The organism is Mucilaginibacter sp. NFR10 (assembly GCF_900100445.1).
Lineage (GTDB): Bacteria > Bacteroidota > Bacteroidia > Sphingobacteriales > Sphingobacteriaceae > Mucilaginibacter > Mucilaginibacter rubeus.
In genome coordinates, this window is record NZ_FMTV01000011.1 from 1 (window position 1) to 57,671 (window position 57,671).

Consider the following 57,671-nt stretch of genomic DNA (forward strand, 5'->3'; position numbering starts at 1 on the left):
GAAACTGATATAAATTGACACTAATTTTCACGAATCAGATCGAATTACACGAATAACGTAAAGGAAACATTCGTGTAATTCGATTAAATTATAAGTAAGCTATACAGGGATTCGTGCAGATATCATCCTTTACTTACCGGCACTGTCAAATGAATTGTAACTTCGGGCGGTGTGCCGCTTCTGTCGATACCATATTTGGGAGGTTGTACTTTAAAATCGCCTTTAAACACACCCTCGCTGCCTTTTTCATCAAACGTAAAATGGATGGCTTCGGGATTGGTTTTGCCTTTCATTGTTAGCTTTCCGCTGGCTACGTAACCGTTACCGCTTTTTGACACCGAGGTTGATTCGAACCTGATGGTTGGATAATCGTCGGCGCCCAGGGCCGATTTTACGTGGCTGGTTTTAATAAAAAAGCCCGTGGCTGCGGTTGTAACATCAATAGTTGCCGAAATTTTAGCTTGTTCGGGATGGTCTTTATCAAATGTGATATCGGCCTTTAAACCGCCGAATGAACCGCTTACCCTGTGGCCTTCAAAAGTTACCTGGGCTTCATCGCCTTTCACTTTCCAGTTGCCAAAAATAGCGAATGCCGAAAAGGCTGTAAAAGCAATGATCAGGGCAGAAAAAATAATTTTTTTCATAAAATAGATTTTTAGAGTTATATCAATCAAAATAAAATGTAATGCGTTTTGTAGTAATTACGCTTGTTAAGTAAAACAGGTTGCTTAGCCGGAAAAAAGTTACCTTTGCACCAGTAGGGTTGTTAGCTTTAAGCTTTGAGCATTCCGCTTTCAGCTCTTAATTTAATACCTGTCAAATCTAATGATCAAACATCTCAATATTACAGTTAAAGGCAAAGTGCAGGGTGTTTTTTACCGTAAATCAACCAAAGCGGTTGCCGATCAGCTTGGTGTACGCGGTTTTGTATTGAATGAGCCCAACGGTGATGTGTATATCGAAGCCGAGGCTGATGACACATTTCTTGATATGTTTCTTGAATGGTGTAACGAGGGCCCTCAGGATGCAGAGGTAAATGCCGTTGAAAGCCATGAAGGCGAATTGAAAAACTATCGTAATTTTGAGGTTGTTAAAAGGCGTTTGTAATTAAACACAAACTCATTAAATCGAATATCTCCATTGTCTACTATAAAAAAATTCGCCGGGCAAACTGCTATATATGGTCTGAGTACTATCATTTCCCGGATGATCTACTTTGTTTTAACGCCAATTTATACGCGTACCCTGCCGGTAAGTGCTAATGGCGTTTTTACATCGGTATATGGAAGTGCTTCTATCATTAACGCCATTTTGGCTTTTGGTATGGAAACTACCTATTTCAGGTACCTGCAAAAACGGTCGGATAACAAACAGCAGGTTTATAATAACGCGTTTGGTGTTGTTATAATGGTATCAGTAATATTCCTGGTTTTTTGTGTGCTATTTTTAAATCCTATTGTCAATTACATGCAGGCCGGCGTCACTAAAGATCATGCCGACTATACTTTTTACGTAAAGTGCTTCCTTGTAATTTTAGTGCTTGATGCTTTTTGCGTAATCCCTTTTGCCCGTATCAGGGCAGAAGGCCGCCCCATAAAATACGCCATTATCAAATGCTCAAACATCGGCCTTGTATTGATGCTCAATTTGTTTTTTCTGTTCGGCGTTCCGTTTATAATAAATCACCATTTGCCATCCGGAGCGTGGATGGCAGGTTGGTACAGGCCCAATTGGGTAGGATATGTATTTTTAGCTAACGCAATAGCAAGCGGGCTTACCATATTATTGCTATTGCCCGAGATATTGCAAATGAAGCTGAAGTTTGACGGTGCCATGTTAAGCGAAATGTTTGCATACAGCTGGCCTATATTGATAGCCAATATATCGTTCATCATTAATGAGTCATTGGATAAAGTGATGCTGAAGCAAATGCTGCCCCAAAGTATTGCCGATACGCATGTGGGCATTTATGGCACCTGCGCCAAGATTGCATTATTCCTGAGTATTTTCGTGCAGGCCTTCAGGTTAGGCGCCGAACCGTTTTTCTTCAGCCATGCAAAAAACAAAAACTCGGGCGAAACTTATGCCCGCATCATGACCTACTTTGTAATTATGGTGGCCGTTATATGTGTAGCACTCATTGCCAATGTTGATATACTGGCTACTGTTATAGTAGGAAAAGAAACGCATGAGGTGAAACATCATATAGTTTACAATCCGTTTTGGCAGGGCCTTGGCGTTGTACCGCCTTTATTGTTCGGTTATCTGAGCCTTGGTATTTATATGAATCTTTCGGTGTGGTATAAATTGTCTGACCAAACCCGGTATGGCTTATATATATCTGGGATAGGAGCGGTATTAACCGTTATTTTAAACTGGCTGCTCATTCCTAAATACAGCTATATGGCTTCGGCGTGGATCTCGTTTGTGGCCTATGCTACCATGATGGTGCTCTCGTACCTGTGGGGGCAAAAAAATTACCCCATCCCGTATAACCTAAAAAAGAACCTCGCGTATATAATTGTCTCGGTATTGTTTGTTTTTCTGTCGTTCACGGTATTTAATCGTAATATTTTTGTTGGTAACGGGCTTTTACTTTTATTTGCGGCCGGGGCGTATTACTTTGAACGCAAGGAGTTAAAAGCTATATTTAAACGATGATCATCCGCATAATTAACAAATCAAAAAATAGTTTACCGGCTTATGAAACTGCTCATGCGGCAGGCATGGACCTGCGTGCCGATGTAGAGACTACGGTAGTACTTAAACCAATGGAACGTAAACTCATTCCAACAGGTTTATATATTGAATTGCCCGAGGGTTTCGAAGCGCAAATCCGCCCGCGAAGCGGTCTGGCATTTAAGCATGGTATTGGTATTGTTAATTCGCCGGGTACCATTGATGCTGATTATCGCGGAGAGATCAAGGTATTGCTCATCAATTTCTCGACAGAAGATTTTGAGGTCAATACCGGCGACAGGATAGCCCAGATGGTAGTTGCCAAACACGAGCGTGTTAACTGGGAGCAGGTAGAAGTACTGAACGAAACCCAAAGGGGCGAAGGCGGCTACGGACACACAGGGAAGTAATTAGAGTCAGGACTATAAGAGTCAGGAAGCAAGAAAGAAATATAGTCAAGACCATTAGAGTCAGGAAACAAGACGAATGAAGATTGATAAAAGCAATATTAAATTAGAAAGTACACGGAAAACACACCTGTTTTCTGCGCCTTTTCTTGCGTCTTTATTCTTGCCTCTTGCCATCTTGCCTCTAAATTCTCAGGCTCAGCATAAAAAGAACGGCGATAATAAAACACTGGCATCGGCAGGTAAGGTGATGAGTTATCAGGACAGCGCTATGGTTAAGCAGCTTTTCTTTTCGGCCCTGCGCGAAAAAACGGTTGAGAACTATAAGCTTGCCACCGAAATGTTTGAGCGCGTTTTACAGGCCGACCCTGCAAATGATGCTTCCTTATATGAACTGGCAAACCTTAAAAGGCAGCAAAATGATTTTGCAGCTTCTGAGCCTCTTTTAGAGCAGGCTGTAGCAATAAATAAGGATAACGAATGGTATTGGGCAGCATTGGCCGATAGCTATGAAAAAACCAATACTATTGATAAGCTTGAAAATGTTTTTAACCAGCTGATCAGGCTTAACCCGGATAAATCAGCGTATTATTTTGACAAGGCCAATGCTTTCACCATCCTGAAAAGGTACGATGATGCCCTTAAGGTATATGACGAGATTGAAAAACTGAACGGCCCGAGTGATGATCTTTTAGCCAATCGTCAAAAGATCTATTTAAAGCAGGGCAAAATTGACCAGGCCACTTCCGAACTGGAAAAGCAGATAGCCGCTAATCCCGGGGAGACCCGTTACTACCTGGCCCTTGGCGAGGTTTACAACTCGAACGGGTTTGCCGATAAGGCGCTTAAAGTATTGCAGCAAGCCGAAAAGCTTGATCCGCGAAATGGTATGGTGCACTTCGCGCTGGCCGATATCTATCGCGATAAAAAGAACAACGAAGCCAGCTTTAATGAGCTTACCCAGGGATTTGCCATTCCGGATATCGGCATCGATCAAAAAATTAATATTATATCGGGATACTTTCCTAAGTTTCCGGATGCTAATGCTAAGGCCAGCGCGCTTGAATTAAGCCGGATCCTGACCGTTGCCCATCCTAACGACGCCAGGGCTTATGCCATTTATGGTGATATGCTGATCCAGAATACCAAGTATAAAGAGGCAAAGCCGGTACTTAAAAAATCGGCCCAGCTTAATAACCAGGTATACAATGTTCAGGAACAGCTGGTGCGCCTGGATTTAAGCGACAATGACCTTGACGCCGCTATTAAAGATGGTGAAAACGCATTGTCATTATTCCCGAACCAGGCCTGGATGAACTATCTTGTTGGTGTGGCCTGGGCACAAAAAAAGGATAACAATAAAGCGGTTGGTTATCTTAAAAACGCTACTTCATTAGAACTTCAGGATAAGGAGCTACTTTCGTTAAGTTTTTCATTATTGGGCGATTGCTATCATGAGTTGAAGAATATTAAAAGTTCTGACGAAAGTTATGAGAAAGCTTTAACCTACAATCCGGATAACGCATTTACTTTAAACAATTATGCTTATTATTTATCGTTAAGGAATGAGCAGCTGGAAAAGGCGGCAGCAATGTCGGCACATTCCAACGAGTTGCAGCCTAATACAGCATCGTTTGAAGATACTTATGCCTGGATCCTGTTTAAACAAAAAAAATATACCCAGGCAAAAGAATGGATGGAGAAAGCCCTGACGCATGATAAAGACAATAGCGGGGTTAAGTATGAACATTATGGCGATATATTGTTTTTCCTTGGGAATACCGATGCGGCCGTAACTAACTGGAAAAAGGCGAAAGGCTTTGGTGAGCAGTCACCAGTTTTAGATCGTAAGATAAATGAAAAAAAATATAGCGAATAGTTTACTTATAGCTTGCTGCCTGCTGGTAATGGTAAGCTGTAAAGCGCGTAAACAAGTTTTGGTTACCCGTAAGGCAGATTCGACCGCAAGGACGAGTGATATTGCCGGCAAACTGGCTGCCATAAGGGCAAACCAGGTAAATTTTACAACGTTTGCGGGCAAGGCAAAAACCAAGCTTAGTATCAATAATAACAGCAACGATGTTACCCTGAATATCAGGATAGCAAAAGATAAAAGGATCTGGGTTTCTATTACGGCAGTATTAGGCATTGAAGCGGCCCGTGCTGTAATAACACCCGACAGCATTATGATCATTAACCGCCTGCAAAGCGTTTACATTAAAAAGCCATTCAGCTATATATATACTTACGCCAGCAAAGAGGTTAATTATAAAACGCTCGAGTCATTGCTGATTGGCAACGCGGTGCCCGAGTTGGTTAATGAGCAGGCCACTATTGACCATGCCGATGGCAATACAACTTTAAGCGGTACCCTGAATGATCTGGTTTACAAGCTGATACTTGGTCCGGATAATAAGGTTACGCAAACCAATTTAGATAACCAGCGCCAGGCGCAATCGTTACAGGTTACCAATAATACCTTTATCGAAGCAACAAACAGGGTGTTGCCGGCACAAATAGATATCGCATCAGTAGTAAAAGATAAAAAAATACAAGTTAATTTGCATTATACTAAGGCCGATTTTGAAGTACAGCAAAACTATCCGTTCAGCATTCCTGACGGGTACGAGCCTGGCAAATAATTAATATGTTTATTTGATGAAGTTTATAAAAGCAGTTTTCTTTTTATTATTGGTACTGGCAGCAGTTAATGTACACGCACAAAGCAGTGACGAACTGAAACGTCGTAAAGCACAGCTGAATAAAGAGCTTGAACAATTAAATGAAGATTACAATGAAACTTTAAATAATAAAAAGGCTTCATTAAAGCAGCTAAGCATACTGAAGGCACAGATAAACCTGCGGCAGGAAAAAATAGAAAATATCAACTCTGAAGTAAGATTATTGGATAACCAAATCTCTGAGAGTAGTAATAACGTACGTAGTTTACAGTCGCAGTTGGATCAGCTTAAAAAGGAATACGCGGCTATGATCCTGTTTGCATACCGCAATCAGAGTGCATATAATAAAATGATGTTCCTTTTTGCATCAAAAGACTTTAACCAGGCCTATAAGCGTTTAAAATATTTACAGCAGTTTGGTACCTACCGTGAGCGGCAGGCCGCCTATATACAAGGTACACAGAAGGAGCTGCATGTTAAAATTAATGAGCTTGACCGGACCAAGGACGAAAAGAATGATCTTTTAAAGGATCAGCAAAAAGAAAAAGAAACACTGGGTAATGAACGTAATAACCAGGTTAAAGTAGTAAGCGATCTGTCACAGCATGAGGGGATCCTGAAGAAACAGCAAAAAGATCTGCAGGCTAAGATAGTAAAAACAAACCGCGCTATTAACGAAGCTATCCGTAGGGAAATTGAGGAAGCCAGGCGCAGGGCTGCTGAAGAAGAAAGACGCAGGGCTGAAGAAGCCGCAAGACTGGCCGCAGCCAAAGCAAAGGCCGAAAATAAGCCCGCGCCTGTTGCACCAGCTCCGGCTAAGCCGGCTGCCGCGCGCAGTACATCAAGTGTATTGAATGCCACACCCGAGGCCGCTAAGCTATCGAACGACTTTTTGGGTAATCGCGGTGGTTTGCCATGGCCGGTATCCAACGGAATAATTACCCAGGGATTTGGTACCTATACCACGCCTGAGGGTATCAGGAGTGAAAGTACAGGTGTTGATATCCGTACTAACCAAGGCAGCACCGTAAGGGCTGTATTTGATGGTACGGTTGTAAAAGTGGGAGATGTAAGTGGGACCTATTTGGTAATTATATTGCATGGGGAGTATTTTACAGCTTACAGTAATTTACGGTCGGTAACTGTTGCTCGTGGGCAAAAAGTGAGTACCAAACAAGCTATCGGCACGGTGGCAACCGATCCATCGACAGGAGAAACGGAGGCGCACTTTGAAATTTATAAAGGAACAACACCGGTTAACCCCAAGATCTGGCTGGCGCCTAACTAATTAGTTATGAACTATAAGAAATTTTAATTGTATATATTTGTATCCTTAAACAGAATGCTATGTTAAGTTCAGTTTTGTTATTTTTAAATATTGGTACGGGCGAGATGGTACTGATACTTTTTGCAGCATTGATGCTATTTGGCGGCGAAAAACTGCCCGGCCTGGCACGGAGCCTGGGTAAAGGTATCCGCGACTTTAAAGATGCCTCTGAAGATGTTAAACGTGAGATCAATAACCAAATCAATAATTACGAGGAAAAAAAGCCTGCACCTAAAGTAGAAGAAGAAAAGCCGCTTTTAGATGAAAAAGCTTCAGAAGCTCCTGAAGCTGCAGCTGAGCACGAAAAACCGGTTGTTGAAAATATTGTTCCAAATACAATCGCTATCAGTGATTATCATGTAAATACCCCGGCCGAGCCAGAACACCAAAGTCATATCAATTTAGATAAGACCATTACCGGTAGCCATCTGGATACCGAAAAAGAAGAAGAATACAAATCATAATATAATATTAATCATACATAAAACTTAAAATCATGGGTGGATTAGGCGCACCAGAAATTATTCTGATCATCATTGCGATACTTTTATTATTCGGCGGTAAAAAAATACCTGAATTAATGAGAGGCTTAGGGAAAGGCGTTAAGGAATTTAAAGACGCGCAAAACAGCGATGGCTCATCTTCTTCATCTGAAGAAAAAAAAGCTTAATACCCTAACAGGGATTAGGTTTTAATGCCATTTTTATCGAGTATATGAACTTATCTGTTGATTTATTTCTTATTTCAACGGATAAGTTTTTTATTTTAGCCCCATGGCTAATATTTATTCCTCTTTAACCGAAATAAAGAGCGGGTTGCAACGTGCAGAAATTACTGTTGAAGGTCTTGTAAAGGGCTATTTGCTTGAAATTGAAAAAAATGCTCATTTAAACGCTTTTAATGAAGTGTTTGCCGATGAAGCGCTGATTGCTGCAAAAAACGTTGACAACAAAATAAAGAATGGCACCGGCGGCAAATTAGCCGGTATGGTTATCGGCATTAAAGATAATATCTGCTATAAAGGGCACCAGGTTAGTGCCTCCTCAAAAATCTTAACCGGTTTCACTTCCATCTTTTCGTCAACCGTGGTTGAACGCCTCTTGGCCGAAGACGCGGTGATCATTGGGCGCTGTAACTGCGATGAATTTGCTATGGGTGCCACCAACGAATCATCATACTTTGGCCCGGTAAAAAACCATGCCGATGAAACTAAAGTTGCAGGCGGTTCGTCGGGTGGTTCGGCTGTGGCCGTACAAGCAGGGATGTGCCATGCCGCTTTAGGTACGGATACGGGTGGTTCGGTAAGGCAACCGGCTTCATTTTGCGGTGTTGTTGGTTTAAAACCAACATACGGCACAATTTCAAGGCATGGTATTATCGCCTATGCTTCCTCGTTTGACCAGGTTGGCCCTATCACTAAATCGGTAGAAGATGCTGCGTTATTGCTGGAAGTACTCGCCGGTCCGGATGAATATGACAGTACGTTATCACAAACTCCGCCGCCTGAATCATATACTAATCTTCAAAAGCCGGGAAAAAAGAAGATAGCTTACCTGCAGGAAGCCATATCAAGCCCCGGTGTTGACACCGAAGTAAAAGACAACCTTGTACAATATATTGATAAGCTGCGTGCCGACGGGCATACAGTTACCCCGATAGCTTTTGAACTGCTGGAATACCTGGTACCAACCTATTATATCCTGGCCATGGCCGAAGCGTCATCAAACCTGGCAAGGTACGATGGTGTGCATTACGGTTATCGCAGTCCGCTGGCTACAGATTTACAGTCTACTTATAAACGTTCCCGTTCTGAAGGTTTTGGTAAAGAAGTAAAGCGCCGTATTATGCTGGGCACTTTTGTTTTGAGCGCGGGTTATTACGATGCCTACTATGCAAAAGCACAAAAAGTACGCAGGTTGATACAGGAAAAAACTAACCAGATACTGGAAGAGTATGATTTTATACTGGTGCCTACCGCGCCCGAACCGGCTTTTAACATAGGTAAGGAAGAGAAAGATCCGGTGGTAATGTATCTTTCTGACATATTTACCGTACAAGCCTCATTAACCGGCGTGCCGGCCATATCAATACCTACGGGCAATAACAGCAACGGTTTGCCGTTAGGTTTACAGTTATTAACAAAGCACTTTGGCGAACAGCAACTGTTAGATTTTGCCAAATATTTTCTCGATCTGTAATAAAAAAATGATATTTTAGTAAAATGCTGATGCTTTGGGCATTATAAATTAATCAAATCCCTGAATAAATGAAGAGATTATTTACGCTGACCATTTGCCTCTTATCACTCCAAGTTTTACAAGCCGAAACAAACACAACCAATTCGGCAAAGTCAATTAAGCAAATAAACCGGGTAACCAAATTTAACCCCGATATTGTAAACGCCGACACTACTATTTTACCGGTGCTTAATCAGTCGTTGCCGTTAAGTACATACGGCGGTTTGTACAAGCGCAGGTTAGATTCCATCCGCAAGGATATCCAACTTGATTATAATGAATATGTGCAGGCTTATATCGACCTGTATATGCACAACCGCGAAGAAATGGGCCAGGTGGCAGGCTTAACCAAATATTACTTCCCCATTTACGAAAAGGCTTTCCGCGAAGCCGGGATCCCCGAAGAAATAAAATTCCTGTCGATTGTGGAATCAAAGCTTGATCCAAACGCGGTATCAAGGGTAGGGGCCACAGGTCTTTGGCAGTTTATGGGTACCACAGCAAAAACTTATGGCTTAAACATGGATAACTATGTTGATGAACGCCGTGACCCTATCCAGTCGAGCTATGCCGCGGCTGCCTATCTGAAGGATGCCTACCAGGAATTTGGCGACTGGCTACTGGCCATTGCCTCATATAATTGCGGTAAAAGCAATGTGGAACGCGCCGTTGAAAAAGCAGGTGGCGTAACCGATTTCTGGAGCATCCGCCAGTACCTGCCTGTTGAAACCCGCGGTTATGTGCCGGCTTTCATCGCCATGAATTATGTGATGCATTATTTTAATAAGCATAACATCGTTGCACAGGCTTGCAACTTCTCTACCCGCACCGATACGGTAATGGTTAAAAGAGTTGTTCCTTTGAGCAATGTTGCCCAGGCACTTGATGTTAGTTTAAGGGAGATCACCATCCTTAACCCGTCATACCGGATGGCTGTTGTTAATGGCAGTGAAAAAACGCCACGCAGGCTTATCATCCCCCAAACCGCCAAAGATAATTACGCTGCTTTGTATAACGTGCTAAATGGTGTTAATACCCCCATAGCTCCTGCCGCCCCTAAACCGGCTGCTTACGCTGCTGTTCAATATACGCCGGCTAAGTCTGAACGCAAAATCCCTACCCATCATAAAGTGAAGAGAGGCGAAACACTTGCTTCTATAGCTGATATGTTTGGTTGTGAAGTTTCCGATCTGAAAGTTTGGAACCATCTCAAAACTAACCGCGCACCAATAGGGGCTATGTTAAGGGTATCGGCAGGGGAAGTTGCTGCCAACGTGCAGGATGACGGTCAGTATTCAAAGAATTAATTTTTTTAGTCGGAGATTCCGATGTCCGCAAATCCGAAGGTATTTTTAGTCGGGAAGTCCGCAGTCCGCAAGTTCGAAAGTTGAGATCCAGCTTTCGGACTTGTCTTTTATACTATTGTAAGTTCTTCAACCGCCGCCCGGTTAATGGCTATAGTGGTACAGCGACCGCAAACAAAGTACTTTTAGCGGATTGTTAGTGTAATCCCTGTTTTTATTATATATCTTATTATCAAGATTTTATATTGACAAATTGCGAAAAGTGTTAACCCTGTTACCCCCCCCTCGCCGCCGCTCGCATCATGGCGAGTGGCAACTATCAAGCGGCCTCTGGCCGCCGGGGCAAAAGCAGCTTAGCCGTTATGTCTCATTAACTTGCGCTCGTTTGCAACGAGTGCTTATCTTGGGTTAGCGTTTGTAACGCGACTGGCGATGCAATCGCCAAACCATATTAAGCACTCGTTGCAAACGAGCGCAAGAGATGATTCCTCCCAATGACATGTTTTTTCGTAGATTTATTTCAACCAACCACTCATCAACATGGAAAAGCCAAAGGAAAATATTGATGAATACATAGCCGGTTTCCCGGTAGATGTTCAACAAAAACTGCAATTGGTACGTGCTACCATCAGGGCGGCCGCGCCTGATGCCGAAGAAGCTATTAAATACGCCATTCCAACATTTATTCTTAACGGTAACCTGGTACACTTCGGCGGTTTTAAAAATCACATCGGTTTTTATCCCGCACCGCAGGGTTTGGAAGAATTTAAAGAAGAACTTTCGGGCTATAAAGGGGCAAAAGGTTCGGTTCAGTTTCCGCTTGATGAGCCTATGCCCATCGATCTGATCACCAAAATTGTAAAGTTCAGGGTTCAGAAAAATATGGAAAAGGCAAAGAAGAAAAAATAGAACATTGCCAAATCCGTTCTTTTAAACACATCTTATCAAAACTTTAACCATATTTTATCCTCTTTTTAACATAATCGCAAAAAGGGGCTTTTTTATGTTTGTTCCATAAAAAGAATTGTAATTTTGGGCGCTTCAATTTGAAAAAAATGAATAAAACTAACCGAAAACAGGACGCGCTGAATTACCACTCGCAAGGCCGTCCCGGAAAGATACAAGTTGTACCTACCAAACCAACAAATTCGCAGCGCGACTTAACCATGGCCTACTCACCCGGTGTGGCTGAGCCATGTTTAAAGATTGCTGACAATACCGAAGATGTTTATAAATATACCGCTAAAGGCAATCTTGTAGCCGTGATCAGCAACGGTACTGCCGTACTTGGCCTGGGCAACATCGGCCCTGAGGCCAGCAAGCCTGTAATGGAGGGTAAGGGTCTCCTGTTCAAGATCTATGCTGATATTGATGTATTTGATCTTGAACTGAACGCCAAAAGTGTAGATGATTTTGTAAACATTGTAAAAGCGCTTGAGCCTACTTTTGGCGGTGTAAATTTAGAAGATATCTCGGCCCCAACCTGCTTTGAAATTGAGCGCAGGCTAAAAGCCGAAATGAATATTCCCGTAATGCATGATGATCAGCATGGTACCGCCATTATATCCGGCGCAGCTTTGATGAACGCCTGCGAAATCCAGGGAAAAAAACTCGACAAAATAAAAATGGTGGTTAACGGTGCAGGCGCCGCCGCGGTATCCTGTTCAAAAATGTACCTGTCATTAGGGGTTAAAAAAGAGAACCTGGTGATGTTTGATATCAATGGCGTGCTCAACCAGGAACGCACCGATCTTGACGAGATCAGGATGGAGTTTGCTACTGGCCGCAAAGATGTTAAAACACTGGCCGATGCTATGAAAAATGCCGACGTATTTGTCGGTCTTTCGGCAGGTAATGTGGTAACCCCCGATATGCTGAGAACCATGGCTAAAAAGCCCATTGTTTTTGCTATGGCCAACCCGGTGCCCGAAATTGATTATGACCTTGCGGCCGGCACACGCGATGATATTATTATGGCAACCGGCCGTTCCGATTTTCCTAACCAGGTAAATAACGTGCTCGGTTTCCCTTACATTTTCCGAGGAGCGCTGGATGTCAGGGCTACTGCCATTAACGAGGAAATGAAGATTGCCGCCACGCACGCCATTGCCGAAATGGCTAAAAAACCGGTTCCCGAAGCCGTTAACCTCGCTTATAACCTTACTAACCTGAAATTTGGTAAGGATTACATCATCCCTAAACCAATGGACCAAAGGTTGATCACCGAGGTATCCATGGCGGTGGCAAAAGCAGCCATAGCTTCAGGTGTAGCCCGTAAGGTGATCACCGATTGGGATGCGTATGCAGAGGAGCTGAGGGTGCGCCTGGGTACTAATGATAAGCTGCTGCGGAACCTTACCGCTAAAGCAAAACAGAACCCTAAGCGCGTTGTATTTGCCGAGGCTGATAATTATAAGATCTTAAGATCGGCACAGATAGTGAAAGAGGAAGGTATTGCCACCCCTATTTTGCTGGGCAATATCGACAGGATCAAAAAGATCATCCACGATAATGACCTTGATTTGGGCGATGTTCATATCATTGATCCGCGGGAAGGCTGCGAGCATATGGATGAGTACACCGAGTTTCTGTATAACAAACGCCAGCGCAGGGGGATCACCCTGTACGAGGCTAAAAAGCAATTGGTAGACCGTAACTACTACGGCGCTTGTATGGTACAATTTGGCCGGGCCGATGCGCTGATCTCAGGTTTAACCAAAAACTATGTAACCACAGTAAAACCGGCCCTGCAAATTATCGGTACTGAAGAAGGTGTGAACCGTGTTGCGGGCATGTATATGATGATCACGGCTAAAGGCCCTGTATTTTTTGGTGATACTACGGTGAACGTAAACCCGTGTGTGAATGATTTGGTTGATATTACCGTGCTGATTGAACGCTCAGTAAAACAGTTTAATATCAGCCCGAGGGTGGCTGTGTTATCATACTCCAACTTTGGTTCGAATGAAGGGGAGATACCAGAAAAAACCAGGGAAACAGTAGCGATACTGCATGAAAAATATCCTGATATGGTTGTCGACGGCGATATGCAGGCCAACTTTGCGCTAAACGCTGATTTGCTTGATGATAACTTCCCGTTCTCAACGCTCAATGGTAAACCGGCCAATACGCTGATTTTCCCTAACCTGGAGTCGGGTAATATTGCCTATAAACTTTTGCAGGAAATAGGCGGTGCCGAAGCAGTTGGACCGATATTGGTTGGCTTAAAGAAACCCGTGCATGTGCTGCAGTTAGGCAGTTCGGTACGAGAAATTGTAAATATGGTTACCATTGCGGTGGTCGATGCGCAGGCAAAAGCTGCAGCCAAATAAGCCAAGCCCCCTCTAAATCTCCCCCGGTAAGCCCCACCCAAACCCTCCCCGGAAGGGAGGGCTTTTAAGAAATCTCCATAAAGTCTCCCCTACCGGGGGAGATTTAGAGGGGGCTAAAGACGCTGGTATTTAAATGCTTAGCGTCTTTATCTTTTAAGGCGAGTATAACGCAGCTTTTTGTTTGTCATTATATGAACATAATGACGCCGGAATTTTATCTTTGGATAATCACTGTAAAGGCTGTTTGCCATTAACATCATTGTTTAATAATCTTAATAAAGTAATAATATATGTATGATTATATTAGTGGGAAACTAATGTTCAAAAGCCCGTCGTATGTGGTTATAGATGCGGGAGGGGTAGGGTATCATATTAATATTTCGGTAAATACCTATTCGGGCATTAGTGACGACGAAAAATGTAAACTCTTTGCATGGTTACACGTAAAAGAGGACGCGCACACGCTTTACGGCTTTGCTACAGAAGGCGAGCGCAGGTTGTTCTTACATTTGATCTCCATTTCGGGTATCGGGCCAAATACGGCAAGGATGATGTTATCGTCCATAAGCCCGGCCGAGATCCAGGCGGCTATTGTGACCGGTAATGTTTCATTAATCCAGCGGATAAAAGGAATAGGGCCAAAATCGGCCCAGCGGATCATTTTGGAGCTGCAGGATAAGCTGCGTAAGGAAGGCCCCGATACCTTAACTGTTGTGCCGGTGAGCCAGACGGTTAAGGATGAAGCACTATCAGCATTAGTAATGCTGGGCTTTGCGCGTAACGTTGCTGAAAAGGTGTTAGACCAGGAGATCAAGAAAAATAATGGCGAATTAACGGTTGAAGAACTAATTAAGTTCGCGTTAAAAACGCTATAATTACGGATAAATATCTACTAACTTTTGATCAAAGTATTTACTTATAAGACACTTATAAGTGTGTTGTTCATTGTGGTGTTCGGGGGGCTGGGAAATGTGTATGCACAACAAAAGCCTTCGCCTTCGGCTAAAAATGATACAACCAAATCAAATGCACCAATAAACCTGACCGCGCCACGAAGCCAGCGGATGAGGGAAGGTATTTTCAATACCGACCCGGCAGGCCTGGTACGTACCATTGAATATGATCCGGCCACAAACCGTTATATTTTATACGAAAGGGTAGGTAATTTACTTTACCGCCCCCCGCAGTATCTTACGTTTGAGCAATATTTAAAACTTAAAGAACGATCGGTCCAACGTGGCTATTTTCAGCAGCTGGCAGATAATTATGCCTATGATTCGCAGCAGCCGGGGTTTATACCGCCTATAAAGGTCAGGAGTCGTACGTTTGAGCAGATCTTTGGCAGCTCGGTGATTGATATCCGCCCGCAAGGATCAGCAGAAATGATCATGGCCGGGCAGATAAATAAAAACCAAAACCCGCTTTTTAACACCCGCCAGCGCAGTCAGTTTAACTTTAATTTTGATCAGCGCATCCAACTCAACGTAACCGGTAACATAGGCGATAAGTTAAAGATCACCACCAATTACAACACCGACGCGCAGTTCCAGTTTGAAAACCAGATCAAGCTGGATTATACAGGCTCGCCCGACGAGATCATTCAGAAAATTGAAGCCGGTACGGTTAGTATGCCGCTTAATACCACACTGATCACCGGTAGTCAGGCGCTTTTTGGCGTTAAAACCAAGCTGAAATTCGGGCGGCTGGATGTTACCAGTATCTTTTCGCAGCAACGCTCACAGTCAAAAACCATCACCATTACCAATGGTTCGCAACAGGGCGAGTTTAGGTTGACGCCTGCCGATTATGAGGCCAACAAACACTTCTTCCTGTCGCAATATTTCAGGAATAATTATAATAGGGCGCTGGCCAATATCCCGATCATCAGCTCCAATGTAAACATTACTAAAATTGAGGTTTGGACAACCAATCGTACCAACGTAACTACCGATTCGCGCGATATATTGGCCTTCATGGACCTTGGTGAAAATAACCCATACAATAAAACAAGGATTGTGGGCGGCGGCAGTGCCCTGCCCGCGGGTTTTAAAGGGCCGGGTTTTGCCCAGCAATCAAACAATCTGTTATCTGTTTTGCCGCAAAATGCAAGGCTCACCAACTCCAATGATGTGGCCAGCTTTTTCCAGGGATCGGGCAATACGGATAACTATTCAAAACTAACTTACGCCCGCAAGCTTACTGATAAGGAGTATACCCTGCACCCGCAGTTAGGTTACATCTCCCTAAATTATCCCTTAAATAATGATGAGGTACTGGCGGTTGCTTACCAGTATACTGTTAATGGTGTGCAATACCAGGTGGGTGAATTTAGCAGCGATGTTGCCGTTAACCCAAATACGCCTAATGTGCTTTTTGTGAAATTGCTGAAAGGCGAGTTATTGAAAACCAACCTGCCTACCTGGGATTTGATGATGAAAAACATTTACTCCCTCGGTGCTTTTCAGATAGCCCCTACCAATTTTAAGTTAACTGTTACCCGCCTTGATGATAAAACGGGGATCGAAAAAACGGTAATGGAAGAGGGGCAAAACCTAAAAGGTAAGCTGTGGCTCCAGGTAGCAGGACTTGATAACCTCAACCAGCAAAGCGATAAAAAGCCGGATGGCTATTTTGACTTTTTAGAAGGAATCACCATCGATTCGCAAAACGGGCGGATCTCGTTCCCGGTGGTGGAGCCTTTTGGTTCGGACCTGGCATCCAAATTTACCCCGGGCGAGACCGACCTGGTTAAACGATACGTTTATCAGCCATTGTATGACTCAACCAAAACCATCGCACAGCAATATTTCCCGGCATTAAACAGGTATGTAATCAAGGGAACTTATACCTCAACAGGTGGTTCAGAGTATCAACTAAATGCAGTTAACATTCCGCAGGGATCGGTGAACGTAACCGCGGGTACCGTGAAGTTGCAGGAAGGGAACGATTATACGGTTGACTACAATGCCGGGCGGATCAGGATCCTGAACCAGGCACTGTTATCTTCCGGTCAGCCTATTACCGTAAAGCTGGAGAATAATGAATTGTTCGGCGTGCAGCAAAAGTCATTATACGGTACCAGGCTTGATTATCATGCCAGCGATAAGCTTCAGTTGGGTGCTACTTTGATGCACCTTACCGAACAGCCTATCACCCAAAATGAAATTGCCGGCGAAGAATCCATCTCCAATACCATTTGGGGGTTTGATGCCAATTACAGTTCAAACTCCCGGTTTTTAACCAGGCTGGTTGATAAGATCCCCGGCATCCATACCAAAGTGCCATCGTCCATTAACTTTTATGGCGAGTTTGCCAAACTGATGCCAGGCAGTCCCGGTGCATTGAATTTTGCAGGCTCCAAACACGGCACATCTTATCTTGACGATTTTGAAAACAGTCAATCGGTAATAGATATTAAAGGAGCTAACAGCTGGCAAATTTCAGGAACGCCGCAATTGTTTGGCGAATCGGCTTTGTTTGATAACCTGAGCTATGGCTATAACCGTGCCCGGCTGGCTTTTTATAATATCGACCCTATATTTTATACCAATACAGGTTCCATCCCTATATCAAGAAGCGAGCTTTCCAACCATTATGTAAGGCAGGTGATTGAGCAGGAAGTTTTCCCTTACAAGCAGTCGGCTACCGGGCAGCCGATTAGCTTGGCTACGCTCAACATGGCTTTTTATCCAACTATCCGTGGGCCGTACAACTATGCTACCACAGGTATTAATCCCGACGGTACCTTGCAAAACCCTAAAACACGCTGGGGGGGTATGTTCAGGAAGTTGGAAACAAATGATTTTGAATCGTTGAACGTATCCTACATCGAGTTTTGGATGCTCGATCCGTTCATATACAAACCAAACTCTGCTGGCGGTGATTTGTATTTTAACTTAGGTTCGCTATCGGAAGATATTTTAAAGGATGGGCGTAAAAGCCTGGAAAATGGTTTGCCTGTTGACGGCGACCTGACCAAGGTGGATGAAACCAGCTGGGGGCGGGTGTCTAAACTACAGCCGGTTATTAATGCTTTTGATAACAACCCCGATGCCCGTAAACTGCAGGACGTTGGTTTGGACGGTATGAACGACCAGGATGAGCAAACCAAATTTGCCCCGGTTGTTCAGCAGATAAAAGGACAACTGAACGCGCAGGCCGCGACTTCTATTGCTGCCGACCCTTCATCCGATGATTATCAGTATTACCAGGGCCCGGCTCTTGATCAGGCCCGCGCCGGCATCCTTGAGCGTTACAGTAAATACAACGGTACCGACGGTAACTCGAAAACAGCACAGCAATCGCAGGCCGAACTTGGTTTGCAAAACTCGGCTTCAACATCCCTGCCCGATGGGGAGGATATTAACCGGGACAACAACATGAGCCAGGAAGATTCATACTTTCAATATAAAGTATCCATGCGCCCGGCCGATATGGTTGTTGGCCAAAACTATATCAGCGATAAAGTTACCGCACAGGTAAAACTGCCTAACGGTACAACCCAGGCAGTTAACTGGTACCAGTTCCGCATCCCGATCTCAGATTATCAATCAAAAGTGGGCAATATCCAGGATTTTAAGGCAATCCGTTTTATGAGGATGTTCATGACCAACTTTGCCGATACCGCCGTGCTTCGTTTTGCGACCCTGGAACTGGTGCGAGGCGAGTGGCGTGCTTTCAATACCGAAAAAAATCCGTTGAATGTTATTGCCGATCCGGCTATCCAAAACCCGCCGATAGATAATTCGACCATCGACGTGCAGGCTGTAAATATTGAAGAGAACGGTAACCGCACGCCTATACCTTATGTGGTGCCGCCCGGTATTAACCGCCAGCGTAATTACAATAACCTGCAAACCAATACCAAGCTCAACGAGCAATCACTGTCTCTTAATATAAAAAGCCTGCGCGATGGATATTCAAGGGCCGCCTTTCGTACTTTTTATAATGACCTGCGCAAATACAAACGCATGCAAATGTTTATCCATGCCGAAGGTGATTATTTGAAGGATAATGACCTGAACGCGTTTATCCGCCTCGGGGTTGATTACCAGGATAACTATTATGAATACGAATTGCCTTTAAAAATAACCCAGCCGGGTACCAGCGACGCAGGAGCAATATGGCCGGATGTTAATGAAATGGACCTGGAGCTTGATTTGCTGATCCGTGCAAAGCTTGCGCGTAATCACTCTAACGTGGCCTACAACCAGCTTTTTAAATATACCGAGGGCGATAAGGTAGTTTATATCAAGGGCCAGCCCGATTTAAGCAAGCTGCGTACCATTATGCTTGGCGTACGCAATCCATATAAAGGCACAAATGTTTTGCCCGATGATGGGTTGGATAAATCAGGAACTGTTTGGTATGATGAGCTGCGTCTTACCGATTTTGACCAGCGCGGGGGATGGGCCGCTACTGCGAGGATTGATGCCAAGCTTGCCGACTTTGCCGATATTACCGTATCCGGCAGTAAAACAACCATTGGTTTCGGTACCCTTGATTCAAGGCTGAACGACCGGAGCCAGAGTGATGATCAAACCTATGACGTATCGGCTAATGTTGAGCTGGGCAAGTTTTTTCCGGATAAAAGCGGCATCCATATCCCGGCATACATCAATTTGTCATCACAAAGGAGCATGCCGCAATATGATCCCGGAGCGCCGGATGTTGAGCTGAAGGCGTCGCTGGCGGCGGCAACGAGCACCAAAGAGCGCGACTCTATCAGGAACGCGGCTATTGATATTACCACCCGCAAAAGCATCAACTTTACCAACGTACATAAGGCACGTACAAACCAAAACGCTCTCAATCATATTTGGGATATTGAAAACTTTAATGCCACTTATGCCTACACCGAATACAATCATCATGATTTTGTGACGCAGAATGATGTGGAAAAAACCTATAATCTCACACTCGCTTATAACTATACCAATCAGCCCAAATACTACAGCCCATTTGCCAGGATCATCAAAAGCAATATGCTGGCCCTGTTCCGCGATTTGAACTTTAGTTTGCTGCCATCACGATTGAATTTCAGTATCAATTTTAACCGCTTTTATTCGGAGAATACCCTGCGCGATAATGATCCTAATAACTATATTCCTATCCCGACAACTACATTCAACAAGTATTTCAACATAACCCGTGTATACGGCATAGGCTGGAACCTGTCAAAATCATTACAGATGGATATTGACGCTACCAATCTTTCGGTTGTGGATGAACCCGCCGGTCGGATCAATGGTTTAAAGCGCGATACCCTTTGGGATAACCTGAAAAAGCTGGGCCGTACAACTAACTATAACCACACTATCAACTTTAATTATACGGTACCTATTAACAAAATTCCGGGATTGGATTGGATATCGGCAGTAGCGCGTTACAGTACACACTTTAACTGGCAAACACAGCCGCTGTTTGCTATCAACAGTACCGCTTATGACGTTGGTAACAGTATTCAAAACTCAAGGGCAATCCAGCTTAACCCAACCCTGAATATGGTGTCGCTGTATAACAAGTTCCCTTTTATCCGTAAGGCCAATAACCCTAACAATAAAAAGAGCAATATCCTGATCGGCCTGCTAACCAGTGTTAAAAACCTAAGCGCAACCTATACCCGTACCCAGGGAACGTTTTTACCGGGATACTTACCGCAGTCGGGCTTTTTTGGTGCAGATGGTAATGCCCCCGGGTTAGGCTTTTTATTGGGCAGCCAAACAGATATCCGGGCTAAAGCAGTTGCCAACGGCTGGATCACCACCGATACCCTGCAAAATCAGTTATATACCACATCGCTAAACGAGGATATGCACTTCAGGGGTATTATTGAACCATTTAAAGATCTGCGGATTGAGCTTAGTGCATTTAAAACCCAGGATCATAATTACCAGGCCAATTTTAAATACCTGGCATCAAGCAATAGTATCGAAACATTAAGCCCGGTTACATCGGGTAACTACAGTGTATCGTTCCTTACCATCGGTACCGCATTTGAATCGGCAAAGGGGATAAACAATGTTTCATCTACCTTTCAGAAATTTTTGGATGCCCGCGCTGTGATATCGCAAAGATTAGGGCGTACCAACCCAAATTCGGCAGGGCTTGCTGATGGCTATGCCGATGGTTACGGGCCAAATTCGCAAAATGTGCTGGTGCCGGCATTTCTGGCAGCATATGCAGGTAAAAATGCTTCGGGCAGTAACCTGTCGCAATTCCCAAAAATTCCTATTCCTAATTGGCAGGTAACATACAATGGCTTAGGTAAGATCTCCTGGTTCCAGGATATTTTTGATTCGTTTGATCTGAGCCATGGTTACCGTTCATCATATAATGTAAGCGGCTTTACCTCGCTGCTGCAATATCGCGAGGCTAACGGCGCTGCCACTTCGCGCGATTTAAATAATGATTTCTTGCCGTTGTACCAGTTTTCGCAAGTCACCATTTTTGAGCAGTTTGTGCCTTTGCTGGGTGCAAGCGTACGCTTCAAAAACAGCATGACCGCCAATGCCGAATATCGCCAAAGCCGTTCGCTGAGCTTAAGTATGCTTAACAGCCAGTTGGCACAGCAAAATGAAAAGATCATTGTTTTTGGCTTTGGTTATCACACCAAAGATTTCCATTTTCCGTTTGGCTGGTTTGAAGGCATTCAGCATAAGGACGTGAACTTTAAACTCGATTTTTCATTGCGCGATAATAAAACGCTCATTTACCGTGCTGATGTTGAATCGGCCGAGATCTCATCGGGCGCGCAAAATATTACCGTAAGGCCATCTGTTGATTATGTGATCAATCAGCGTTTTAACCTGAATTTGTTTTATGATTCAAACCTTACCAAACCCTATACTTCGCAAACGTTTAATACATCATTTACCAATTTTGGGATTAATTTGAAGTTGTTGCTGCAATAAGGCTGATTTGAAGATGGGTTAATTTGAAGATTTGAAAATGAAATAATAATCTATCTGCCATTGCTTGTGTAGTCATCAAAAACTTTTACGCGAAAAGCGAATTATGTCGGGAACTCGATATTGGGTGTTTACAAAAGCAAGGATATATTTGTTATATGGAAGCATTAATTGTTTACCCTGAGAATAATGAGCAGATGGAGGCTTAAAGGCGATTATGAAAGCCATGAAAATATCTTTTGAGCAAAAAAGTGAGGTCTATCCTGATTATGTGATTAAGGGAGTTAAAGAGTCATTAAAGCAAGCCGATGAAGGGAGGCTAACTTCGTATACCGGATTTAGAGATGTGCTAATCAGAAGATGAGTTTTGAAATCCCTGCCGTTGTTGGTGTTGTCACCAATAACTTTTAGTCTTCCTGATATTTAAGGCTTCCAAGAGCCAAAGGAGCTGTTGGTGACAACACCAACAGCGGCGGGATGAAATACGGGACCTGATAAAGAAACGTCATTGCGAGGTACCCATCAGGTGGAACCCAAAAAAAATGAAATGACATGTAAAATAAATTTTAGCGATGGTGCGCGGAGGCCGCGTTAGAGATTGCAGTGTAAAGCCCACAGCGCGGGTTGGGATTGTGGGCAGGAAAGGCGAGGACTTGCAACGGAAAGCCCGGGCCGCAGGCAACGCCCATGTTATAATTTCGATCGAAAAAACACCGTTAATAATCAATAATTTACAATCACGTCATTGCGAGGTACGAAGCAATCGCGAACTTTACAGGGCTGCTTGCATAGCTACTCTGCCCGTGGGGGATTGCTTCGTACCTCGCAATGACGTGGTGGAGATGTTATTTTCATACCTTATCAAAACTTCCCCTGGTCCATCAATTTTTTTCGTTCTGCTTTTCTTTTCTGGCGCTGTGCCTTGTTTTTTAAGCGTTCTTCCTTGTTTTTGAGGTGTTCGTCAATGCGGTCTTTAGTGGCTTTTTGGCTTTCTTCATCAAGGCCGACACATGGTTTTATACCTGTAAGCAGGGTTTTCCAGATAGTTTTAAAAAATGGCGAATCTTTAGGCCGCTTATAGATCACTAATGATGATGTGAGCTTTCCTTTATCATCAGGATTACTGCGCCTGATCACGAAGAGGTTGGCATATATCGACATGATTGATTTTCTTTTGAAACGATCATTGACCGTATCGGCTTTTAGTAGTATCACCTTTAAATCGTTATATAAAAAATCAACCTTACCTTTAAATACCTTGCTGTTGGCCTGGATATCAAAGCTGAATTTTTTTACGCTGCCCGATGTCATTTTTACCATAGCCAAAGGCATGGTAGCTGGATTTAGCTTTCCAAATTCCATTGGTCCTAATGTGCCCTTATAACTGAAGGCGGCATCCGCATCGCTTAAATTAAATTTCAATTGCACATCGAGCCGGCCGCGGTTCATAAAATAGGTTGTCAGATCAACAAGGGTAATGTTGTTTTTGGCAATGGCCGATGGATTGTTGGTAATATTATAAATATGCCCGCTGGTATTGTTAAATGTAACGGTACCTGTTTTTTGAGATTTTTTATTGAACTCGTTATAGATCACATCAACGTGCCGGATTTTCATGGTATCGATCCTTAAATCAAGATTTAATTTCTTGATCATCATATTGGGGAACGTTTTAACCTTATCTGTTGTGGGATCTGGTTTCTTACCCGGGTTGGTGAAAGCCGTTATCTTGCCATTTGTCATGGTTAGGCTTGAAGCAGAAACAGTGCGGTATTTGTGATAATTTAAGTAGTCAAAATTGTTTAGCTGCACAGAATCGGCCAGTAAGCCCAGCCGGTCTTTCTTGCTTTTATCAAAAAAAACATCCGATTTAGTTGGCTGCATAGCAAGCCCTTCGATATTTAGGCGTGATGTGAGGGTGGAAAGTTTAAGATGCCTGATCTTATAAGTGTACAGGCCGCTTGGTGTTTCTCCGGTGTAATTGTTCAATTCGGTGATAATATCTTTGCAATAAAGCAGGCGCGATTTATCATATTGCGTAGCCGAATCAATGAGCAGGTCGTTTGCACTTAAGTTTAGTTCTTTAAGTTTGGAAATGGCCACCTTGTTGCCCGAGTAATCTTCATAGTTCAGGTTAACATCATTGAGCAGGATGCTTCCGATATGGATCGATTTCAAGCTTTTGGAAATTCGCTGCCAGGCCGTACGGCGATCTTTAACAACAGTATCTTTGGTATGGTTTAGCTGGTAGCTTACATTCAGGCGCGGCTCATTCAGGATGATTTGCCCAATATTAAGCTTTTTTTGAAAATAGAGCTTAAATGGATGCACATGGTTAAGCACCAGCCGTTTTACCTTAAGCTCAACCAGTGTATTGGGGGCCAGGCGTAAACGCTTTTTTTGATTATAAACTGTCGTGTCGGGCTTAAGGGTTATATTGTAAATAATAATTTTGCCCTGAAGGATATGCAGCTCGGCATCCGAGAAATCTGCTTTGTAAAGGCTATCACTGCTGCTTAATACCACATCCTTTACTTTGGCGGCCAAAATGGGCGACCAATACCTGTTTACTACTACAGCCAGCAGCAATATCACTATAACCGGTATCAGCACAAATTTGAACGTTCTTTTTTGCCACTGGTGCTTTAAAAAATTGAGTGCCATTTACCGGTTGTTACTTTTTACCTGTGTTTTATGCTTTAACAGCAAGTTAGTAACTTTTGTTACAGTTGATGGGCGGGTAAGCTGTTTTTTTATAAAAACTCATACTTAATTCATTGTTTTTGAAGGTGCCTGTAGTAGTTTGCATGTTGTTGATTAACTGATATTGTGGTTTTGTTTAACTGTTAAGCAACCCTCGGGGATTTCAGGGCGTTATGTCTATATAAAAACCTTTTTTTAACACTAATAGACTCCCGATGAAAACAAAAATGTACTTAGCCCTGACAGGCTCAATTGTTTTAACTTTATTAGCAGCATCGTGCAAAAAAAATCACGACAACAACCCGACCACACCTAAAGCTGTTACCGGCGTACAGCTTACCTCAAACGCAACTTTTGGTAGCATCATAACAGACAATAACGGTCGTGCGTTGTACCTGTTCTCTGATGATGCGGCCAACGTTTCAACTTGTACCGGTGGATGCGCTGTAGCCTGGCCTGCCTTTTATAAAGAAAACCCATCTATAGGTACGGGCCTGGCAGCTGCCGACTTCGGCGTTATCACCAATGCCGACGGGAATAAGCAAACTACCTATAAAGGCTGGCCTTTATATTATTATGCAAAAGACGTGGCTGTTACCGATGTTAACGGCGATGGTGTTGGCAAATCATGGTTTATAGCCAAGCCGGATTATACAGTTATGGTTTCCTACGCTCAACTGATAGGGCATGATGGTAACCAATACACAAGCAAAGGTATCGCCGGTACTGAAAATTCACAATATATCACAGATGCCAATGGCCGTACTTTGTACCTGTTTAGCAAGGATACGTTTAAGACAAATAAATTTAGCACAGGTGTGGCGGCACATGATGCTAACTGGCCAATCGATGCGGTAACGGCGGTTCAAAGTGTTCCTTCTATTTTAAATAAAGCCGACTTTGATGTGATAACCGTATTCGGACAAACACAACTGGTGTACAAAGGGCATCCGCTTTACTATTTTGGTCAGGACAATGGTGTTAAAGGTAGCACCAAGGGTGTTAGCTTCCCTACGCCCGGTGCAGCTATCTGGCAAATCAATAATACCACCACTGTAGCTTTAACGCAGTAAGTGACGGCTTATTTGAATAGGATAAACGGGTAATGCGAAAGTGTTACCCGTTTTTTTTTGAAATAAATGAGATTTTATTTAATACTGACAATATGTCATTTAGGTATTTAAATTTTGTTTATTTTTGCAAACTAATTTTTTATATAAATGATGGATTTGCTTATTCCGGATAAAACACATGATGAGAGCAGGCAGGGTGAGGCGCTAATGTTAAAAGCCGAAACAGCTAAAAATAATGGCCGCAAGCTTTATATTGAAAGCTACGGCTGTGCCATGAATTTTTCTGACAGTGAGATAGTTGCATCGATATTGGCCGAAAGCGGTTTTGAAACCACTGCCGACTATAGCGTAGCCGATGTTATTTTCATCAACACCTGTTCTATCCGCGAAAATGCCGAACAACGCGTACGCAACCGTTTAAAAGAGTTTACCGTTGCCAAGGTGAAAAATCCGGGCCTGGTAGTAGGTGTATTGGGCTGTATGGCCGAACGCCTGAAATCAAAATTCCTGGAAGAAGAAAAATTAGTTGATGTTGTGGTTGGTCCGGATGCGTACCGCGATCTGCCGAACCTCATTAACCAGGTAGATGATGGTCAAAAGGCAGTTAACGTGCTGCTCTCCCGTGAGGAAACTTATGCCGATATCAGCCCGGTACGCTTAAACAGCAATGGTATCAATGCATTTGTATCCATTATGCGCGGGTGCGACAACATGTGCTCGTTTTGCGTGGTACCCTTTACCCGTGGCCGCGAGCGCAGCCGAGACCCTTTATCGATAGTTGCCGAATGCCGCGACCTGTTTGACAGAGGTTATCGTGAGGTTACTTTATTAGGGCAGAATGTAGATTCATATAAATGGACCTCTCCCCAACCCTCTCCAAAGGAGAGGGCTTTAGAAGGGCAAATTGAAGCAGGCGTTGAAAATGACAAAAGCCTCCCCTTGGGGGAGGTTGGAGGGGTAAACTTCGCTAACCTGTTGGAAATGGTTGCACTGATCGATCCTGATCTGCGGGTTAGGTTTTCAACCTCACATCCAAAGGATATTACCGATGAGGTGTTGTATGCCATCAATAAATACGATAATATCTGTAATTATATCCACCTGCCGGTACAATCGGGTAACAGCCGTATTCTTGACCTGATGAACCGCACTTATGACCGTGAATGGTACATCAATAGGATCGACGCTATCCGTCGTATCATTCCGGATTGTGCAATTTCAACCGATGTGATCACCGGTTTTTGCAGCGAAACAGATGAGGAGCACAAGGATACCGTAAGCATGATGGATTACGTAAAGTATGATTTTGCCTACATGTTTAAATACAGCGAAAGGCCGGGTACCTTAGCGGCAAAACGCTATGCCGATGACATACCGGAAGAGGTAAAACAAAAACGCTTAACCGAAATTGTAGCCAAGCAACAGGAATATTCTTTTTACAGAATGCAGGCCCGCATTGGCCGGGTAGAACGTGTACTGATAGAAGGTTTCTCCAAAAAATCAGACAAAGACTATTGCGGCCGCAGCGATCAAAACGCGATGGTGATTTTCCCGGTTGGTGAAAATTACAAGCCGGGGCATTATGTAAACGTATTGATTGAACGCAGCACTACGGCCACGTTGATAGGTAAGGTTGTATAGAGGCAGGAAATCAAGAGTCAGGAATCAAGAAAGAAAGGTATAAGGAATCAGATAATGATGAGGCATAATTTTAAGAGCTTGAAGATTTGGCAAAAGTCGATGGATCTTACTGATTTAACTTAGGACTATTGTAAAGCATTACCTATCGAGGAAAGATATAACCTGATTGACCAATTAAACAGATGTTCCTGTTCAGTTCCGTCTAACATAGCGGAAGGTTCAGGCAAGAGAACTAAGGCGCATTTTGCCGAGTTCTTAACAACGTCTCTTACTTCATCGTTTGAAGTGGAGACCCAATTATTAATATGTGAAAGAAGGGGCTACGGCTCTAAAGATAAATTAAAGGATTGCTTAGACCTTGTTGTGGAAGTTCAAAAAATGATATTTTCTTTTAGGGAGTACATTTTGAACTCCGATGATGAATAAACGTGATTCTTACTAAAAGACAAGATGTATATAAGAAGCGGTATTTGATGAAGAGAAAATCTTCGCTCAAATCTTGCTTCCTGACTCTTGACTTCTTGAATCTTTTTTAAAATGGAAGTACAGGAAATAAAACAACGCTTCGGGATCATTGGCAATTCGCCATTGCTTAACCGGGCTATAACTATAGCAAACCAGGTTGCACCTACTGATATCTCGGTATTAATTACCGGCGAGAGTGGTAGTGGTAAGGAGGTTTTTTCGCACATCATACACCAGATGAGCCCGCGCAAGCATGGGCCTTTTATTGCCGTTAACTGCGGTGCCATACCTGAAGGTACTATCGATTCGGAACTTTTTGGTCACGAAAAGGGAGCCTATACAGGCGCCGTTGGTGAGCGTAAAGGTTATTTTGAAACCGTAAACGGTGGTACCATATTTTTAGATGAGATTGCTGAAATGCCGCTGGGTACCCAGGCCCGTTTGCTGCGGGTGCTCGAATCGGGACAATATATCAAAGTAGGTTCATCAAAAGTTGAAAAAACAAATGTGCGTGTCATCGCAGCCACAAATGTTGATGTGTATGAGGCGGTGAAGAACGGCAAATTCCGAGAGGACCTTTACTATCGTTTAAACACGGTACCTTTGAAGATTCCGCCATTGCGCGACAGGAAAGAAGACGTGTTTCTGCTGTTCCGCAAGTTTACGGCTGATTTTACCGACAAATACCGTACGCCGCCCATCCAGCTTGATGAAGAAGCGCAGCAGGTATTAACCAACTATTCGTGGCCGGGTAATGTAAGGCAGTTGAAAAACATGGCCGAACAATTGGCCGTACTTGAGCGCGACAGGATCATCACTGCCCAAACGCTGCTTACCTATATCCCGCACGAGGCCGGCGCGCGTAACCTGCCAATGCGTTTGGACAATCAGCCTAAAGAAGATTTTTCTGAACGTGACATCCTCTATAAAGTATTGTTTGATATGAAGCGGGATATGGTAGAGTTGAAAAAACTGGTGGCTGATATTATTGAGCATGGCGGTGTTTCGCCCCATTATGCTAATAATCCGCAAACCTTAAATCAGCTTTACCGCGATATTGAGCTGCATGGTAATAACGAACCACAATTTACTTTACAACAACCCGTTAATACCGTTACAAACACCAGCAGTAATAGCAGCACTATCGACGGTTTTAATATAACACATGATGCCGAAGAAGTAGAGGAATCATTATCGCTGATTGAAAAGGAATCAGACCTGATCCGCAAAGCTTTGAAAAAACATAAGGGTAAACGCAAACTTGCCGCTAATGAACTGGGGATTTCTGAGCGTACGTTATACAGGAAAATAAAAGAACTAAACTTATAAAATTGATGAAAAAACTTTTGGGGATTATTTCAGTGTGTGTGCTGATACTTATATGCCAATCATGTTACACGCTCAAAAATCAATCAATCCCTCCCGGTTTGAAGACCATCAATGTGCAGTTTTTTGAAAATAACGCCCCGCTGGTGGTAAATAACCTAAGCCAAACTTTCACCGAATCGTTAAAAGAGAGGATCCGTACACAAACCAGCCTAAGCTTAGTCCGCGGCGAGGCCGACGCAACCATGTCGGGTGCTATTACCGGTTATTCTATTGCTCCGGCATCTATTCAGGCTACCGCAAATAATGTGGCCCCAATTGCTGATGCTAACAGGCTAACTATTACCGTTCGTGTTAAATTTTCATTTGATGCCGCGAAAACTCCGGCAGATAAAAAGCTTAGTTTTGAGCAAAGTTTTACTAAGTTTGCTGACTACCGTGGGGACATTTCTTCGCAGGAACAGAACCTGATACGGCAAATTAATAAGCAATTAATTGATGATATTTTTAACGCGGCCTTTTCTAATTGGTAGGCAATTTGTATTTTCAACCACGTGGATCAATATTTGAACAGCAGGCAATACGAAATATTAGATGAACTGTTGGCTAACCCGGCCGAAACAGGTTCTTTTTATGGTTATAACCTGCAACAACTGGTTGATGCCTACCCGCAAAGCGGTATTTTGCGTGCTTTGCTTGCCCATGCCGGTACCAATAAGGATATACAGCGCGCGGCCGTTTATTACAAACCCGTTTTACTGCATAAATTAATTCAGGAGCCCGAAGGCCTTTCTCCGGTAAATTCATCACAGGTAATTAACCTGCTTGATGTTGTTCCGGTAAATAATACACCGGCCTCCGAAAACTATTTTAATATCGGTCCCGCTGTTGATGACCTGGCTGATACACTGCCACCGTTCTCCGAAGATTTAACCGCAGACACAGATCAGGATAAAAGTAGTTTCAATTTTATCAATATCGATGATCCTGAGCCTGAAATTGCAGATACAGAACCAGTAATGGAGTTTGCTGATCCGGGAGCAGTTGCAACTGAGCCCAACGGGGAATCAGTTTCATCAACCCACGATATAGATGATGAGGTTTACGATGAAATTGTTGGGATCGAGAATATAAGTATAGGCCAGGCTAATGTGAATGAACCCGTTGCTGCTAATGTTAATGCGGAAGCAGCGATAAACGATAAAACAGAGGTGGCCGATGAGGCGCCGGTTGCCGTTGAAGAAGCTAAAGACGTAAGGGACGATGTAACTGAAAAATGGATAATCGGCAATATCGCATCCACGGATTATTTTTTGTTTGATAACTCGGTCGTTGACACAAGGAATGATGATAAGGCGATATCGCAGGAGTCGGCTCCGCAGCCGGCAGAAATTGAAGCTGCTGAACAGCAGGAGGTTTTATCAAAGTACAACGACGAGAAAATGCCTTATACCTTTATGTGGTGGTTAGATAAAACCCGTAAGGAATATGCATCAACTTATCAGCCTTATAATATTGAAACGGTTGCACAGCCAAAAAAACCTGTAGCGCCTGATAGCCAAACAGCGGATGCACTGCAGCATCAGTATTATGAAAATATCTTCCATTCGCAATCTCTGGAGGAGCTGGAGAAAACCCCTCAGCCCGATGTGCCGGAGATAAAAAGAAAAGAAGATATCATTATTGAGAAATTTATTAAGGAGGAGCCCCAGATCAGGCCGCCATCAATTGATAAGCTCGATAATGAGAACAAAGCAAAGAAGAGCTCGGAAGACAGAAATGACCTGGTAAGTGAAACATTAGCCCAGATTTACATCGACCAGATGTTATATCACAAAGCTATTGCAACTTACAAAAAATTGATGTTGAAATTCCCGGAAAAAAGCCGTTACTTTGCAAGCCAAATTGAGGAGTTAGAGAAGAAAACTAATTAATATAAAGAAATGTATATCGTTTTAATCATTGTGACCGTAATTGTATGCGCTCTGTTAGGGCTTATCGTACTTATCCAAAACCCTAAAGGCGGTGGTTTGGCATCAAATTTTTCAAGCTCATCACAATTAATGGGCGTACAAAAAACCGGCGACTTTTTAGAAAAAGGTACCTGGGCGTTAGCTATCACCCTTATGGTATTGTCATTGGCTATTAACGTTGCTGTAAAAGGCGGCTCATCAAACAATGCAGACAATCCTGCGCTGCGTGAGCAAATTGAAAAAGCTTCAAAACCAAGCAACGCGCTTCCTTCATCAACTCCGGCATTAACACCGTCTGCTACACCGGCAGCTCCTAAAGCCGACAGCAGCAAAAAATAATAAGGTATTTAATCAAGATATAGAAGGCCTCTGGATATATTCAGGGGCTTTTTCTTTTTCCAGGAATTTCTGTCCCATCCGGGGCTTTCAGAGATTTAAGTTAATCCACAAAATTGTTTGTCGTTTAATCGGCAAGGCGTGTTGTTTTGCCCCTCTGGGGCAAAGGATACTTCTATTTTTCATGATACAAACCTTTTGCACCTCTGGTGCACCCGTCCATAAACAATTAATATATGTTTATTAAATCGTAAAAGTCTTCCCGGAGGGAGAAAATGTTTGCAGAAATAGCATTCTACTTTATCTGAACCCAGCTCAGCTGATTACTCAATTGGTAATAGCCAAATGAGCATTAGTTTTATAGGGTAACTTAAATTTCTGAAAGGCCCTGAACAGACATAAAGAAAACGCCCCCGATTTTCGTCGGAGGCGTTTTTTATACAAGACGATTCAAATTATAATATCAGGATCAATACCAAAATGATGATGATAATTGCACCAACAGAAAGGTAAATACCGCCGCCGCCAAGGGCATTGGCTTCTTTTTTCATTGATTTTAATTCGGTACGCAATTCCTTACGTTCAGCTTTGGTAAGCTCCGATTTATCCATTGCTTTGATCTCATTTACACGGGCCTTGATCTCCTCAACACGGGCTTGTTTTTGCTCGGTTGTCATGGTTGCTATTTCTTCCTTGCTTAGTGGGGTAAGCGCGTGGCTATCAGCAGCAAAGGTGTTCAACGCTGTAAATGACAGCAGCATGGTGAGGGCTAATAAATAAACTTTAGTTTTCATAGTTTTAATATTTAAGTGATTCTTTCTATGAAAGAGAAAAAGTGCGAAAAATGTTTTACCGAAGTATAAAATTATTGTAACCCAAATGTTTATAAGCAAACAAAATAGGCCGATTCAAAAACATGCCCCACGCTTAATTTTTGGATAGCTTCTTTATCCTTAATGTCAACGTGTTTGCCTTCGGTATCGGCACAGCCAAGCCATGGTTCTATGCAAACAAAATCAGCCCCCGGTTTGGCCCATAAACCAAGATAATTAAAATGAGGAAATTCAAGCGCTAAGGTTTGATCATGTTTATCGCTTTTAATAGTTACCATGCGCGATTTTAGATCTTTAAAAACAAGCGCGTCATCCTTAAACAGGTCGCGGGTTAAGTAAAGTTTTTTGTTGGGAGTTGGCACAGGATGGGTTATGCCGTTAAAAAAGCCATCTTTTGATAAAAGGTGAGTGTTAAAATGTTCTTCGGTTTCAAACTCCAGGTAATAGTCCTCGTAGTTTTCGCCTTTGTTAAAAGGAACATTAAATGCCGGGTGTCCGCCAACAGAAAAATATATGGATTTTTTATCGAGGTTGATCACTTTATAGGTAATCCTAAGCGCGTTATCAATAAGATGATACAGGATCTGGAAATCAAATTTAAAAGGATAAACCTTTAATGTGTTTTCGCAGTTTGGTAACGAATAGCTTGCAGATGTCTCATCCGACTCTAATAAGAAAAATTCCGACTGCCTTGCAAAACCATGGCGCGACATGGCAAACTTTTCACCATCAACCAAAAGTTCATTGTTAATGAGGCCGCCTACTACCGGGAAAAGATTGGGGGCATGCCATGGCCATATTTTTTCATCAGCCTGCCACATATGTTCAATACCTGTAGCTTTATTGATAAATGAACTCAGTTGAGCGCCTTTGGTGTCGATAGCTACTTTAATGTGGTCGTTTTCTAAATGAGTGATCATAGGTGTATAATTAATGTAAAAGCCCGGCTTTATAAATCATAAACCGGGCCTTAAACCAATGTATTAAGAATTCGTTAATTGGACAACTTCCGGTTCAACGAAGTTAACAAATCAATCATCATCCTGTTCTTTTTTAGGTTCTAAAATTACAAAAGCGCTCCTTTTTGGTGCAGGCATAACCGATGCTTCACCTTTTACATATTTCCAAACCACTTCATTCAGGTCGATATCGGGTGCGGCGTCTTCCCTGGCAAAATTAAACAGCTCCGAACGTTTGCTGCTCTCGTTTACCGCTATGTTGCGCTGTTCCAAATCAACCTGTGCCGGCCTAGCGGTATATGGCGTAAGGTCGGGCTTGCTGGTAAAGCAATCATACAGCGGCATAGCGGCTGCATCATACTGGCTCATTGGAGGCAAGCCTAAAATAAGCTCGATGGTACGTAAAACACCCGAGGTTGAGTACATGCCGTGGATCACAGCGTTGCGTTTTACATACGGACCGGCTACAAACACCGGTGAACGGTGGGCATCAATATGGTCGGGGCCGTTTTGGGCGTCATCTTCCAAAATAAAAACCACCGACTCTTTCCAGATCGAACTGTGGGATAAATGTTCGATGAACTGGCCTATGGCAAGATCATTATCGGCCACGGCGGCGATAGGCGATATAGCGCCTTTGCGCTGCCCGCTGGTATGGTCGTTTGAAATGCGCACGGTGTTAAAATGCGGCACCGCGTTTATAGTGAGTAACGAATCAAAGTCATGGGCCCAGATCTCAGTCCTTTTAACATCTTTCACATTCAGGTCAAAGCCAGGCGACTTGATACAAAAATGCCCTTCCAGCGATTTTAAGTTTGCTTTGCCGGGGTTGCCATCGCTCACAAACTCGCCGTAAGTACGATAGCTTACACCGGCGCGTTTGCAATAATCCCATATAAAGCCATCGCGCGGATAGGCGGCTTTGCGGGTACCTTCAAAATCATAATTACCACCACGGCTTCCGTAGCTGGTTGGCCATGTTTTTTCTACAAAATCAGTGGCATAGGCAGCCATGCTCCAGTTGTGGCCGTCGGCGCTTACTTCGGCATCAACGTAAAAGTTATCAAGCAGTACAAATTCATTGGCAATAGCGTGATGGTTAGGCGTTACTTTTTTACCGAAGATGCACAACGAAGTATCGCCGTTCCCTTGCGGCATATCGCCTAAAACCTGGTCGTAAGTGCGGTTTTCTTTAATAATATAGAACACATATTTAATAGGCGACTTTTCGCCCAGGCGCCGCGGAATGGGATTGCCTTCTTCTCCCTTGGCTGTTTTTTCAACTTTAGCTGTAAACGGTGTATTGGCGTAAACTTGTTTGGTGTAAGTTTTCAGTTCGGCATCAGACGGGCTGTTGATAAATGACAGCGTACCTTTAAACAGGCCACCTATGTATTGCTCCCGGCTGTTGATGGCCCCTTGCTTGTAACCGCTGTTATCGGTTTTTTTAACCGGCTGCGGCCCTTTAGGATTGGCCATTGATGAAAACCCTTTGCCGTTTGATACCAGGATTTTATTACCCAATACTTTTACGTTGGTTGGGTACCAGCCTACCGGGATAAAGCCCTTGCTTTTGCTGCTGCCCGGCATAGTAACGTCAAATACAGCAAGACAATTGTTATCCGCGTTGGCTATATAAAGCGTTTTCCCGTTTGGCGATAAGGCCAGGCCATTGCTGGTTGAACCGGTGAGGCGGGTAGGATAAAGCGCGGTAGAAATGGTTTCTATTATTTTATGAGTTGAAGTATTTACTACTGATACCGCATTATCGTTCGCATCGGCCACATACAGAAATTTCCCTTTCTTATCTAAAAGCAGTTCGTTAGGATGGCTGCTGGTTTTAATAGTGCTGAGCGTTTGCGTAGCTATGTTGTAAAAGCCAAGCATATCACCACCCCATAAAGAGATGTACAGCGTTTTTTCATCGGGCGATAAAATGCAGCTGTAAGCTTCGGCCGGCAGTTTTACCTGTTTCAGAATATCTTTTTTATCAGGATCGATAATATAAAGGGTGCTGTCTTCCTTTGTTACCGAATACAGGCGGCTGTTACTTTTGTTAGTTACCATGCCGGTAGGGCAAACCTTATTTTTGGGCCAGGCATTTGGTGCTAATTTGATGGTATCCGGGGTGCCCAATTTGTTACCGGCGATGTTGAATACCAGGATCCAGTTGTCATTACCGCCTGATGCGTATAGTTTTTTTTCATCACGGCTAAAAGCCAGCCCGTACCATGATTTTTTAACCACTACCTCGTCAAGCAGTTTTTCGTTTTTAGGATCGATGAGCTGTACCGACTGGGTGCTTTGGCCGTTGTTGGTAACAGCTAATAATTTACCCGACACGGAAAGCTGCATGTTTAACGGCAGATCACCGAGCGGTAAAGACCTGCCTGCGGGACTAAGCTTCCAGCCGTTGGGCAATAATACCTGCCCTGTTTGTTCAATTTTTCCCGGAGTTTGAGCGAATGATTGTAAAGCCGCACATAAAAGAACAATGCCGGCGATGAGTTTTAGTTTCATAAGAAAACGATTGTAGCCAAAATTACAAAATCGTTTTATTCCGAAAGGCTTGTTAACAGAAACTTAATACAACTTTATATCTACAGATTTTCTACAGAATTTAAAATTGCTATTTTAGTAAACTTGAATTTGAACAAATAGTTTCTGCTATGTTTAATTTATTCAGAAAGAAGCAAATACCACTCATAACACATCAATATAAAAACTTGATTATTGCCCTTCCTGCGCATTGGCAGTATGAATCTGAAGGAGAGGATCAGGAAGCTTGCTTTGATCCGAAATCGAAAAGTAGCCTTCGTTTTAATATTATGGAGGCAATTCCTCCGGAAGGAATTAATGAAGACGAAAATTTAAAACTTTTGATTGCCGGTTTGCCTTATGCAACCACCGTGCATGGAACAATTTTGGCAGGACCTGCTTATAAAGAATCGGAAGATAATGGTGCAATGATTATGCTTATCACCTGGCGATTGATAAAGCCTGAAAAAACGATTGCGGTTATTACCTATACGGTTTTGTCTGCTGAAAAAGATTCAGCATCAGAAAAGAAAACCCTAAACCTGATCAGAACTTCGCTGCTAAATGCGCAATTAACATAGTTTAGCAATAAACTAAAAAACAAATCTTTCGTGACGCATGATTTAGCCTCTGGTCAGCATACAATAAGCGTATCCGGCCGTTAGTTAAGTAACTGTTTTTTAAACTGGTTAGGGCTGATACCTGTTTCTTTTTTAAACAGCCGTGAAAAATATGGAAGGTTCTCAAAGCCAAGTTCGTATGCTATTTCAGAAACACTTTGGTAATCACTTTTAAGACGGTTTTTTGCCTCGTTTATAAGGTAAATATGGATCAGTTCAATAGCAGTTTTTCCTGTTTCCTGCTTAAGCATATCACTTAGGTAACGAGGTGATAAATTAAGTTGTGAGGCCAGCGCGTTAACAGAGGGCAGTCCCTGGGTTAGCAATAAGCCGTTGGTAAAATAAGCTGCTAATACTTCATTAAACTTTGATACTGTTTTACCCGAAAGCTCTGTACGGTTAATAAACTGGCGTTTGTAAAACCGTTGCGAGTATTTCAGGATAGAATCAATATGCGTAAGTATAATATCGCGGCTATATTCATCGGTGTTATTGTGATATTCGGCTTCTATCTTGTAATAAAGGTCCCACATGATCTGCTCTTCCGATGGCGAAAGGTGCAGCGCTTCGTTGGCTTCATAATCAAAAAAAGCATATTTGCTGATTTCGTTATGCAGAAAGTGGCCGTTCAGAAAATCCTCGTGGATGAACATGATAAACGCATCCTCATCGTACTCCACACTGTTAAACTGGATCACCTGCCGGGGTTTGATGAACATCATGCTGCCATTATCATGATCATATTTTGTGCGGCCATACATGATCTGGCCTGCCTTAAGTTTTTTAAACCCGATCATGTAAAAATCAGATGTAAACTCTCTTTCGCCAAACCCACAGGTGTGGGTACACCTGTACAAGCTGAATAGCGGGTTCTCCGGCATCGGGAAACCGTTGGAGCGGTGCATATCGGCCAAACTTTTAAAATGCTGCATGATGAATAAAGTTAAACAAATCTACGCCGAATTGCGGCGTAGATTATGTCAGGATAATACCATTTATATCAGAAGCTGAAAGCGGAACGCTTAAAGCCTAAAGCATGGTCTGATTAATTAACAGACTGTAGGATATTATTTACCGTGCGCAGCGGCAGCTACCTCGTTCCAGCTATCCCACTCGGCAGCACGGCCTTCATAAGTTTGTTTAACCCATGGATACGCGTGTTTACCCAGGAATAACCGCAACGGAGGGTTTTCGGTGTCAATCAGTTTCAGCACAGCATCTGTAGTAGCTTCCGGTACACCGAAAATATCGGTGTCATTTAAACCAGCCTGGAAAGCTGCCCTTACCGCGTCATATTCCGGCATTGCCACGGTTTGCGCGGCAGAAGCACCGGCCCAATCAGTTGCAAAGCCGTTAGGTTCAATCAGCGAAACGTTTATTCCAAAGCCTTTTACTTCGGCGGCCAGGGTTTCACTTAAACCTTCTACCGCAAATTTAGAGGCGTTATATAAGCCCAGCACAGGTAAAGTAACGAGGCCAAGCACGCTCGAAAGCTGGATAATATGGCCGTAGCCTTGCTCGCGCATTACAGGTAACACTGCCTGTGATAACCAGAGTAAGCCAAAAAAGTTGGTTTCCATCTGCTCGCGGGCTTCCTGCTCGGTAGTTTCCTCAATACTGCCGAATAAACCGTAACCTGCATTGTTGATCAGTACATCGATACTGCCGAAGTGTTCTTTTGCTTTGCTGATGGCTGCGAAATCTGCAGCGCGGTCATTAACATCTAGTTGCAGCGGTAAAATACTGTCGCCATATTTATTTACCAGGTCATCCAAAGCGCTCAGGTTACGAGCGGTTGCTACTACTTTATCGCCTCTTTGCAGTAATGCCTCGGCCCATAATTTACCGAAGCCACGTGATGCGCCGGTAATGAAAATTGTCTTTGCCATTGTTATTGTTTTTAAATGATAAGACAAAATTAGCTTGATTAGAGCCGGGCGATTTATACAGAAGTGGGGAACAATGATACATTTTTACGCGGGGGCTTGTAATTGGTAATCAAAGTGTCATTAGGCGTAAATGTCGGGAGAGATTAAGGTATATAAAAAACAAAAAACCCATCTCCGGGAGACGGGTTTTGTTTCTATGCTTCAAACTCTCTAAAGAAGAGGGCCGGGGGGATGTTATTTACTTTTCAGTACCAGTGTAGCACTTTTCAAACCATCAGCCGAGGCGGTTAAAGTTATTGTGCCGGCTTTTTCTTTTGCTTGCACAATGGCTAACGCCAGACCATGAAATGCCTTGCGGTAATCAGCTTTAAACGGATCATGGCTAACCGGATCGCCGTTGTCAACGCTGGCAATGGAGCCCTCGCCGGCAATCTTAAAGTTTACCTTGTTATCAGCATCAGGTACAACGTTGCCGTCTTTATCCAATATTTTTACGGTGATAAATGACAGGTCCTGACCATCGGCTTTGATCTGCGAACGGTCGGCAGTCAGCTCAATTTTAGCAGGAGCCCCGGCGGTATGGATCTCGCGGGTTAACACGGTTTTGCCGTTTTTGCGTGATATAGCTTTCAGCGTGCCGGGCTGGTATTTTACACGCCACATCACATGCAGGTCGTCGCCGGTTTTCTTTTGGATGCCCAATGATTTACCGTTCAGGTAAAGTTCAACCTCATCGGCATTGTTATAGTATGCCCAGATGTCGATCATTTTACCGGGCTGCCAGTTCCAGTGCGGGAAAATATGGAGCACATTTTTATTGGTCCACTCGCTTTGGTACATATAATATACATCTTTAGGGAAGCCGGCCAGGTCAATAATCCCGAAGTATGAGCTGCGCGATGGCCATGAATATGGAGTTGGTTCGCCCAGATAGTCAAAGCCCGTCCAGATGAACATGCCCGAAAGGAAGTCGTACTTTTTCATCACCTTCCAGGTCATTTCATGTGTTGATCCCCATGGTGGTCGGGTGTTGTCATATGCCGAAACATTGTTGCCTTCCCTTACAAAAGGTTTATCATAGCTTGGCGGCCAAACCCTGATGCTATCCGAAGGCATTTCATAATAACCACGCGTTTCCAAACCCGAAGTAGTTTCAGTAGCAATAAACTTTTTACCCGGGTAACGGTCATGAAACTTAGCGTAATCAAACTGGTGATAGTTATAACCAACCAAATCAATAGCACCCGATTTTATAATTTTGTTGGTGCTATCCGGACGGTCATTAGCCGTAGTGAGCGGGCGGGTTTTATCGAGGCTGTGAACAATAGCCGCCAACTCAGGCGCAATGCGTAAGGCGCTGGTATCTGCCTGTTGCGGGATTTCGTTGCCGATACTCCAGATCATGATGCTTGGGTGGTTGCGGTCGCGTTTGATTTGGTCTTCCAGGTCGCGTTTATGCCATTCTTTAAAGTACAGATGATAATCGTAAGTAGCCTTTTTCCATTCCCAGCAATCAAAGGCCTCATCCATCACAATAAAACCCATTTTATCGCAAAGGTCGAGCAGTTCGGGAGCCGGAGGGTTGTGCGAGGTGCGGATGCCATTACAGCCCATCGCTTTGAGCATCTGCAACTGACGCTCCAATGCACGGTTGTTAATAGCTGCGCCAAGGCTGCCAAGGTCATGGTGATTACAAACACCTAAAATCTTCATCGGCTTCCCGTTCAGGCTGAAACCTTTATCGGCATCAAAATTAAAATAGCGGATCCCTACGGTGGTGGTATATTCATCAACTACTTTTTTGCCTTCAATAAGCTGGGTAACGGCTTTATATAAGTACGGGTTCTCTACCGACCAAAGCACCGGGTTTTTTACCGTAAGGGTATTGGTTATCGTTAAAGGCTCATTTTTATTTTGCGCTGCCGATGTAGCTTCGCCCGCGGCGGCTACCTGTTTACCGGCCGCGTCATAAAGTTTGGTGCTGATAAGCACCTGCGGCGATGACTGGTCATTATGCAGTTGTACCTGTACATTTACTTTGGCAGACGCATCGCTGATATCGCTCGTAGTTACATAAGTACCCCAATGATCGATAGCGGTTTTGTTGGTAGTAACCAACCACACATGGCGGTAAATGCCCGAACCTGAGTACCAGCGCGAATTTGGCTGCACCGAGTTATCAACTTTAACAGCGATAACGTTATTACCGCCGAAATTTAAGTAAGGAGTAAGTTCATACCTGAAAGAGATATACCCGTTTGGCCGGAAACCAAGGTGATGGCCGTTGATCCACACATCGCTTTTTTGATATACGCCATCAAAATCAATATAAACCAATTTGCCTTTTGATGAAGCAGGAACAGTAAAAGTTTTACGGTACCAGCCAATGCCGCCGGGCAGGGCGCCGCCTTCAGGTGTGGCCGGGTTATCTTTTGAAAATTTACCTTCAATACTCCAGTCATGCGGCAAATTGAGCACGCGCCATTTGCTGTCGTTCAGCGTTGTTTTTTCGCCGTTTTCAACAGCGCCGAGGTTAAAGCGCCAGCTTTTATCAAAATCAAGTTTCTGCCGGTTTTGGGCAAAAGGTTTTAACGCGGCCAGCGTCAGGACGGCAAGGATGCATGCAAACTTATAAGCCCCGGCGCGGTGGGTTTTTATTGATGACATAATATCGTTTGAGATTAAATGTATTTTGGACACTAAATTATAAATAATAGGCTAAAAGCAAAGGAATAGTATAAATTAACCGGGGGGATCGCTTTATGCTAAATTATGTGTAAAATATCAAACTACATCTTAGATGCTGTTTAAGAATGATTAAATGAGACTACTATATCCGCCACGTCATTGCGAGGTACGAAGCAATCCCCGACTATACAGGGCGGATTTGCTTAGCGGATCTGCCTCTTGGGGATCGATTCGTGCCTCGCAATGACGGCTTTTATATAATTTTTAAACAGCTTCTTAGTGTTTAATACTATTTTCTCTAACATTCCGTTTCAAGATTCAATGAAAGCAATCGCCTTTATCATGTTAATTTTTATGGTGCTCATTTCCGTAATACCGGGGAAAGCGGCGCCTGTGAATAACATGTCGAAAGAGTGCTGTCGTCATATGGATCATATGCCGCAGAAACAGCATGGCGGTCAAAAAGGATGTGACGGTGGCACGTGCGTGACTTTGCTATCATGTAATAATTGCTGCTTTTTAAAAGTTGAACCTGTCAAGGCCGGACCTGTTGCCGTTATTATTAGTAGCAATGCTCCTTTGCTTTACCTCGCAGGCAATTTATCCGATTACGCAAACACCTGCTGGAACCCTCCGAAAGCTTGATAAAAAGACATCTGCCTGTTTTCAATAGTGTATCTTTTTATTAAAAATTCAAATTAAAAATCATGAAAAAGTTTCTTTTCATCACCACTGTGATGCTGTTTACCATATTTAATATTTCGTTTGCTAATACGCCTTGCTGCAATAACAAAATGAACCATTGCACCAAATGCGCAAAGTCATGCACCAGGCCAACGTGTTTAGATAACTGCAGCAAATCATGCAAAGCCTCGGGCGATTGCAATAAAACCTGCGGTAAATAACAAAACGCCCCCGGTAGAAACCGGGGGCGTTTTGTTAACTATCAATTTTAATGAACCTTATCGGTTTTATATATCCCAAGCGGCCCATCTATAATATCAACAATCTGCTTACTGAACAGTTGGAAATGCTCCTGCTTAACATGCTGATCAAGCCCTTCCTGGCTGGCCCAGGTTTCGTGAAAAATAAACTGGGTTTCGTCAGTTGTTGACTGGTATAGCTCGTATTGCAAACAGGCTTCTTCCTGGCGGGATGCTGCTACCAGCTTATCCAAAAAATCTTTCATTTGGGCAGTGGTGCCGGCCTTACACTTCACTAAGGCTGTTAAATAAATTTTCATGGCTTGGGTTGTTTTGAGTAAATAGTTTGTTTAAATGTTCGTGGTAGCGTTGCAGGTTCTCCTCAATATTAGCGTTTTTCATTACGTCATAAAAGTGGATACTTTCTAAAGCCTGCATGCCGGTAAAGGCGTTCATGCGGTGAAAGCCAAACAGCGGACCTTCGTCAACACTGCGTTCATTAAAAAACTCGCCGGGTAGGGTGAAAGCTGTAATAGGGGCATTCCACGATGTAGTGAGCATGTATTTTTTGCCCTGCATTAAGCCACCTGTGCCGTAATTAATACCGGGGTTTTCGGCGGTGCGGCCATCGCTGCGGTAAATGCCGTTTTGATACCCGGCGGTAAAAACTTCGTCGATATATTTTTTAAAGGCATGCGGTACCTGGAACCACCAAACCGGGGTGTGGTAAATGATCACATCGGCCCATTTATAGTTTTCGGCTTCCTGCATCGGATCGTAAGCGTTATTTACGTCGGTTGAACGAACTTCAAAATCGGGATGAGCAGTAAAGTACTGTACGGTTGTATCCAATAAAGTTTTGTTAAATCTTCCGCCTGAGTGACCGAAGATCTGCCCTCCGTTTATTACAAATATGTTTGTCATTTATTTTCTGTTTTAATTTTCATCAAAATTACACCGGCTTAATTAATTATTAAAATAGTATAATTTATACATTTGTATCATAATTATAATAGATAAGCTATGGTGAATTTTGAATGGTTCCGTACGTTTAAGGCGATCTATGAAACCGGGTCGCTAACCGGGGCTGCCGAAGCGCTGTTTATTTCGCAGCCGGGCGTGAGCCTGCATTTGAGCTCATTGGAAAGCTATGTGGGCTACAAATTGTTCGACCGTACTTCGCGTAAAATGGTATCCACAGAGCGGGGTAAGATCTTATACAACTATATCCTGGAGGCAATCAGCAAGCTGGAAGATGCCGAGCGGCATTTTCATAAAAGCACCGAAAAAGATATACCAACCATAAGTATAGGGATGTGCTTTGAAACTTTTCAGTTTACGCTTGAATCCTACCTGCCCACATTGCCTTTTAATGTGATCATTAAATTTGGCGAATACCCCGAAATGCTGGCCGACCTGGACAATGGCATCCTCGATATGATTGTTACGCCTCATAAGGGCGATTATAAAGGTCTTGAGTATAAACCGTTTTTTAAAGAACGGATAGTGGTGCTGGCCGGGGCCCAAACACCAACCGACGAGTTTAACGAACTATTGAAAACTAAAGACCTTAACCAGATCCAAGCCTGGCTTAAAGCCCAAACCTGGTACGGCTCATCTGGCGATATGGAACACCTGCGGCGCTTCTGGCATATCAACTTTGGCAAACGACCTGATTTTAAACCCAATTTCATTGTGCCAAACATGGGGTCAATTCTGCGTTGCCTAAGCAACGGCAAAGGAATTGCAGTGATCCCTGATTTCCTTTCAAGAAAGGAGCGGGACAGCGGCAATATCAAATTGCTTTGGGAAGGGTATAATTTAATCGAGAACACCCTGTACTTTGGCACCCGGAAAAAATCTATTTATACAGAGCAGATAGCCGTGGTGCAGGAAATTTTTGAGCGGGAGATGGTGTAAGCCTCTAATCGCCGCCGCTCACCTCCGGCGAGTGGCAACTATCGGGGCGCCTCTGGCCGCCGTGGCAAAAGAAGATCATGTGATTATTGAAACTCAAACATGTCTTTGCTAAGGCCACCCGTATACCATCTGCCATTTATAAAGTAATAAGTTTCCTTACCCAAAATGATCATAGGGAAATTACCTGCAATTTTTTGTTTGGTCTTGTTTTTTGCGGTGATAAAGTGATCGTATATGTCTTGCTTAACGCTGTAAAAGACATTTTGCTGCGTGTCGAAGGCTAAAACTGTGTTATTGTCATAGGCATAGTTTTCTTTAGGGCGAGGTTTTGAATCAACAAAATCATGTACACTGACTTTTAATTTGCAGTTGTTAACACTGTTGCCAACCAAACGCAATTTAATGCGATACTCTTCCTGTTGTTCGCCGGATTCTCCGGTAAGATATCTTAAAACATGCATGGCCTTGTATAGATGTTGGCCATCCACGCAGATGATCAGTGTATTTCCTAACCCAACCCCCGATCCGCCTCTTACTGCATAGTTAATCGCAATGAAGTTTTTATTCAATAACCTAATGTCAGGAGGTTCTCCCCAAAAATCATCTATTGTAATAATATCCTTGAGGCAAATCATTTTAAGCACGTGGTTTGCATAGTCAGGAACGATCTTCACCGTTTGATTTTTACCATCGATCGAAATTATGTGATATGTTTTTGTGTCTCTCCCGGTTGCTTTTGCTTCGTATGTTTTCAGTTCATCCTGAGCAAATGCATGATTGAATGAAAGCGTAAGGATAGTAATAACTAAGGCGCATTTGTTCATAAGGCAGGTATTTACACCGTTGGTGTGGCCGTAAAAATACTCGCGTAATATTTACGATAGGCAAACAGCAAAAATACCTCTAAAACGATAACTGCCAGTCCAATTGGCAAACCGGCCGGTGCCAAAATGGCATGGAACAGGAATATATTAAGTGCAATAGGCAGCAGCAATAACACAAACAGTGCCGTATACCGGTTAATAATTAAAAACAGGCCGCTGGTTATTTCAATTACCTTCATGTATTGAAAAAAATAACCTGAACCAAATAACCCGCCGCTAAATGCCTGTGCCTTATCGCTCATGGGCGGTTGGGCCATATGCAGAAACTGGAAAAAGAAGTTTAAACCAAACACCACGAAGACCAGGCCCAGCAAAACGCGGGCAATTAATACTGCAATTTTCATAATTAATAGGTTTAATATAAGGTTAAACACTAAGTTTAGTAATTTAATTGACATATTCAAATCCGCCTCATAGCTAACTATTTAAACAGGCATTACTTTTGATAAAACAGGACATATGAACATTCAAAAAATAACTTTTGGCAACGGTTGCTTTTGGTGCACCGAAGCCGTTTTTCAATCGCTTAAAGGTGTAACATCAGTAACCTCGGGTTATATGGGCGGTAAAGTTTTAAACCCAACCTATGAGCAGGTTTGTACAGGCGCTACCGGTCATGCCGAAGTGATTCACCTGGAGTATGACGCCGACGTGATCTCGTTTGATGAATTGTTATTGGTTTTCTTTAAAACCCATAATCCAACAACGCTTAACCGCCAGGGCAATGACGTGGGCACACAATACCGCTCGGCTATATTTTATTATACAGATGAACAAAAGCAGGCTTCGGAAGCGATGATCAAAACGCTTACAAATGAGCAGGTTTTTGACGATCCTATCGTAACCGAAATCACCCCGGCAAGTACATTTTACAGCGCCGAAGATTACCACCAGAATTATTTCAACGATAATCCTAACAAGTCATACTGCGCGTTTGTTATCCAGCCAAAACTCAATAAATTTGCCAAGGAGTTTAAGGATAAAATAAAGCCGGAACTGTTATAAGCACACGGTGGTCATCCCCAATTTATTTCGGGATCCCACTTGCTAAGTCCCCGATGGATGTGTGAGGTGCTGAGGTAAGTTGCCCATGATACGTTAAAAAATGGCGTCATCCCGAACTTGTTTCGGGACCCCACAAGACAAGCCGCATGAAGTATACTTAGCAAGTGGGGTGCTGAAACAAGTTCAGCATGACGGATGTGGAGATGTCATTTCGCCTTCAGAGCCCAGGATTTAACCACTCAGCATGTCAGCCCATTTTAATCAACCCATATGAAAAAAAGCTATAGCTATTTATTTTCAGGCCTGTTGTTATTTAGCGCCTGCTCATCTGTTAAAAAAACAGCCAATCCTAATTCCAGCATTACCAATGATGGTAAGATCTGGGCTTCATTATGGCAGCAGCGGGCGGCGGAATACAAAGCATTATGCTTTCAGGCCTATAACGTAGCTAAACTCAGGGTTGATGAAGGGATTAAGAACCCCGGTGATAAACCCCTGGCCATTGTTACCGATATTGACGAAACCGTGCTGGATAATAGCCCCTATGATGCTCATCGCGCCTTGCAGAACTTAGATTACAGCGATGCCACCTGGAAACAATGGACCGACAAAGCCCTTGCTGATACCGTGCCGGGCGCACCTGCTTTTTTTAAGTACGCTGCATCAAAAGGGATCACGATATTTTACATCACCAACCGTAATGAAAATGAGCGGGCAAGTACGTTAAAAAATCTGCAGTTGTATGGATTGCCTAATGCGGATGACGAACACCTGCAGTTGAAAACTACTTCATCCAGCAAGGAAACGCGCCGTCTTAACGTTTTAAAAACACATAACATCCTGCTGCTTTGCGGCGATAACCTGCCCGATTTTGACCTGCTGTATGATAATCACCCGGCCGAAGAAAGCAGGACGGCTACTACACAAAAGCTGCAAGCGGAATTTGGCAAAAGGTATATTGTTATTCCCAATCTTTCATATGGTGATTTTGAGGGGGCACTTTTCCGGTTTAATTATAAGCTTAGCCCTGCCCAAAAAGATTCGGTGATCAGGGCGAAGATCAAAGCCGATCAGTAAAGCTACTGATCTTTAACGGTTGACGGGGGATAGCCGCCCGGGCAGGTATATAACTTAATTGTCTGTATTTACGTATATTTACACGCTGATCCCGCTGTAGGTGTAATTATTTTATATAGCTAAAAGCATTTTATTTAGTTTAATAAAATAATTGAATGTTTGGGTGATGTCATAATCTTGCGGTAACATGTGCATGAAGCACAAATAAATTGCAAATTTGCATACTGCATTATTATTATTCAGTTAACCCCTGTTTAACTATGAGTGATAGAACTATTCTGGTTTGGTTTAGAAATGACTTGCGCATAAATGATAACGAAATTTTGTTAGAAGCCGTGCGCAAGGCTGATAAAGTACTGCCGGTTTATTGTTTCGATCCTTATTATTTTCAGCATAATGAAACCGGTGCCTCAAAAACCGGAAATTTCCGGGCGAGGTTCCTTTTAGAGGCCGTTGCTGATCTCCGCAAAAATTTACAAGGCTTCGGTGCCGAACTCATCATCAGAATAGGTAATCCGGCAGAAGTTATTCCCCAACTTGCCGAAGAATACCAGGTAAATGAAGTTTATCATCACCGTGAGGTGGCCTACGAGGAAACCAATATCTCCGAGCAGGTTGAAACTGCGCTATGGAAAATGAGGCTTAATCTTAAGCATTTCATCGGTCATACCATGTATCATAAGGAAGACCTTCCTTTTCCGATCAAGGATATCCCGGATAGTTTCGCGGTTTTTAAAAAGAAGGTAGAACGTGACAGTAATGTTCGCCCGTGCGTACCCAAACCCGATCATATCAGCGTTCCGGAAATTACCGATGCCGGCGAATTGCCAACCTTGCAGCAATTAGGTTTAAACGAGCCTGTTGACGATATGCGCGCTACTGAATATTTTCAGGGGGGCGAAACAGCGGCTTTGGTACAAATGCATAAGTGTTTTGCCAATGCAGACCAGCTGCTGAAACAAAAAAATGGGCGTAACGGCTCTGATTGCTCTTCAAAACTTTCTCCCTGGATCTCGATAGGATGTATCTCGCCGAGGCAGGTTTACTGGGAAATTCAGAAATATGGCAGTAATGGTAACCTGTTAAAGCTTGAATTGCTTTGGCGCGATTACTTCAGGTTCATGTTTAAAAAACACGGCCAAAAATTTATCAAAGCTAAAGACGAAGCTCAGGGCACTGACCTTGCACCGGACGCCGACCTGTTGCTCCAAAAATGGAAAAACGGCGAAACAGGAGTGCCCCTTATTGATGCAGCAATGCATGAGCTTAACGCTACCGGCTATATCAGTAATCAAAACCGGCAGGTAGTAGCGGGCTATTTAGTAAACACCCTCAAAGCCGACTGGGTACAGGGGGCTGCTTATTTTGAAGAAAAGCTTATTGATTATTCGCCGGCCAGCAATTGGGGCAACTGGGCCTTTATTGCCGGTGTTAACGATGCTAAGGAAAGCAAATACGCTATAGTTACCAAGCTGCCCAAAGAGCTTGAAGCCAAAACCGATTTTGTGAATACCTGGCAGCCATCATCCATAGATGAAGCCGGGGATTTGGTTAGCGCTTAAATATTATCTGTATCAAAATATTTTATATCCGTTTCAAAACAACACGCCATAATTTGAGTTTTCACCCCAATGGGTAAAATAAGCCTAATAATGGCTAAATTTCTTTACAATTAATTATGAAGTATATAGCGGTATATCATTACTTTTGTACCGTTTTAAAGATCAGTTTCACATGGATCGTCTCAATTATATAAATAGCGGAAACGCTGCCTACATATCTTCCCTATACGAACAGTACAAACAGGAGCCGGAATCGGTTGATTTTGGATGGCAAAAATTCTTTGAAGGATTTGATTTTGGTAAAGATACCGATGCTGCCGGGGCAATTGCACCTGCTGCAGTTGGTCAAGCTACTCCTGAACATTTCTTGAAGGAAATTAACGTATTAAACATGATAGATGGTTACCGCTCACGCGGGCATTTGTTTGCAAAAACAAACCCCGTTCGCGAACGCCGCCATTATTACCCAGGCAAGGAGCTTGAAACTTTTGGTTTGAGCGAAGCTGATCTTGATACCGTTTTTAATGCGGGTGTTGAAGTAGGCTTGGGCGCTGCCAAACTGCGCGATATCCGCCAGTTACTTGAGGATACTTACTGCCGTTCAATAGGTACGGAATATAAATACATCCGCAATCCCATTAAAATAAAATGGTTTGAAGAGCGGATGGAGGGCCATCGCAATACGCCTTCTTTCACCCTTGATGAAAAGAAGGAGATGCTTAATAAGCTGAATGAAGCCGTAACATTTGAAAACTTTTTAGGTACCAAATTCCTTGGTCAAAAACGTTTTTCACTGGAAGGTGCCGAAGCGCTGATCCCTTCAATGGATTCGGTAATTAAAAAAGGCGCCGATCTGGGTATCGAGGAGTTTATCATCGGTATGGCGCACCGCGGGCGTTTGAACGTATTGACCAATATCATGGAGAAAACCTATAAAGAGGTATTCTCTGAGTTTGAAGGTAAAAACTACGATTCTGAATCACCTTTTGGTGGCGACGTGAAATACCACTTAGGTTTTTCAACCGATGTGCATACCAAAAGCGGTAAAAAAGTTCACCTGAGCCTTTGCCCTAACCCATCGCACCTCGAAGCGGTTGACCCGGTTGTGGAAGGGATCACCCGTTCAAAAATCGACTTTAAATATGGCGGCGATCATTCAAAGATCGCTCCGATCCTGATCCACGGCGATGCTTCAATTGCCGGACAAGGTATAGTATATGAAGTTTTACAAATGGAAAAACTGGATGGCTACCGCACCGGCGGCACCATTCACCTGGTTATCAACAATCAGATAGGTTTTACCACCAACTATAAAGATGCACGTTCAAGTACCTATTGTACCGACGTTGCCAAAACTGTGCTTTCGCCGGTTTTCCACGTAAACGGTGATGATGTTGAAGCTTTGGCTTACGTAGTAAACCTGGCTATGGAATACAGGCAGGTATTTAATGAGGACGTATTTATCGATATCCTTTGCTACCGCCGTTATGGTCATAACGAAGCTGATGAACCTAAATTCACCCAGCCGCTGTTATACAAAGCAATCGACGCGCACCCTAACCCGTTAAAGATTTACAATCAAAAACTGATAGATGAAGGCAGTATAGATGCTGAATTCTTAAAATCTATTGAAAAAGCCTTCAAAGATGAGTTACAGCAAAAACTGGACGAAGTAAAATCAGAGGAAAGGTTTACTGATACCATTGCCATGTTTGAGGGGGCCTGGAGCGGATTGCACCTGGCAAGCCATAAAGAACTGGTAAAAGCTATTGATACTTCTGTAGCCGAAGAAACCATATTGGAGATCGGTAATAAGATCACTGTGTTGCCACCAAATAAAGAATTTTTCAAGAAAATTGAAAAGCTTTTTGAAGACCGCAGTGCCATGGTGAACAAAACCAAAGTGTTTGACTGGGCCATGGGCGAATTGCTTGCCTACGGAACTCTGCTAAAAGAAGGTTACCCGATCAGGTTAAGTGGCGAGGACGTGAAACGCGGTACTTTCTCGCATCGCCATGCGGTATTGACGCTGGTTGATTCGGAAGACGAATTTACACCGCTTGCTGCCATTAACCCCGAAGCTAAACTGAGCATTTATAACTCTTTATTATCTGAGTATGGTGTTTTAGGTTTTGAATACGGCTATGCACTTGCAAACCCAACTGCTTTAACCATTTGGGAAGCCCAGTTTGGTGATTTCTTTAACGGTGCCCAGATCATTGTTGATCAGTACATCGCCAGTGCCGAAACTAAATGGCAGCGTGGCAACGGTTTGGTTATGCTGTTGCCTCACGGTTATGAAGGCCAGGGCCCTGAGCACTCATCTGCGCGTGTTGAACGCTTTTTAGAACTGTGTGCCGATGATAATATTCAAATTGCTAACTGTACAACCCCTGCTAACTTCTTCCATATTTTAAGGCGTCAAATGCACCGTGATTTCCGCAAGCCTTTGATCATCTTTACACCAAAAAGTTTGTTGCGCAGCCCTAAATGCGTATCGCCAATTGAAGATTTTACCAACGGCAAGTTCCACGAGTTGATAGACGATACTTATGTTGACCCTAAAAAGGTAAAACGCGTATTGCTGTGTACAGGTAAAGTTTATTATGACCTGTTGGACAAACAACAGGCCGATAATCGTAAGGATGTGGCTATTGTACGTGTAGAGCAGCTTTACCCAACTCCGGTTACGCAAATTTTGAAGATCAAAGCCAAATATGAAAAGGCAGAGTTTATCTGGGTACAGGAAGAGCCTGAAAACATGGGCGCATGGCCATACATTTGCCGCAAATTCCATAATGATAAGGTGATTAACCTGAGCGTTATTTCGAGGATAGAAGGCAGCAGTACTGCTACCGGCTTTGCTAAACAGCATGCTGCCCAGCAGTTATACATAGTTTCAAAAGCTTTTGAAGCCCCAGCCGGTAAAGCTGTTAAAGAAGCTGTTAAAAAAACAACAAAGAAAATGGCTGATGCCGGTGCTGATTGATCCGTCAATTAAGCATCCTGATATAATCCATTAAAAAATATAAAATCTACAATACTACAATATGAGCTTAGCGATTAAGGTGCCTACCGTAGGCGAATCAATTACAGAAGTAACCCTTTCGAGCTGGAAAAAGAAAGACGGCGACCACGTTGAAATGGACGAGGTTATTGCCGAACTGGAATCAGACAAGGCTACTTTTGAGCTTACTGCCGAAAAAGCCGGTACTTTAAAAATCGTTGCCAACGAAGGCGATGTACTACCAATTGGTGCTGTTGTTGCCAATATTGAAGACGGAGGTGCTGAAACTGCTGCCCCAGCGGCACAGCCGCAGCCTGAAGTTGTAGCCAACGCACCTGCTCCGGCCCCTGTTGCTGCTGCCCCGGCTGCTGCATCAGCAGCGTCTGTTGAAATTAAAGTACCGCCGGTAGGTGAATCTATCACGGAGGTTACATTATCCCGGTGGATTAAGAAAGACGGCGAAGCTGTTGCTATGGATGAAGCCATTGCCGAACTGGAATCAGATAAAGCTACTTTTGAACTTACTGCCGAAAAAGCAGGTACATTAAAAACAATCGCTAAAGAAGGCGATGTATTAGCGATTGGTACCGTAGTTTGTACTATTGAAGGTGCGGGTGCTTCACAACCTGCAGTTACCCCGGTAACCCCGGCTGTAGTTAACGCTACCGATGAATCGCCACGTGGTGGTGCAGCTGCCGAAAGTGCTAAAACTTATGCCTCAGGTACGCCATCACCGGCTGCCGCCAAAATATTAGCCGAAAAAGGTGTTGATCCAAAATCAGTATCAGGTTCGGGTGTTGATGGCCGTATCACTAAAGGTGATGCCCTTGGCGCGCAAGTCCCTGCAGCTAAAACAGCTGCTCCTGCTGCTGCCGCTCCGGTTGCAACTTCTACAGGTGGTGCCAGGGACGAAAAACGGGAGAAAATGACTTCGTTGCGCAAAACCGTTGCTAAACGTTTAGTATCGGTTAAAAATGAAACGGCAATGCTTACTACCTTTAACGAGGTAGATATGCAGCCGATCATGGAATTGCGCGCTAAATACAAAGACAAATTCAAAGAAAAGCATAATGTTGGCTTAGGCTTCATGTCGTTTTTTACCAAAGCGGTTACAGAAGCTTTGAAAGACTGGCCGGCTGTTGGTGCACGTATTGAGGGTGAAGAGATCGTATACAGCAATTTTGCTGACATCTCCATTGCTGTATCTGCTCCTAAAGGCTTGGTTGTTCCTGTTATCCGCAATGCCGATAGCATGAGCCTTGCCGAAATTGAGAAAGCCATTGTGGTACTTGCCGGTAAAGCCCGCGAAAACAAACTGACTATCCCTGAAATGACCGGCGGCACATTTACCATTACCAATGGTGGTGTATTTGGTTCGATGTTATCGACGCCGATCATCAATGCGCCTCAATCGGCCATTTTAGGTATGCATAATATCATTGAGCGCCCGGTGGCAGTAAACGGCCAGGTTGTGATCCGCCCGATGATGTACCTTGCCCTGTCATATGATCACCGCATCATTGACGGTCGCGAATCGGTAAGTTTCCTGGTAAGGGTTAAACAATTGCTTGAAGATCCTGCAAGGTTGTTGTTAGGTGTATAACCCTGCAAAAACTTTATAAAAGAGATCCCGGTTGGTTTTCCCTTCCGGGATTTTTTTGTGTAATAGGTTTCGCAAGGTTTTGAAATTTGTCAGGTGATTAGAAGTAGCGACGAACCAAGTACAACTAATCTCTGACCTCCAACCTCTAATCTCTAAAACGAACTCTTCACCACCCTTTTTAGCACTAACAAATTTTGACCATTAAGGCTATAGCCACTAATGTTGTTTTGATAGAGGTTTACCAGTTTATCGTAGTATAATACCACAATGGGCGATTGCTCCATCACCAGGTTGTCCATCTGGCGGTAGAGGCCGAAGCGTTTTTCATCATCTTTTACCTGGTAAGTTTGTTCAAAAAGTTCATCGAACCTTTTATTGTTGAACCCGGTATAATTGGGGCCGAAGGGAATTTTATTTTTGGAGTAAAAAACTGAAAGGTAGTTTTCGGCATCAGGATAATCGGCTATCCACGAACCATAAAAAAAGTTGATGCCATTTTTGGAGATCAGTTCGCGCAGACTGGCGCCCTGGGTTATCTCCACATTTGTTTTTATGCCGATGCGTTCCAATTGGCCTTGTACATACTCAATTAAACTGCGGTAACCAACGGTGGTAGCCAGGGTAATTTCGGGCATGTTTTTACCATTCGGATAACCGGCGTCTCGGAGCAGGCAACGGGCTTTTTCCGGGTCGTATATATAACCTTTTACCCCGGTGCCGTTAAAGCCTGGCATGCCTTCGGGCACAAAACCTCCGTAGCCCGGTGTACCCATACTGTTACGGAGGTATTTGATCATCTTTTCGCGGTCGATGGCGTAGTTGATGGCCTGCCTGATCTTGAGTATTTTTAAAGGCGATTTTTTTACAATGGGCAAAGTGGTATCCACCAGCATGCCCAGGTAAATGGTGTTCAGGTAAGGAGCGGTATTGAGTATAAATTTACCTTTATATTTTTGCGTTACCTTGCCTGCTTTGGTGAGGATGTCATCGCGATAGCTGCCGTCGATATCATTCAAAAAATCGATATTCTTTTTTACAAACTCCAGAAACGAAGTCTGCTTATCAGCAATAAAGGTAGAACGGATGGCATCCAGGTAGGGGAGGCGGTTGCCTTTTTCGTCTTTTTCCCAGTAATGCTCGTTTTTTAAAAACACCAGTACTTCGCCTTCTTTCCAGTATTTAAACCTGAAGGGGCCGGTACCTACCGGGTGGCTCCTGAAGTCCTTGCCATAAAACTCAACCACTTCTTTGGGTACTACAGAACAATATTGTGCCGTGAGTAAGCTTAAAAAGGGAGCGAAAGGCTGTTTAAGCCTGATCTGGAAAGTACTGTCATTAGGTGCCATGAAGGCGCTTTTGCCCTTTACCTTATCACTGAAGATCCATGAGCCGGATGAAGCAACTTTAGGATCGATCAAACGACCGAAGCTATAGGCAAAATCTGAGGCCACTGCCTTTCGACCTGTACCGTTTGCAAAATGAGGATCGTCATGAAAATATACATCATTACGCAGATGGAAGGTATATAATAAACCATCAGCTGATGTTTCCCAGCTTTTAGCAATACAGGGAATGGTTTTTAAACTATCGTTGATCTGTACCAGGCCGTTATAAAGCTGGTTGTCCATCCAAATGGTATAATGATTACGGCAAAAGGCAGGATCAAGCGAGGTAAGGCCTTCTTCCAGATTGATATTAAAAACGGTTTTGTGCTGATCGGGAGAAGTATCCGTATGGCAGGAACAAAGCTGAATGGAGAATAATACAAAAAGGTAAGTGATCAGCTTATTCATTTAAGCTAATATATTAAATGTTGCGTTAGCTGTGTGAATGAATAGCTGATTATTACGCGGGGATGATTGATTGCCGGCGATGGCTAAAATTAAAATAGAAAAGTAAAACCAGTTCCTTTTGATGGCTTTTTCATTTCTTCAAACTTTTCAATTTCCTGATTGAGCAAAAAAGAATATTCACCTGCCATGAATTCACGAAATACTTCAATATTTTTCTGTTCGCGGGTATCAATCAGCGCCTGGATATAGGCTACTTTATTTTCACTCCGCACTATTGCCAATGGAAGATTATAATATGCCTGAATGTAGTTCATTAATAATCGCGAAGTGCGCCCATTGCCATCATAATAAGGATGTATGCTGACAAGATTGAAATGTGCATCAAAGGAAAGATTCAGCTGTTCAACAACAGATAAGGGGGAGCTAATGGATTCATTGAGCTTTTTTACCAGGTCATTTGTCAGGCGTTCCACTTTATCAAAATTGGGGAAATAGGAAATACCTGCAGTGACGTTGCCTTTCCGAAATGCTCCGGTTCGGGAATCCACGGTACCCAGCATAGTATTGTATACTTTGCCGGTATTCTTCATCACCAAAGCATTGATTTCCTGCAAAAGAGATACTGACAATGCTCTTTTTACTTTTGCATTTTCAATTGTAAAAAGGAGGGCCGCGTGATGATCTGTTACCATCAAGCTGTCTTCCAACGGCTTGCCGTTGGGCGTGCGCCCTTCGGTGATCAGCACTTGTGTTTCTACCTCTGTCAATGTTGAGCCTTCAATCCGTGTAGAGTGATGGTCAATAGAAATGAGGTTAAACCGGTTGTGGTCAATCACATCAGCTATGCCAAGATCGTTGTATTTCTTTATCAGGTTAACTATTTCCATCGTTTCAACAACGCGAAAATACTTATAAGTTTTTACATAGTGGTTCAGTTGCCTGGCACCGGTAAACCTGGCAACTGAATTTAATTTTACTACGCATCAATACCGGTCAATCCCTTATAAAAATGTTTGGCATAACCTGCTATCAGCACATCGTGATCATTCCCGTTAATAATATGGCGGGCGTTGATCCAGTCGGCATGGGTGGCGTCAAAATATTTGCCTAAGCCAACGCCGGTAAACATGCCTTTTGTCATACCTTCAATCATAATATTGGCGGCTATATCAGGTTGAAGCGCCAATTCGGGATGGTTAAGCAGGTCGAGATGTAAATGCTTGCCCATGGCGTCATAGTTCTCGTACCAGGTTAATTGTACAAAACCGCGGCCATAATAAAGCTGATCGGGCGTTGTATAAGGGATACGGTGACCAGGCCCCCCGCCCATTTTAAATTTTTCGCCATAGGGATGACCTTTACCCTTGCCAAATTCATTTATCGGCTGCATAGTGCCTGCGCATTCATGGTAAACGGTGCCTAACATGTAGGCTACCTTACGCTGATCGGTAACGCCGGCATCAGCTGCGGCCTTTAAAATGGCTTCGATACCATCAATCTGGCTTTGTGAAATGTGCCCTTTAAATACAGACGCACGGATAGTGTCATAAAATTCTTTTGTACCTGGCATGATAATGAAATTTAGGTATTAGTAATAAAATTAACTGCTGTAAACGGATGTTTCAGATTAAAAAGGTATGGAAGATTTAGGTAAATATAAATATTCACGTTTGGAATACCAAGGCTGATATTCAAAGAGTTGGGCCAGGATTTTCAAGCCAATTCCGGCATTGGTTGAAAAGGCCTAAAAAAGGAATACGTTTATAAAGCAAATTTTAAAGTGCCCGTATTATTACACGGGCACTTTAAATTAAAACCGCTCTTTTAAAAACTTGCCCGTATAGCTGTCTTTTTGTTTTAGAAGGTCTTCAGGAACGCCCTCAAATACTACTTTACCACCGCGGTCGCCGCCTTCCGGGCCAATATCGATAACCCAGTCTGCACATTTGATCACATCCATGTTATGCTCAATAACAATGATGGTATTGCCATGATCAAGCAGGGCATCAAATGATTTCAGCAGTTTTTTAATATCAGCAAAGTGCAAACCGGTAGTAGGTTCGTCAAAAATAAACAATGTTTTATTGGTGTTGTTGCCTTTCACCAGGAATGAAGCAAGTTTAATACGCTGGGCTTCGCCCCCTGATAAGGTATTTGACGACTGCCCTAACTGAACATATCCCAAACCAACATCAACCAGCGGTTTTATTTTGGCGATGATCTTTGGCTCTTTGGCAAAAAACTCGACAGCCTCGTCAATGGTCATGGCCAGGATCTCCGATACGTTTTTTTCTTTGTATTGGATATCTAAAATATGCTGCTTAAAGCGATGTCCCCCGCAGGTTTCGCAGGTAAGAAAGATATCTGCCATAAATTGCATCTCTATCTTAACTTCACCTTCACCCTGGCAAACATCGCAGCGGCCGCCTTCAACGTTAAATGAAAATGCGGAGGGTTTTAGCCCGGCGGCTTTTGCTGCCGGCTGAGCGGCGTACAGGTTGCGGATCTCGTCCCAGGCCTTAACATAAGTAACCGGGTTTGAGCGCGATGAACGGCCTATCGGGTTTTGGTCAACCAGTTCAACCTGTTCAATTTTGCTGTAATCGCCATCAATGGCATCATATGAGCCTGTTTGTTCGCCCGAATAATTACCTAAGGCCTTTTGAACGGCGGGGGCAAGGATACGTTTTACCAAACTGGTTTTACCCGAGCCGGATACGCCGGTAACAACAGTAAGCACGCCTAATGGAAATTTGGCGGTGACATGTTTCAGGTTGTTTTCGCGCGCACCTTTTATTTCAATAAAATCATGCCATTTGCGGCGGCTTGACGGGATAGCTATTTCCTCGCGACCGCTCAGATATTTACCGGTGAGGCTTTTATCGTCTTTTATAATTTCATTATAAGTACCGGTAAAAATCAGCTCCCCGCCATGGGTACCGGCTTCGGGGCCAATATCAATAATGTGGTCGGCAG

The 57,671-nt window shown here is 43.4% G+C and carries 45 protein-coding genes and 1 pseudogene (1 of these 46 running past the window's edge); 30 read left to right on the plus strand and 16 right to left on the minus strand.

What is annotated here, in order from left to right; all coding sequences use genetic code 11:
• Nucleotides 1-122: 122 nt before the first annotated feature.
• On the minus strand, nt 123-644 hold the full coding sequence (locus BLP33_RS24955) for a YceI family protein (RefSeq protein ID WP_090534323.1): 522 nt from the start codon (nt 642-644) through the stop codon (nt 123-125).
• Nucleotides 645-828: 184 nt separating this feature from the next.
• On the opposite strand from BLP33_RS24955, the gene BLP33_RS24960 reads away from it, so the two are divergent.
• From BLP33_RS24960 to BLP33_RS27905, 15 genes are all read left to right on the plus strand, one after another.
• Nucleotides 829-1,107: an acylphosphatase gene (locus BLP33_RS24960; RefSeq protein WP_090534455.1), complete on the plus strand. Its 279-nt coding sequence runs from the start codon at nt 829-831 to the stop codon at nt 1,105-1,107.
• Nucleotides 1,108-1,140: 33 nt separating this feature from the next.
• Nucleotides 1,141-2,661: an oligosaccharide flippase family protein gene (locus BLP33_RS24965; protein ID WP_090534325.1), complete on the plus strand. Its 1,521-nt coding sequence runs from the start codon at nt 1,141-1,143 to the stop codon at nt 2,659-2,661.
• Complete coding sequence (dut, locus tag BLP33_RS24970; protein ID WP_090534327.1) at nt 2,658-3,089, plus strand: dUTP diphosphatase; 432 nt, start codon at nt 2,658-2,660, stop codon at nt 3,087-3,089. The genes BLP33_RS24965 and dut overlap by 4 nt, the downstream gene beginning before the upstream one ends.
• A 175-nt stretch (nt 3,090-3,264) precedes the next feature.
• Complete coding sequence (locus BLP33_RS24975; RefSeq protein WP_175490112.1) at nt 3,265-4,965, plus strand: tetratricopeptide repeat protein; 1,701 nt, start codon at nt 3,265-3,267, stop codon at nt 4,963-4,965.
• Nucleotides 4,943-5,728, plus strand: a complete 786-nt coding sequence (locus BLP33_RS24980) for a lipoprotein insertase outer membrane protein LolB1 (protein WP_090534330.1) — start codon at nt 4,943-4,945, stop codon at nt 5,726-5,728. The genes BLP33_RS24975 and BLP33_RS24980 overlap by 23 nt, the downstream gene beginning before the upstream one ends.
• A gap of 16 nt (nt 5,729-5,744) precedes the next feature.
• Nucleotides 5,745-7,055 carry a murein hydrolase activator EnvC family protein gene (locus tag BLP33_RS24985; RefSeq protein ID WP_090534332.1) on the plus strand — a complete coding sequence of 437 codons (1,311 nt, stop codon included), beginning with the start codon at nt 5,745-5,747 and terminating at the stop codon, nt 7,053-7,055.
• A 59-nt stretch (nt 7,056-7,114) separates the two neighbouring features.
• On the plus strand, nt 7,115-7,558 hold the full coding sequence (locus BLP33_RS24990; RefSeq protein ID WP_090534334.1) for a Sec-independent protein translocase subunit TatA/TatB: 444 nt from the start codon (nt 7,115-7,117) through the stop codon (nt 7,556-7,558).
• Nucleotides 7,559-7,590: 32 nt separating this feature from the next.
• On the plus strand, nt 7,591-7,764 hold the full coding sequence (locus tag BLP33_RS24995) for a Sec-independent protein translocase subunit TatA/TatB (protein ID WP_175490113.1): 174 nt from the start codon (nt 7,591-7,593) through the stop codon (nt 7,762-7,764).
• Nucleotides 7,765-7,867: 103 nt separating this feature from the next.
• Nucleotides 7,868-9,292, plus strand: a complete 1,425-nt coding sequence (gatA, locus tag BLP33_RS25000; RefSeq protein ID WP_090534338.1) for an Asp-tRNA(Asn)/Glu-tRNA(Gln) amidotransferase subunit GatA — start codon at nt 7,868-7,870, stop codon at nt 9,290-9,292.
• A 68-nt stretch (nt 9,293-9,360) separates the two neighbouring features.
• A complete protein-coding gene (locus BLP33_RS25005) occupies nt 9,361-10,638 on the plus strand; it encodes a lytic transglycosylase domain-containing protein (RefSeq protein ID WP_090534339.1) in 1,278 nt (425 codons plus the stop codon).
• A gap of 537 nt (nt 10,639-11,175) precedes the next feature.
• Nucleotides 11,176-11,544 carry an iron chaperone gene (locus BLP33_RS25010; RefSeq protein WP_090534341.1) on the plus strand — a complete coding sequence of 123 codons (369 nt, stop codon included), beginning with the start codon at nt 11,176-11,178 and terminating at the stop codon, nt 11,542-11,544.
• A gap of 146 nt (nt 11,545-11,690) precedes the next feature.
• Nucleotides 11,691-13,967 (plus strand): NADP-dependent malic enzyme, encoded by a 2,277-nt coding sequence (locus BLP33_RS25015; protein WP_090534343.1) that lies wholly within the window; start codon nt 11,691-11,693, stop codon nt 13,965-13,967.
• A 290-nt stretch (nt 13,968-14,257) separates the two neighbouring features.
• Nucleotides 14,258-14,842, plus strand: coding sequence for a Holliday junction branch migration protein RuvA (gene ruvA / locus BLP33_RS25020; protein ID WP_090534345.1), 585 nt, complete (start codon nt 14,258-14,260; stop codon nt 14,840-14,842).
• A gap of 24 nt (nt 14,843-14,866) precedes the next feature.
• Nucleotides 14,867-21,880, plus strand: a complete 7,014-nt coding sequence (gene sprA, locus BLP33_RS25025; RefSeq protein ID WP_254780270.1) for a T9SS outer membrane translocon Sov/SprA — start codon at nt 14,867-14,869, stop codon at nt 21,878-21,880.
• A gap of 214 nt (nt 21,881-22,094) precedes the next feature.
• On the plus strand, nt 22,095-22,241 hold the full coding sequence (locus tag BLP33_RS27905; protein ID WP_371328333.1) for a hypothetical protein: 147 nt from the start codon (nt 22,095-22,097) through the stop codon (nt 22,239-22,241).
• Between the two features lie 497 nt (nt 22,242-22,738).
• Here the strand turns inward: BLP33_RS27905 and BLP33_RS25030 are convergent, their stop codons facing one another.
• Nucleotides 22,739-24,541: a hypothetical protein gene (locus BLP33_RS25030; RefSeq protein ID WP_090534347.1), complete on the minus strand. Its 1,803-nt coding sequence runs from the start codon at nt 24,539-24,541 to the stop codon at nt 22,739-22,741.
• A gap of 254 nt (nt 24,542-24,795) precedes the next feature.
• Here BLP33_RS25030 and BLP33_RS25035 point away from each other — a divergent pair, with 254 nt between their 5' ends.
• The 7 genes and pseudogenes from BLP33_RS25035 to secG all read left to right on the plus strand — a co-directional run bounded on the left by BLP33_RS25035 (nt 24,796) and on the right by secG (nt 31,397).
• Entirely contained in the window at nt 24,796-25,653 is an 858-nt protein-coding gene (locus BLP33_RS25035) for a hypothetical protein (protein WP_090534349.1), read from the plus strand.
• A gap of 147 nt (nt 25,654-25,800) precedes the next feature.
• Nucleotides 25,801-27,294 (plus strand): MiaB/RimO family radical SAM methylthiotransferase, encoded by a 1,494-nt coding sequence (locus BLP33_RS25040; RefSeq protein WP_090534351.1) that lies wholly within the window; start codon nt 25,801-25,803, stop codon nt 27,292-27,294.
• A 141-nt stretch (nt 27,295-27,435) separates the two neighbouring features.
• A pseudogene (locus BLP33_RS27910) lies at nt 27,436-27,720 on the plus strand (four helix bundle protein); the annotation flags it as partial.
• Nucleotides 27,721-27,831: 111 nt separating this feature from the next.
• Complete coding sequence (locus BLP33_RS25050; RefSeq protein WP_090534355.1) at nt 27,832-29,088, plus strand: sigma-54 interaction domain-containing protein; 1,257 nt, start codon at nt 27,832-27,834, stop codon at nt 29,086-29,088.
• A 5-nt stretch (nt 29,089-29,093) separates the two neighbouring features.
• Complete coding sequence (locus tag BLP33_RS25055; protein WP_090534357.1) at nt 29,094-29,618, plus strand: LptE family protein; 525 nt, start codon at nt 29,094-29,096, stop codon at nt 29,616-29,618.
• Nucleotides 29,619-29,639: 21 nt separating this feature from the next.
• On the plus strand, nt 29,640-31,019 hold the full coding sequence (locus tag BLP33_RS25060; protein ID WP_139160069.1) for a hypothetical protein: 1,380 nt from the start codon (nt 29,640-29,642) through the stop codon (nt 31,017-31,019).
• Nucleotides 31,020-31,028: 9 nt separating this feature from the next.
• A complete protein-coding gene (gene secG, locus BLP33_RS25065) occupies nt 31,029-31,397 on the plus strand; it encodes a preprotein translocase subunit SecG (RefSeq protein WP_090534360.1) in 369 nt (122 codons plus the stop codon).
• A gap of 452 nt (nt 31,398-31,849) precedes the next feature.
• Here secG and BLP33_RS25070 read toward each other — a convergent pair whose 3' ends face one another.
• The 3 genes from BLP33_RS25070 to BLP33_RS25080 form a co-directional block, all read right to left on the minus strand.
• Nucleotides 31,850-32,188, minus strand: a complete 339-nt coding sequence (locus tag BLP33_RS25070) for a hypothetical protein (protein ID WP_090534362.1) — start codon at nt 32,186-32,188, stop codon at nt 31,850-31,852.
• A gap of 89 nt (nt 32,189-32,277) precedes the next feature.
• Complete coding sequence (locus tag BLP33_RS25075; RefSeq protein WP_229701657.1) at nt 32,278-33,147, minus strand: aldose 1-epimerase family protein; 870 nt, start codon at nt 33,145-33,147, stop codon at nt 32,278-32,280.
• Nucleotides 33,148-33,258: 111 nt separating this feature from the next.
• Entirely contained in the window at nt 33,259-35,706 is a 2,448-nt protein-coding gene (locus BLP33_RS25080) for a bifunctional YncE family protein/alkaline phosphatase family protein (RefSeq protein WP_090534364.1), read from the minus strand.
• 149 nt (nt 35,707-35,855) lie between these two features.
• On the opposite strand from BLP33_RS25080, the gene BLP33_RS25085 reads away from it, so the two are divergent.
• Complete coding sequence (locus tag BLP33_RS25085; RefSeq protein ID WP_090534366.1) at nt 35,856-36,305, plus strand: hypothetical protein; 450 nt, start codon at nt 35,856-35,858, stop codon at nt 36,303-36,305.
• Between the two features lie 80 nt (nt 36,306-36,385).
• Here the strand turns inward: BLP33_RS25085 and BLP33_RS25090 are convergent, their stop codons facing one another.
• From BLP33_RS25090 to galB, 3 genes are all read right to left on the minus strand, one after another.
• Nucleotides 36,386-37,276 carry a helix-turn-helix domain-containing protein gene (locus BLP33_RS25090; protein ID WP_090534368.1) on the minus strand — a complete coding sequence of 297 codons (891 nt, stop codon included), beginning with the start codon at nt 37,274-37,276 and terminating at the stop codon, nt 36,386-36,388.
• A 135-nt stretch (nt 37,277-37,411) separates the two neighbouring features.
• A complete protein-coding gene (locus BLP33_RS25095) occupies nt 37,412-38,233 on the minus strand; it encodes an SDR family NAD(P)-dependent oxidoreductase (protein WP_090534370.1) in 822 nt (273 codons plus the stop codon).
• A 234-nt stretch (nt 38,234-38,467) separates the two neighbouring features.
• On the minus strand, nt 38,468-40,900 hold the full coding sequence (gene galB, locus BLP33_RS25100; RefSeq protein WP_090534372.1) for a beta-galactosidase GalB: 2,433 nt from the start codon (nt 40,898-40,900) through the stop codon (nt 38,468-38,470).
• A 728-nt stretch (nt 40,901-41,628) separates the two neighbouring features.
• On the opposite strand from galB, the gene BLP33_RS27245 reads away from it, so the two are divergent.
• On the plus strand, nt 41,629-41,826 hold the full coding sequence (locus tag BLP33_RS27245) for a hypothetical protein (protein WP_139160070.1): 198 nt from the start codon (nt 41,629-41,631) through the stop codon (nt 41,824-41,826).
• A 47-nt stretch (nt 41,827-41,873) separates the two neighbouring features.
• Here BLP33_RS27245 and BLP33_RS25115 read toward each other — a convergent pair whose 3' ends face one another.
• Both BLP33_RS25115 and BLP33_RS25120 read right to left on the minus strand, forming a co-directional pair.
• Nucleotides 41,874-42,164, minus strand: coding sequence for a putative quinol monooxygenase (locus tag BLP33_RS25115; protein WP_090534378.1), 291 nt, complete (start codon nt 42,162-42,164; stop codon nt 41,874-41,876).
• Nucleotides 42,130-42,768 carry an NAD(P)H-dependent oxidoreductase gene (locus BLP33_RS25120; RefSeq protein ID WP_090534380.1) on the minus strand — a complete coding sequence of 213 codons (639 nt, stop codon included), beginning with the start codon at nt 42,766-42,768 and terminating at the stop codon, nt 42,130-42,132. The genes BLP33_RS25115 and BLP33_RS25120 overlap by 35 nt, the downstream gene beginning before the upstream one ends.
• A gap of 99 nt (nt 42,769-42,867) precedes the next feature.
• Here BLP33_RS25120 and BLP33_RS25125 point away from each other — a divergent pair, with 99 nt between their 5' ends.
• Complete coding sequence (locus BLP33_RS25125; RefSeq protein WP_090534382.1) at nt 42,868-43,764, plus strand: LysR family transcriptional regulator; 897 nt, start codon at nt 42,868-42,870, stop codon at nt 43,762-43,764.
• 83 nt (nt 43,765-43,847) lie between these two features.
• Here the strand turns inward: BLP33_RS25125 and BLP33_RS25130 are convergent, their stop codons facing one another.
• Nucleotides 43,848-44,588, minus strand: coding sequence for a hypothetical protein (locus BLP33_RS25130; protein WP_090534384.1), 741 nt, complete (start codon nt 44,586-44,588; stop codon nt 43,848-43,850).
• Between the two features lie 11 nt (nt 44,589-44,599).
• Nucleotides 44,600-44,992 carry a DoxX family membrane protein gene (locus BLP33_RS25135; protein WP_175490114.1) on the minus strand — a complete coding sequence of 131 codons (393 nt, stop codon included), beginning with the start codon at nt 44,990-44,992 and terminating at the stop codon, nt 44,600-44,602.
• 115 nt (nt 44,993-45,107) lie between these two features.
• On the opposite strand from BLP33_RS25135, the gene msrA reads away from it, so the two are divergent.
• The 5 genes from msrA (at nt 45,108) to odhB (ending at nt 52,902) form a co-directional block, all read left to right on the plus strand.
• Complete coding sequence (msrA, locus tag BLP33_RS25140) at nt 45,108-45,653, plus strand: peptide-methionine (S)-S-oxide reductase MsrA (protein WP_090534387.1); 546 nt, start codon at nt 45,108-45,110, stop codon at nt 45,651-45,653.
• Nucleotides 45,654-45,923: 270 nt separating this feature from the next.
• Entirely contained in the window at nt 45,924-46,730 is an 807-nt protein-coding gene (locus BLP33_RS25145) for a 5'-nucleotidase, lipoprotein e(P4) family (protein ID WP_090534389.1), read from the plus strand.
• 260 nt (nt 46,731-46,990) lie between these two features.
• On the plus strand, nt 46,991-48,292 hold the full coding sequence (locus BLP33_RS25150) for a DASH family cryptochrome (protein WP_090534390.1): 1,302 nt from the start codon (nt 46,991-46,993) through the stop codon (nt 48,290-48,292).
• 172 nt (nt 48,293-48,464) lie between these two features.
• The gene (locus BLP33_RS25155) at nt 48,465-51,281 is read left to right on the plus strand and encodes a 2-oxoglutarate dehydrogenase E1 component (RefSeq protein WP_090534392.1); all 2,817 of its coding nucleotides are present in this window, start codon (nt 48,465-48,467) and stop codon (nt 51,279-51,281) included.
• Nucleotides 51,282-51,342: 61 nt separating this feature from the next.
• Nucleotides 51,343-52,902, plus strand: coding sequence for a 2-oxoglutarate dehydrogenase complex dihydrolipoyllysine-residue succinyltransferase (gene odhB, locus BLP33_RS25160; protein WP_090534394.1), 1,560 nt, complete (start codon nt 51,343-51,345; stop codon nt 52,900-52,902).
• Nucleotides 52,903-53,054: 152 nt separating this feature from the next.
• Here odhB and BLP33_RS25165 read toward each other — a convergent pair whose 3' ends face one another.
• The 4 genes from BLP33_RS25165 to uvrA all read right to left on the minus strand — a co-directional run.
• Entirely contained in the window at nt 53,055-54,695 is a 1,641-nt protein-coding gene (locus BLP33_RS25165; protein ID WP_090534396.1) for an ABC transporter substrate-binding protein, read from the minus strand.
• A gap of 89 nt (nt 54,696-54,784) precedes the next feature.
• Nucleotides 54,785-55,582, minus strand: a complete 798-nt coding sequence (locus BLP33_RS25170) for a Fic family protein (RefSeq protein ID WP_090534398.1) — start codon at nt 55,580-55,582, stop codon at nt 54,785-54,787.
• Nucleotides 55,583-55,671: 89 nt separating this feature from the next.
• Nucleotides 55,672-56,265, minus strand: coding sequence for a glycoside hydrolase family 19 protein (locus BLP33_RS25175; RefSeq protein WP_090534400.1), 594 nt, complete (start codon nt 56,263-56,265; stop codon nt 55,672-55,674).
• 240 nt (nt 56,266-56,505) lie between these two features.
• Nucleotides 56,506-57,671, minus strand: partial view of an excinuclease ABC subunit UvrA gene (gene uvrA / locus BLP33_RS25180; protein WP_090534402.1) — the 3' end only. It continues 1,723 nt past the right edge of the window; the window shows 1,166 of its 2,889 coding nt (coding positions 1,724-2,889); its start codon lies beyond the right edge, outside the window; it ends in the stop codon at nt 56,506-56,508.

Coding starts and splice junctions, on each gene's coding strand:
- BLP33_RS24955 (WP_090534323.1), bottom strand. CDS start 644: ATGAAAAAAATTATTTTTTCTGCCCTGATCATTGCTTTTACAGCCTTT.
- dut (WP_090534327.1), top strand. CDS start 2,658: ATGATCATCCGCATAATTAACAAATCAAAAAATAGTTTACCGGCTTAT.
- BLP33_RS24980 (WP_090534330.1), top strand. CDS start 4,943: ATGAAAAAAAATATAGCGAATAGTTTACTTATAGCTTGCTGCCTGCTG.
- BLP33_RS24985 (WP_090534332.1), top strand. CDS start 5,745: ATGAAGTTTATAAAAGCAGTTTTCTTTTTATTATTGGTACTGGCAGCA.
- BLP33_RS24990 (WP_090534334.1), top strand. CDS start 7,115: ATGTTAAGTTCAGTTTTGTTATTTTTAAATATTGGTACGGGCGAGATG.
- BLP33_RS24995 (WP_175490113.1), top strand. CDS start 7,591: ATGGGTGGATTAGGCGCACCAGAAATTATTCTGATCATCATTGCGATA.
- gatA (WP_090534338.1), top strand. CDS start 7,868: ATGGCTAATATTTATTCCTCTTTAACCGAAATAAAGAGCGGGTTGCAA.
- BLP33_RS25005 (WP_090534339.1), top strand. CDS start 9,361: ATGAAGAGATTATTTACGCTGACCATTTGCCTCTTATCACTCCAAGTT.
- BLP33_RS25010 (WP_090534341.1), top strand. CDS start 11,176: ATGGAAAAGCCAAAGGAAAATATTGATGAATACATAGCCGGTTTCCCG.
- BLP33_RS25015 (WP_090534343.1), top strand. CDS start 11,691: ATGAATAAAACTAACCGAAAACAGGACGCGCTGAATTACCACTCGCAA.
- ruvA (WP_090534345.1), top strand. CDS start 14,258: ATGTATGATTATATTAGTGGGAAACTAATGTTCAAAAGCCCGTCGTAT.
- BLP33_RS27905 (WP_371328333.1), top strand. CDS start 22,095: ATGAAAGCCATGAAAATATCTTTTGAGCAAAAAAGTGAGGTCTATCCT.
- BLP33_RS25030 (WP_090534347.1), bottom strand. CDS start 24,541: ATGGCACTCAATTTTTTAAAGCACCAGTGGCAAAAAAGAACGTTCAAA.
- BLP33_RS25035 (WP_090534349.1), top strand. CDS start 24,796: ATGAAAACAAAAATGTACTTAGCCCTGACAGGCTCAATTGTTTTAACT.
- BLP33_RS25040 (WP_090534351.1), top strand. CDS start 25,801: ATGATGGATTTGCTTATTCCGGATAAAACACATGATGAGAGCAGGCAG.
- BLP33_RS25050 (WP_090534355.1), top strand. CDS start 27,832: ATGGAAGTACAGGAAATAAAACAACGCTTCGGGATCATTGGCAATTCG.
- BLP33_RS25055 (WP_090534357.1), top strand. CDS start 29,094: ATGAAAAAACTTTTGGGGATTATTTCAGTGTGTGTGCTGATACTTATA.
- secG (WP_090534360.1), top strand. CDS start 31,029: ATGTATATCGTTTTAATCATTGTGACCGTAATTGTATGCGCTCTGTTA.
- BLP33_RS25070 (WP_090534362.1), bottom strand. CDS start 32,188: ATGAAAACTAAAGTTTATTTATTAGCCCTCACCATGCTGCTGTCATTT.
- BLP33_RS25075 (WP_229701657.1), bottom strand. CDS start 33,147: ATGATCACTCATTTAGAAAACGACCACATTAAAGTAGCTATCGACACC.
- BLP33_RS25080 (WP_090534364.1), bottom strand. CDS start 35,706: ATGAAACTAAAACTCATCGCCGGCATTGTTCTTTTATGTGCGGCTTTA.
- BLP33_RS25085 (WP_090534366.1), top strand. CDS start 35,856: ATGTTTAATTTATTCAGAAAGAAGCAAATACCACTCATAACACATCAA.
- BLP33_RS25090 (WP_090534368.1), bottom strand. CDS start 37,276: ATGCAGCATTTTAAAAGTTTGGCCGATATGCACCGCTCCAACGGTTTC.
- BLP33_RS25095 (WP_090534370.1), bottom strand. CDS start 38,233: ATGGCAAAGACAATTTTCATTACCGGCGCATCACGTGGCTTCGGTAAA.
- galB (WP_090534372.1), bottom strand. CDS start 40,900: ATGTCATCAATAAAAACCCACCGCGCCGGGGCTTATAAGTTTGCATGC.
- BLP33_RS27245 (WP_139160070.1), top strand. CDS start 41,629: ATGAAAAAGTTTCTTTTCATCACCACTGTGATGCTGTTTACCATATTT.
- BLP33_RS25115 (WP_090534378.1), bottom strand. CDS start 42,164: ATGAAAATTTATTTAACAGCCTTAGTGAAGTGTAAGGCCGGCACCACT.
- BLP33_RS25120 (WP_090534380.1), bottom strand. CDS start 42,768: ATGACAAACATATTTGTAATAAACGGAGGGCAGATCTTCGGTCACTCA.
- BLP33_RS25125 (WP_090534382.1), top strand. CDS start 42,868: ATGGTGAATTTTGAATGGTTCCGTACGTTTAAGGCGATCTATGAAACC.
- BLP33_RS25130 (WP_090534384.1), bottom strand. CDS start 44,588: ATGAACAAATGCGCCTTAGTTATTACTATCCTTACGCTTTCATTCAAT.
- BLP33_RS25135 (WP_175490114.1), bottom strand. CDS start 44,992: ATGAAAATTGCAGTATTAATTGCCCGCGTTTTGCTGGGCCTGGTCTTC.
- msrA (WP_090534387.1), top strand. CDS start 45,108: ATGAACATTCAAAAAATAACTTTTGGCAACGGTTGCTTTTGGTGCACC.
- BLP33_RS25145 (WP_090534389.1), top strand. CDS start 45,924: ATGAAAAAAAGCTATAGCTATTTATTTTCAGGCCTGTTGTTATTTAGC.
- BLP33_RS25150 (WP_090534390.1), top strand. CDS start 46,991: ATGAGTGATAGAACTATTCTGGTTTGGTTTAGAAATGACTTGCGCATA.
- BLP33_RS25155 (WP_090534392.1), top strand. CDS start 48,465: ATGGATCGTCTCAATTATATAAATAGCGGAAACGCTGCCTACATATCT.
- odhB (WP_090534394.1), top strand. CDS start 51,343: ATGAGCTTAGCGATTAAGGTGCCTACCGTAGGCGAATCAATTACAGAA.
- BLP33_RS25165 (WP_090534396.1), bottom strand. CDS start 54,695: ATGAATAAGCTGATCACTTACCTTTTTGTATTATTCTCCATTCAGCTT.
- BLP33_RS25170 (WP_090534398.1), bottom strand. CDS start 55,582: ATGGAAATAGTTAACCTGATAAAGAAATACAACGATCTTGGCATAGCT.
- BLP33_RS25175 (WP_090534400.1), bottom strand. CDS start 56,265: ATGCCAGGTACAAAAGAATTTTATGACACTATCCGTGCGTCTGTATTT.